Source organism: Croceibacterium ferulae, from assembly GCF_003660445.1.
Taxonomy (GTDB): Bacteria; Pseudomonadota; Alphaproteobacteria; order Sphingomonadales; family Sphingomonadaceae; genus Croceibacterium; species Croceibacterium ferulae.
In genome coordinates this window covers 115343-166126 of the sequence record NZ_QZVQ01000001.1, presented here as the reverse complement: position 1 = coordinate 166126, position 50784 = coordinate 115343, and the positions used below count along the sequence as shown (strand labels likewise).

The following is a 50784-nucleotide window of genomic DNA, read 5'->3' as shown; positions in this document are numbered from 1 at the left end:
GCAACGACATCCTGCTGGGTGGCAATGGCAACGACTACCTGGAAGGCGGCAACGGGTCCGACCTGCTGTATGGCGGGCGCGGCAACGATATCCTGGTGGGCGGCGACGGGGCGGACACCTTCCGCTTTGCGCGCGCCAACGAAGGCGTCGATCGCGTGCTTGACTACAATGTCGGGGAGGACAGCCTGGAACTGGGCGTGAATGCGCGCCAGGTCACCTTCCAGGACAGCTCGGAAGGCTCGCAGATGTTCTTCCGCGGCGAACTAGTCGCCGACTTCATCGGCGTCAGCGCGGCGGACATGATGGGCGAGATCGGCCAGACCGCCGCCATGACACAGGTGCAGAACCTGGCTTGGGCGTGATCTTCCGGCCGGCGGGTGTCATGCCCGCCGGCCACCGGTTCTGCCCGATCAGGGGCTCGACACAGACAGGAACGGCCGGCGCGGATCTCCCCGCGCCGGCCGTTTCTTTGCAAGGACCGGGTCTGTCGGAACAGGCCTAGCGCGTCAGCAGCGCCTGCTCGCCCGCCAGCATATAGTCGCGCGTCAGCGGCAGCGCGTCACGGTCCAGCACATACTGGACCTGGTAATTGCACATTCCCCCGCTTTCGAAAGCGGTGGCGGCGCCGGCCAGATAGAAGGTCCACAACCGGAAGAACCGCGGATCGAACAGGGCCTCGATCTCGGCCTGGCGCTCCATGCACCGGCGGTACCAGGCGTGCAGGGTGGGGGCGTAATGGCGGCGCCAGACCTCGACATCGGTGGCGATCAGACGCACGCTTTCGCTGGCGGCAAGCGTCTCGCTGAGCGCCGGGATGTAGCCGCCGGGAAAGATGTATTTGGCCGTGAAGGCATCGGTTCGGCCCGGCCCGCCCATGCGCCCGATCGTGTGCAGCAGCATCGCCCCGTCATGCGCCAGCAGCGTGGCGCAGGCGCGGAAGAAGGTGGCGAATTGCGGCTGACCCACATGTTCGAACATGCCGACGGACACGATGCGGTCGAACGTCTCCCCCCGTGCGGCCAGATCGCGGTAATCCACCAGCTCGAACCGCACCCGGTCCGCCACGCCCGCTGCCGCCGCCCGCTCCTTCGCCAGGGCCAGCTGCTCGGCGCTGAGCGTGATGCCCAGCACCTGCGCCCCGGTCGCCTGCGCCAGGTAGATTGCCATGCCGCCCCAGCCACAGCCGATGTCGAGCACGCGCATGCCCGGCGTGATCGCCAGCTTGGCGGCGATATGCGCCAGCTTCGCCTCCTGCGCGTCGCCCAGCTCCATGTCCGGACGCGGCCAGTAGGCGCAGCTATATTGCATATGCGCTTCGTCCAGCATCAGGCGGTACAGCGCGTTGCCGATGTCGTAATGGTGCGCGACATTGCGCCGGGCGCTGCCCGGCCGGTTGAAGCTCTTCACCACATGGCCGAGCCGCTGGGCCAGCTTGCGGGTCGGGGAGGGGCGGGCCAGGTCGCGGCCGTCCTCCCAGCGGTTGTTGTGCCGCAGCAGCGTGACCAGCTGCATGATGTCGCCCCGTTCCAGCGTGACCCGCCCGTCGATCCACGCTTCGGCAAAGCCCAGCCGCATGTCGAGCAGCGTGTCGCGGGCGACGCGCGCATCGGCGAAGCGCATGGCGATATCGGGGAAGGCGGGATCGGGCGTGCCGAAGGTGCGTGTGGTGCCGTCGGCAAAGGTGAGTGCCAGCGTGCCGCGTCGGATCATGCGGGCGAGCAGGCGGGCGAGCGTGCGTTCAGCGAGCCTCATGCGCGGCAATCTGCCGGGGATGGACGCAAATGTCTACCGCTCGGTATCAATCAGATGCCGGCATACCATTGGTAACCGCGATCTTCCCAGAAGCCGCCATTGCCGTCCCCGAACCCCTCCAGGCTGGCGACGGCCTGTATCCCGGTGAGGTACTTGGCATGCTTGTAGCCCAGCTGCCGCTCCAGCCGCAGCCGCAACGGCGCGCCGTTCTTCACCGGCAGATCGCCGCCGTTCAGCCGGTGGGCGATGATGGTCTGCGGGTGGAAGGCATCCGCCAGGTCGCAGCTTTCGTAATAGGGCGCGCCGTACAGCAGGTCGGCGCAGCGAAAGACGATGAACCGTGCATCGGGCAGCAGGCCCGCGCGGTCCAGGATCGGGCCGAGCTGCGGCCCGGTCCATTGGGCGATCGCGCTCCACCCTTCCACGCAATCGTGGCGGGTGATCTGGGTGCGTTGCGGCAGGCCGCGGATGTCGGCCATGGTGAGCGAGAGCGGGCGTTCGACCAGGCCGCCGACGCTGAGCCGCCAGTTGGCGAATCCGGCCGCCTGATGCGCGCGGTAGGCGGGGGTGGGCACGTCCGTGCTGCCATTGCCGCGGAAATCGGCGGAGATGGCGGAAGGCGGATATTCCCGTGCAAGCGGGCGGGGCCCGCCGATGGCGCGGTGGGCGATGCGGTGCAGCCCTTCCGCCTGATCGACCGCCCAGGCGAAAGGCGCAGTCTCCCCGATCCTGGTGCAGCCGGCCGCCATGGTGCCGAGCAGCGACGCCAGCAGGTTACGCCTGTTCATCGCGCCGTCCTCCGCCGATCATCGCACGCATCTGCCCCCACGGGCCCGACAGCAGCACCAGCAGGATGTGGCCGATCGTGAAGCCGGTCAGCGCGGCGGCGGTGATGAAGTGGATGGAGCGCGCGCTCTGGCGTCCACCCAGCGCCTGCCCCAGCCAGCCCCATGCCGCATCTGCGCCCGGGCTGATCGCCATGCCGGTGAGGATCATCAGCGGCAGCAGCACGAATATCACTACGCCATAGCTGAGCTTCTGCAGGAAATTGTACTTCGCCCCATGCGCGGCGAAGCGCAGCCGCAGATGGGCGCTGATATCGGCCAGGATGGGGCGCACCCGCCATTCTCGCCGCCGCGTCACCAGATCCCGCGCGAAGTGCCGGTTGCGCAGGGACGCCAGCATGAAGGCAAGCAGCGACAGGGCGAAGATCCAGGCGAACAGCACATGCCAGTCACGCGCGACAGCCAGGCTGTAATGGTCCGGAATGGTCATCCAGTGCGGAAAGCGCGGCACCGCGGCCCAGGCGCGCGCGGGCTGGAAGCCGGCATCGCCCCAGTACAGCCAGGGATGTGCGTTGGAGATGTTCAGACCGCTCATCAGCAGCACGATCAGGCACAGGGCGTTCAGCCAGTGCCACAGCCGGGTGGCGAGGGCATGGCGCTTCTTCATGCCGGTTCCGCCGGCTCTTCGGCCAGGAAGATGACGTCACGCGGCTGGCGCAGCAGGTGCTGCCCGCAATCGGCGAACAGCGTCTGCCCGCCCGCCAGCGGCCCGGTGGCGAGGAACAGCGCCGCATCGGCCATGTCTGGCAGGGTGACCCGCCGGCGCAGGAGGTTCAGGCGGTGCGTCCGGTCCGCCTCCGCCTCGCTCTGGTCCAGGCTGGCGAGGATCGCGCCGGGGGCAAGGGCATAAACCCGGTCCTGCGGGCGACCGGCCTGATCCTGCGCCATCTGCTGCCCCGCGACCACGCCGGCCAGCGCATGCTTGGCCATGGTGTAATGCGGAAAATCGGGGTTGGGATGTGCGACCTTCTGGTCTGTCAGGTGGATGACCCGCCGCCCACCGGCGAGCGGCGGCAGGCGCAGGAAGCGATCTGCCAGGGTCCATGGCGCCAGCGCATTCAGCCGGAAGGTCGCCAGCGCATCTGCCGTGTCGCGCGCCGGGCCGAACCGGGCGGCATTGTTCACCAGCACGCGCCAGTCAGGCAGGTGGGCGGCGAGGCTGTCCACCAGCGTTGCGCATGCATCCGTGTCGCCCAGATCGGCGGTGACGACCTCCGCACTGGGCAGCGCATCGGCCAGCGCCCGGGCCGCGGAGGTGGATCGGTGCGAGTGGATGATCACGTGCCAGCCCGCATCGGCGAAGCCGCGGACGATGGCGGCACCGATGCGGCGCGCGCCGCCGGTCACCAGAACGGCCGGTCGGTCTGCGGAGGGCGGGGCGGTGATCATGTGCGTGGTTGGAGCACATAAGGCGGCACAGGTGAACCGGCGATTGCACGGGAACGCGGTGCATCGACCGCCCAAACCTAATGCGCATTAATTGATGTCAGACCGGGAACACCGCCCCTGTATCGCAGGTTAACAGAACGTACGGGGCGCCGCTCTGGACTGCGCTTCCATGTTGTTCGCATGGAAGCTGACGGGGCGGCCATAAGGGGCAGGAGACGTGGCGAGGCTATGACTATTTCCGTCTGTATCGCTTGGACCACGCCGTTTGACATGGCGGGGGATGCTTATGCGGCGCAGGATAGCCGCGCAGTCCAGGCGCTGGAGCAGGCTCTTCTTTCCCTGCGGCTCTCGGCCCGCCCCCCGCGCGAAGTGATCGTGGCGGTCGTCGGCGACGGACGGCTGCGGCTGCCGCAGGCCAGCTTCCCCATTCGCCAGATTCGCTTGCCCGAGGGCACCGGCCCGATGGCTATCCGCAACACGCTGGCGCGCGAGGCCGAAGGCGATCTGTTGCTGTTCCTGGACCCGCAATGCCTCGCCACGGCCACCATGCTGGACGACTACGCCGCGGCTGCCGCCCGGCAGCGGGGCATCCTGGTGGGCGAGATCGATTTCCTGCCGCCGACCGCGCAGAAGCCTGACCGGCGCCGTGGCGGAGGCACGATGATGCCGGATCTGGCAACCCTGGCGCAAGAGGCGCAACCGCACCCGGACCGGCCGAACCCGGCGGCCGGGCCCGTCGCGGGCGGTGGCGATGCAGCAGGCCTGTGGGGTGCGAACTGGGCCGTCAGGGCAGCAGACCTGCAGATGCTGGGCGGCTTCGACGAACGCTACCGCACCCTGTCTGTCGGCGAAGCGGACCTGGCCCGCCGGGCGGTGCAACACGGCATCGGGCCACGCTGGATCGCCGGCGCCAAGGCATTGCACCAGTATCGCGCGCGTCCGCTGCCGCCGCTGGAACAGCTTGACGCCTTGCTGGCCGATGCGGCGCAGTTCCACGCCCGCTGGGGCGAGGCCGCGCCCGAGCGGTGGCTGCGGGCCTTTGCGCTGATGGGCCTGATCGCTCCCGGCAGACCGGGAGACGGATCGGGCGCCCCGTGGCGCAAGCTGCGCGAGCCGACAGAAGCCGACCTTGCGTTGACCAACCCGCCCGAAGGACAGGTCTGGCCCAGCAGTACGCAACTGATCGACTGGCTTGAGGACCGTACCGTGGTGCGCCTGGACAGCCGCGGTGCGCGGCCCGGTTCAGGAAGCGCCGCGTGAAGGGCGAACCTGCCGGCGGATCGCAGATCGTGTTCGGGACAGACGAAAGCATTGCGGAGGAGATCGCGAGCTATCCGCGAACCGGGCGGTTCCTGATGGGGCGGCTGCGTCACGCGCTGAGCCGGGACGAGAAGCGCCTGCTGGAAGACATGGTGACGGAGGTCAGGACCGTTGAGGGCGGGACCGCGCTGCTGCACCGGAACGATCTGGTCAACCACAGCACGCTTCTGATCGATGGGTACATGATGCGCACGGTGCATGATGGCTCCCGCCGCTTCATCCTGGGCCTGCAGGTCCCTGGCGATTTTGTGGACCTGCATGGATTCGCGCTGAAGCGGCTGGACCACGATCTGATGGCCGCCGGGCCGATCCGCGTCGGGATCGTGAGTCACGAACGGTTGGAAGAGGTGATGCAGACGCAGCCACATCTAGCCCGGGTCCTGTGGTTCGCCACATTGCTGGATGCGGCGATTCATCGCGAATGGATCATGAAGCTGGAACAGCTGACCGCGGCGCGGCGGGTGGCGCATGTCTTCGCCGAACTCTGGCAGCGGCTGGACCAGGTGGGGCTGGGCCGCACGGATAGCGTGCGCACCCCGCTGATCCAGGCCGATCTGGCCGACATGTGCGGAACCACCGCCATCCACATGAACCGGGCGCTGGCGCAGCTGCGCAAGGAAGGGATCGGGGAGCTGCGCCGCGGCACCCTGTATGTCGCGGACCGGCGCCGGCTGGAGGAATTCGGGAAGTTCGACGCCAGCTACCTGTATGGCAGGGGCAGCCTGGCGGTCGGCACCGCGCTGGACTCGCCTGACCGGGGCTGAGCCCGGCGGAGCCTAGGCGGTGGCGAGGGCCAGGCGTTCCGCGCGATGCAGCACCGCGCCAAGCCATGCGGAAATGACGGACATTCCCGCGCTCAGCAGCAATTGTTCGACCAGCGGGATGCCCAGCGCCGACAGGCCGCCCGCGATCAGCGAACCCACCACCATCGCACCCGAGTTGACGATGTTGTTCGCCGCCACGGTGCGCGCCGCCTGCGCCGGATCGCACTTGGTGGTGAGGAAGGCATAAAGCGGCACCACGAACATGCCGCCGGCAATGGCGATCAGCAGCAGCGTGCCCAGCACCAGCGCGGCGAGCGGCTGCGCCAGGAAGCCGGGCACATCCAGCAGGCCGGCCGGTGTCGCCTGCCGCTCCCACGCGCGGCATACGAAGTAGAATGCACCCACGAAAGCGCCCATGAACAGCACGGATACGGGCGCATGCCGGGCGGATACCTCGCCCTTCAGCAGCGCGTTGATCGCCACGGAACCGATGGCGACCCCGACCGAGAAGATCACCAGGAACAGGCTGGCGACCTCCTTGCTGGCATGCAGCACGTTCTTGGCCAGCGGCGGAAACTGGATGAACAGCACCGCGCCGATGGTCCAGAAGAAGCTGATCGCCAGAATGGCGTAGAACACTTCCCGCTGCGCCGTGGTGTTGCGGATCAGGGTGATGGAGGAGCGCAGGACATTGAAGTCCAGCTTGCCGCCCTTCTCGAATGGCGGGGCCGGCGGAACCTGCAGGCTGGTGACATAGCCGACCAGCGCCGCCACGATCACCACACCGGCCGCCAGTCTGACGGAGATGTAACCCGCCAGGATCGTGCCCGCCAGGATCGCGACATAGGTGCCGGCCTCCACCAGCCCGGTGCCGGCAAGCACCTCCTCCCGCTTCAGGTGCTGCGGCAGGATGGCGTATTTGATCGGGCCGAAGAACGTGGAATGGACGCCCATGGCGAACAGGGCGGTCAGCAGCAGGGGCAGGGCAAAGGCGCTGTCGCGCCCGCTCTGCCACGCCAGGTACAGGCCGGCCGCGCCCACCAGCATGATGCCGATCTCCGCCGCCTTGACCCGGCGGATGATCACCGCCTTGTCCCGCAGATCGGCCAGCTGCCCGGCCAATGCGGAAAGAAGGAAGAAGGGCAGGATGAACACGCCCGAGGCAACGGCGCTGAACTGCGCTTCCTCCGCCAGCGAATCATAGAAGGTGTACACCACGAACAGGACCATGGCGTTCTTGAACAGGTTGTCGTTGAACGCGTTCAGCAGCTGCGTCGCGAACAGCGGCAGGAAGCGCCGCTTGCGCAGCAAATGGAGCGATGTCAGCATGGCAGCAGCGTTCCTAGCCCCGTGACTGGCAAGAACAACCCGCAAGCGGCGCTTTTTGTCCGGGCCCGGACGCGCTAGGGCAGCAGGCACAATGCTGACCCTGCCAAACCTGCTTAGCCTCTCGCGTATCGTCGCGGTCCCGTTGCTCGCCGCCCTGCTCTGGTGGCCCGCCTGGCACGCCGGCTACGGCCTGGCCTTCGCGCTGTACTGCCTGATGGGCATCACCGACTATTTCGACGGGCTGCTGGCCCGTTCCAGCGGGGCGGTGAGCCGGCTGGGCATCTTCCTGGATCCGATCGCCGACAAGATCATGGTTGCCGCCGTGATACTGGTGCTGACGGCCAAGGGGCAGCTGACCGGCCCCTATGTGGGCGACCTGCACGTGGTGGCCGGCCTGATCATCCTGATTCGCGAGATCGCGGTATCGGGCCTGCGCGAATTCCTGGGCGGGCTGCAGGTCAGCATGCCGGTCAGCAGGCTGGCCAAGTGGAAGACCACCTTGCAGCTGGTGGCGCTCGGCGGGCTGATCCTGGCGGGCGCGCTGCCGCACGAGGGCTGGATCCGCATCTGCGGCCTCGCCAGCTTGTGGGGCGCGGCGATCCTGACGCTGGTGACCGGGTGGGACTACCTGCGGGTCGGACTGAAGCACATGGACTGAGCCTGGCCGGCCGCCAGAGCCCGCCAGCGTCGCCGAGCCGGTGACCGGATCGGCGCGCGCGCAGGCCGGTCCGTTCACCGCCCGATGCGCATTGCCCGACACTCCTGTCCCATTATCGGAGGCGCTTTGTCTGGCTCTCGACGTAAGACCTGTCCTGAAAATGGACGGTACGGTTTAGTGCCTGGAACTTACCACATTTGCGGGCATTCATTGGCCGGACGATTACGGGTCTAGGTTAGTCCCAGACGCCTTTCGTGAAGAGCTTCGCGTGTGCTTGGTCGTAAGACTATGGGTGCCGCGTATGATCTTGGTCGCGGCAGGCATGGTTTCAGGAGATTGTATGGCTTCTATGTTCGATACTTCCGCACTTGTTCAGACGCAGGCCGAGTGGGAGACCGTGACCGGTACGGATGGCGACGATTTTCTGAACAGCGGCCATAACGGTTCCACGCTGGATGGCGATGACACGCTGACGACCGGCTATCTGGGTGCCGGCTATACGGGCGAGCTTTATGCCACGCAGATCGGCGGCAGCGGGCGGGACAACCTGTCGGTGCTGATCAACGCCTTCACATACTACTCCTACACGTCCCTGTCGGGCGGCGCCGGTGCCGATCGTCTCGCCGTCAACAGCACGCTGACGAATGACGATGCCGACAAGGTCGCACTGGTCGAGAATTACCTGTTCGGTGGAGCTGGTGCCGACGTGATCGACGTTGATGCCGTGCTGAGCAGCGCGAGTGGTGGCAACATCGTCAACGAAGTCTATGGCGGCGCCGGTGCCGACACGATCACCATGACGGCGCGCGTGGTGGACGGCACCGACATCGAACTGGCTTCGAACTACGCCCAGGGCGGCGCTGGCAACGACACGATCTATGCCACGGGCTACGGCGATGCCGACGATTACCTGATCAACGAAGTCTACGGCAACAATGGCAATGACATCATCATCGCCCGGATCGAAGGCGAAGCCTACGGCGAAAGCTATGTCGATGGCGGCGCCGGCGATGACGTGCTGCAGGTGATCAACGGCTATTACAACGAGCTGTACGGCATGGACGGCAACGACACGCTGCGCAGCGGCACCGGGATCGACATCATGAGCGGTGGCGAGGGCGCTGACCGCTTCGACTTCTTCCAGAATGGTGGCGACGACGTGATCCTCGACTTCGAGGTCGGGACCGATACGATCGCGCTGTTCGACGGCCAGACCATTGGTTCGCTGAGCAACGTCGACGGCGGCACGCTGGTGAGCTTCGCCGATGGCGCAAGCGTGCTGCTGCAGAACGTGGTCATCACCGACCAGGCACAACTGTTCGCATGATCGAATTGTCGCCGGCTGCGTAGCCGCAAGGTTGCGCACCCAGTGACACGACGCGCCGGCGGGGCTCCCCCTGCCGGCGCGTCTTTTTGTATGCAGGGCGCGCATGTTGCCTGCAGCCGATGACAGCTGCAAGACAAAGTCGGCCGGGCCGCCGCGTGTGTATTCTATCGTACAGAACAGGGCGGCGTTCCGGAAAACAGACTTGATGTATTCTGCCAGACAGAACTCGCCGCAAAATCACATCTTGCTGGAAACCATAATTATTTTCTGTCAGCTGAAAGGTGCGCAAAACCCAGTCACCAGTGTGGGAGATAGCACTATGGCACGCAAGAACGATATTTTCGCGATAATTGAAGGGTTGGGCGACAACCAGGTGTACAATGGCACCGGCGCCCCCGACACTATTACCACCACGTTCAACAACAACACGCTGAATGGCGGCGGCGGTGGTGACACGATCATCACCACGATCACCGACCGCCTGGATGATCTGTTCGTCTACCAGAACGGTGAAGGCGGCAGCGACATCATGTCCGCCACTGTGAATGCCGGCGCCCGGTATCTTGGCTCCGTTCTGGACGGTGGCATCGGCAACGACCAGATCACCACCAACACCACGCTCGGCAACCGGTTCTTCGACACGCTGCTGGAATCCTACGCGGTCGGTGGCGATGGCAACGACACCATCAACATGACGGCGGCCCTGAACGGTGGCGGCAATCTGTGGCAGGAAGCCTATGCCGGCACAGGTTCCGACACCATCACGATGAACGCTTCCACCACGGGTGGCGCGGGAACCATCGCGTACAACTATGTGGAGGCTGGCACCGGCGCGGACACCGTCACCGCCACGGCTGAGGGCACCAACGGCGCGTTTGTGTACAACGAGATCTATGGCGGCACCGGTACCAATGGTATCCTCGCCGGCACGGATGACACGCTGACCGGCATCGTCATCGGCAATGGCGCCAGCTACATCTATGGCCAGTCGGGCAACGATGTCCTGCGTGCCACCGGCGGCAACGAGAACGAGCTGTACGGCCAGGCCGGTAACGACACGCTGTATGGCAGCACCGGGGTGGATTACTTCACCGGCGGCGCTGGCGTCGACACCTTCGTTCTGGGTAGCGGCGGCGTGGATATCATCACCGACTTCGACACCGGCCTCCTCGGCACGTTTGTCGGCGCGGACATCCTCGCGTTCGAACCGGGTACCAATCTGAACCTGGTCGACGTGCAGATCGGTGGTGACGGGCTGCTGGAGATCACTGTCGCCGGCAACACGGTTGTTCAGTTGGCTGGTCTCGACACTGATCTGCTGGGCCAGCTTGAAGGTCTGCTCGACTTCCTGGGGATCGGTGGTTCGCCGGTCACTGGCGAGGTGGGGTAATCCTTGACGTGGCCGGATGGTGCTAAACCGCCGGCCATGATCTGACCTGCATCTCTGACGGGCACGCCTCGCGGTTCATCGCGGGGCGTGTCTTGTTTGTTTCGGTGCGGACGAACTTGTTCCGCCGGAGCGCGGCCTGATGCCGATGGCCCGGACTGGCGGCCGCTCTCAGCCGGCGCGCAGTTCCTGCGCCAGCAGGCGGAATTCCTCGGCCCGCGGGCTGTTGCGTCGCCAGACCAGCGCGATCTCGCGGCTCGCATGATCCGATTCCAGCGGCCGGGCGATGATGTTGGTGCCATCCAGGATACCGGCATCCACCGCCATCTGCGGCAGCATGGTCAGGCCAAGGCCGTTATCGACCATCTGCACCAGCGTGTGCAGGCTGGTCCCGATCACGGTGGCACTGGCGCGCAGGCCGGGCCGGTCACAGGCGGCCAGCGCATGTTCCCGCAGGCAGTGGCCATCTTCCAGCAGCAGCAGCCGGCCCTCGTCGATCGTGCCGGGTTCGATGATGCTGGGCGGGTCGCGCGGATCATCCTTGGGGAAGGCGACCAGCAGCGGATCGTGGCAGATATGCTCCTGCTCCACCTCTCCCGTGGCGTAAGGCAGCGCCAGCAGCACGCAATCGGCGCGGCCCTGATGCAGCGACTCGATCGCGGCGTCGCTGGTTTCCTCGCGCAGGAACAGCTTCAGCTGCGGGCGCTCCTTGCGCAGGCGGGGCAGGATACGCGGCAGCAGGAACGGGGCGATGGTGGGGATCACGCTCATCCGCAGCTCGCCGACCAGCGGCTTGCCGGCCGACTGCACCAGTTCGGACAGCTCCTCCGCCTCGCGCAGCAGGCGGTGCGCCTTGGCCACCACCTGATTGCCCAGCGGCGTGAAGCGCACCACGCGCCGGCTGCGCTCCACCAGCGTCACGCCCAGCAGCGATTCCAGCTCGCGAATCCCGGCGGACAGGGTGGATTGCGACACGAAGGAGGCGTCGGCCGCGCGCCCGAAATGGCCCGACTGGTGCAGCGCGACCAGATATTGCAGCTGCTTGATGGTGGGAAGGTATGTGCTCATCGCCGATCCCGACCGATCGTCGCGCCGATCACTCCGGCTCCGCCCCATCCGCTTCGTCAGCCCCGGCCACCGGCGCGGCGGGCGCGGGAACGGCATCGTCGATGTGGGTCATCTTCAGTCGGCCGTTCTCCACCGCGAAGGCGAGCTTGCCTTCCACCAGGTCCAGCGCATCGCGCCCGAACGTGTCGTAGCGCCAGCCTTCCAGGATCGGCAGCTTGCGCACGCCGGCGGCCAGCAGCTCCAGCTCGTCCGATCGGGTGAGCAGGCGGGAGGCGACGTCGATCTCCCGGCTGCGGATCTTCAGCAGCAGCTTCAGCAGGTCCGCCACCAGCGCACCTTCCTTGCCCAGCGCGGGGCCGCGCTGCGGGCGGTCGGGCATCTCGTCGGCCGGCAGGTCCTCGGCCGATTCGATCACCTTCATCAGCCGGCGACCGATATCATTGTCCCGCCACGCCTGGCTCAGGCCGCGCACCTTGGCGAGGTCTTCCTGCTTCTTGGGCGGCTGGCTGGCCAGGTCGGCCAGGGTCTCGTCGCGCATGATGCGGCCGCGCGGGATGTCCTTGCCCTGCGCCTCCTTCTCCCGCCAGGCGGCCAGCGCCTTCAGCCGGCCCAGCACCGCGGCATTGCGGCTGGGCGGACGGATGCGGTGCCACGCCTCGTCCAGCTCGTTGGCGTAGTTTGCCGGATCGGCGAGCCGCTCCATCTCCGCATCCAGCCACTGGCCGCGTCCGGTCCTGATCAGTTTCTTCAGCAGGCGCGGGAAGATCTTGGCCAGATAGGTGACATCGCCGATCGCATATTCGATCTGCCGCTCGGTCAGCGGCCGGCGGCTCCAGTCGGTGAACCGCGCGCCCTTGTCGATCACCTTGTTCAGCCAGCTTTCGACCAGGTTGGCATAGCCGATCTGTTCGGACTGGCTGACCGCCATCATCGCGATCTGCGTGTCGAAGATGGGGTGCGGGGTCTTGCCGGTCAGGTTGTAGATGATCTCCACATCCTGCCCGCCGGCATGGAAGACCTTCAGCACATCCTCGTTATTGGTCAGCAGTTCGAGCAGCGGGGCCAGGTCGATGCCCGGCGCCAGCGGATCGATCGCCGCGGCCTCCTCCTCGTTCCCGATCTGCACCAGGCAGAGCAGCGGGTAGAACGTGTTCTCGCGCATGAACTCCGTGTCCACGGCAACGAATTCACTTTGGGCGAGGCGGGTGCACAGTTCTTGGAGGGACTGCGTATCCGTGATCAGCGGATGAATCTTCATAACCGATGGCCGTTAGCGCCTGCCGGCCCTGTCGCCAATGGCTGGCGGCGCGATTGTCCCCGGTGAAGAACCGTTCGCCCGCTTGTCCCGCCCGCGACTTCCGCTATGGACGCGCGCATGCATACATACCGGACCCATACGTGCGCCGCCCTGCGGCAGGATCATGTCGGCGAAAGCGTCCGCCTGTCGGGCTGGATCCACCGCAAGCGCGACCATGGCGGCGTGTTGTTCGTCGACCTGCGCGACCATTACGGCATCACCCAGATCGTGGCGGACGAGGACAGCCCCGCGCTGGCCGTGCTGGAATCCCTGCGGGTGGAAAGCGTCGTCACCATCGATGGCGACGTGAAGGCGCGCAGCGAGGGGACGGTGAACCCCAACCTGCCGACCGGCGCGATCGAGCTGTATGCGCGGGGCGTGACCGTGCAGAGCCGCGCGGACGAACTGCCGCTGCCGGTGGCGGGGGAGCAGGAATATCCGGAGGATATCCGCCTGAAGTACCGCTTCGTGGATCTGCGGCGGGAGCGGCTGCACCGCAACATCATGCTGCGCAGCCAGGTGATCACGGCCTTGCGCCGGCGGATGACCGACCAGGGCTTCACCGAATTCCAGACGCCGATCCTGGGCGCCAGCAGCCCGGAGGGCGCGCGCGACTATCTGGTGCCGAGCCGGCTGCATCCGGGCACCTTCTACGCGCTGCCGCAGGCGCCGCAGATGTTCAAGCAGCTGCTGATGGTGGCGGGCTTCGACCGTTACTTCCAGATCGCGCCCTGTTTCCGTGACGAGGATCTGCGCGCTGACCGCTCGCCGGAATTCTACCAGCTCGATTTCGAGATGAGCTTCGTCACGCAGGATGACGTGTTCAACGCCATCGAACCGGTGCTGGCGGGCGTGTTCGAGGAGTTCGGCGGCGGCAAGACGGTGACGCCGGCCGGCACCTTCCCGCGCATCCCCTATGCCGAAGCCATGCTGAAATATGGCAGCGACAAGCCGGACCTGCGCAACCCGCTGGTGATCAGCGACGTGTCGGACGAGTTCACCGAGAGCGGTTTCGGCATCTTCGCCAAGATCGTGGGCGAGGGCGGCGTGGTCCGGGCGATCCCCGCGCCAAACACCGCCGATCGCAGCCGCAAGTTCTTCGATGACATGAACGACTGGTCCAAGCGCGAAGGCTTCGCCGGCCTGGGCTATGTCACCCGCAAGGGCGGCGAGTTCGGCGGGCCGATCGCCAAGAACCATGGCGCCGACAAGATGGCGCAGCTGTATGACGCGCTGGGCCTCGGCCCTGATGACGGCCTGTTCTTCGCCGCGGGCAAGGCGAAGGATGCCGCCAAGCTGGCCGGCGCCGCCCGCACCCGCGTGGGCGAGGTGCTGGAACTGATCGAGCAGGGCTGCTTCAAGTTCTGCTGGATCGTCGACTTCCCGATGTTCGAATATGACGAGGACCAGAAGAAGGTCGATTTCAGCCACAATCCCTTCTCCATGCCGCAGGGCGAGATGGAGGCGCTGGAGACGCAGGACCCGCTGGATATCCTGGCCTGGCAGTACGACATCGTCTGCAACGGCTACGAACTGTCGAGCGGCGCGATCCGGAACCACCGGCCGGACATCATGTACAAGGCGTTCGAGCTGGCCGGCTATTCGCAGGCGGATGTCGATGCGAACTTCAGCGGCATGATCGAGGCGTTCAAGCTGGGCGCCCCGCCACATGGCGGTTCCGCGCCCGGGATCGACCGTATCGTGATGCTGCTGGCGGACGAGCCGAACATCCGCGAGGTGATCGCCTTCCCGATGAACCAGCGCGCGCAGGACCTGATGATGGGCGCGCCTACCCCCGCCAGCACGCGCCAGCTACGCGAACTGCATATCCGCACGGCGGAGCAGGGGGCCAAGGCTGCTGCGGGTGCGTCGCCTGCGGAAACGACCCGGGTGGACCAGGCGGGCGCATAGGCCGGGCGAAATGCCGCGTCCGGCGGCACTTGCCAGCCCCTGCCGCGTTCATTAGGGCATCGGACCAATTACAGTTTCTCCGTGTTTCAAAGAGGGCACAACATGAGCGATACCGCCGACCGCGTGAAGAAGATCGTCGTCGAACATCTGGGCGTCGAAGAGGACAAGGTCACGCCGGACGCCAGCTTCATCGATGATCTGGGTGCGGACAGCCTCGACATCGTCGAGCTGGTGATGGCCTTCGAGGAAGAGTTCGGGGTCGAGATTCCGGACGATGCGGCCGAGAAGATCAACACCGTTGGCGACGCCAACAAGTATATCGAAGAGCACAAGGGGTAAGGTGCGGGGGGCGCCGGCCTTGTGGCTGCGCCCCTGCCAGACCCGTTCCGCCGCGACGGCACGTGCTGTCGCGGAAGGGTTCGCAAGGCTCGGCCCCTGGGATCATCCCCGGCGGCTGGGCCTTGGTGCGTTTGGGCATAGGCCGGCTGTTCCGGCGGACATGCGTTGAGAGGATGAACTATGCGGCGAGTGGTCGTAACCGGTCTGGGGCTTGTTACCCCCTTGGGTGCGGATGTTGAAACCACCTGGGCGAACATCATCGCCGGCAAGAGCGGCGCCGGCCCGATCACCCACTTCGACGCATCCGACCAGAAGTGCCGCATCGCCTGCGAGGTGAAGGGCAAGGATCATCCGTGGGGCTTCGATCCCGACAAGCGGGTCGATCACAAGGTCCAGCGGCAGGTCGATCCCTTCATCATCTATGGCATCGATGCCGCCGGCCAGGCGATCGAGGATGCCGGCCTGCTGGACATGGATGAAGCGACGCGCCTGCGCGCCGGCTGCTCCATCGGCTCGGGCATTGGCGGCCTGCCGGGGATCGAGAAGGAATCGCTGGTGCTGGCGGCGAAGGGCCCGACGCGCGTCTCCCCGCACTTCGTGCATGGCCGCCTGATCAACCTGATCAGCGGGCAGGTCTCCATCAAGTATGGCCTGATGGGCCCGAACCATGCGGTAGTGACCGCCTGCTCCACGGGCGCCCACTCCATCGGCGATGCCGCGCGCATGATCCGCGACGATGATGCCGACATCATGCTGGCGGGCGGGGCCGAGGGCACGATCTGCCCGATCGGCATTGCCGGCTTCGCCCAGGCGCGGGCGCTGTCCACCGGCTTCAATGACGAGCCGGAGAAGGCGAGCCGTCCCTATGACGTGGGCCGCGACGGCTTCGTCATGGGCGAGGGCGCCGGCGTTGTGGTGCTGGAGGAGTACGAGCACGCCAAGGCGCGCGGTGCCAAGATCTATGCCGAGGTGGTCGGCTACGGCCTGTCGGGCGACGCCTATCACGTGACCGCGCCCCATCCCGAAGGCTCGGGCGCGTTCCGGTCCATGCAGATGGCGCTGAAGAAGGCGGGCATGACGCCCGACGACATCGACTACATCAACGCGCACGGCACCTCGACCCCGCTGGGCGACGAGCTGGAGCTGGGCGCGGTGCGCCGGCTGTTCGGCGACGCGATGGCCAATGTCTCCATGAGCAGCACCAAGTCCGCCATCGGCCACCTGCTGGGCGGTGCCGGCGCGGTGGAGAGCATCTTCTGCATCCTGGCGATGCGCGACCAGATCGCCCCGCCGACGCTGAACCTCGACAACCCGAGCGAGAATTGCGTGGGTGTGGACCTGGTGCCGCATCAGGCCAGGAAGCGGGAGATCCGCGCGGTGCTGAACAACAGCTTCGGCTTTGGTGGCACCAATGCCAGCCTGGTGCTGGTGCGGCCTGAATAGCATGCGCCGCACCGGCTGCCTGCTTGCGATCGCTTTGGCGGTGCTGCTGGCGGCGGCCGGCGGCTGGTTCGCCGGCGGCTGGTGGATCACCTCCCGCGTGGAGAAGGATACCAGCTTCATCGTGCCCAATGGCGCGACGCTGGCGGAGGTCGCGCGGCGGCTGGAGGCGGAGGATCTGGTCGGTTCGGCCGGCACCTTCCTGCTGCGCGCCCGGGTGCTGGGCGGCGCCGATCCGGTCAAGGCGGGCGAGTTCATGCTGCCCGCGGGCAGCAGCGCGGCGGCGATCCTGGACACGCTGCAGCATGGCGAGGTGATCCGCCGCTTTGTCACCATCCCGGAAGGCACGCCCTCCGTGCTGGTGCGCGAACGGCTGATGGCGGAGCCCCTCCTGGCCGGTACGGTCGCTGTCCCGCCGGAAGGCAGCGTCCTGCCGCAAAGCTACGATTTCGAGCGTGGCGAGGCCCGCGCGGCGGTGCTGGCGCGCATGCAGGCCGCGATGCGGCGGACGGTGGCGGAACTGTGGGCCGCGCGTGCAAAGGGCATAGCGGTCAGCACCCCTCAGGAAGCCGTGACCCTGGCCTCCATCGTGGAGAAGGAAACCGGCGTCGCGGCGGAGCGGCGGATGGTCGCCGGGCTGTATTCCAACCGGCTGCGGCAGGGCATGCGCTTGCAGGCCGATCCGACGATCATCTACCCGATCACGCAGGGGCGGCCGCTGGGCCGGCGTATCCGCCAGTCGGAAATCGCGGCGATGAACGGCTACAACACCTACAGCATGGCCGGCCTGCCGCGCGGGCCGATCACCAATCCCGGCCGCGCCTCGATCGAGGCGGTGCTGAACCCCGCGGCGACGCAGGCGCTGTACATGGTGGCGGACGGGAAGGGCGGGCATGTGTTCGCCGCCACTTTGGAAGAGCACAACCGCAACGTGGCGCGCTGGTTCGCGCTGCGCCGCGAACGGGGCGAGATCGAGTAGACCTGCCTTCGAGGAACGGCATGGCCCTTCGCGCGTCGGTTCGAGGCGTGACAAGGGAGCCCGCCATGCCGTCCAGCAGCCGTTCGCCGCATCATGTATCGGAGGCGCAGCGCGGACAGATCGCGCGCGGACCGGCCTGAGCGGTTCTGACCGCCTCGGCGGTCCGCTGATCCTGACGGCCGAGCTTCCCCCCGCCATGCAGGCGCGCATGAACGCCCTGCGCCAGGCGCATTTCCCGCCGGAGCGCAACCACCTGGCCGCGCATGTCACCCTGTTCCATGCCCTGCCGCCATCCTGCGAGGAGGAACTGCGCCAGGAACTGACGCGCCTGGCTGCCGGGCCGGCGCCGGAGGGGCAAGTGGAGGGGGTGATGTCCCTGGGGCGTGGCACGGCGATCCGGCTTTCCAGCCCGGCCCTGATCGGCTTGCGGGAGGAGCTGGCGGAACGGTTCTGGCCGCTGCTCAGCGCGCAGGACCAGCACCGCCCGCGACTGCATGTGACGGTGCAGAACAAGGTGACGGCGGAGGCGGCCAGGGCTCTGCAGGCGCAGCTTGGGCCGGCGATCCGGGCGGAGACGTTCCGCTTTTCCGGGCTCGGCCTGCATGTCTATGCCGGCGGTCCCTGGCACTATGTAAAAAGCTGGTCTTTTCGCGGTTGACCAATGCGCAGGTGCGCCGTACATCGCCGCCTCGCCAGTGCTGCAGCGCAGCGCGGCGCGCCCTGGGCGGAGTAGCTCAGCCGGTTAGAGCAGCGGAATCATAATCCGCGTGTCGGGGGTTCGAGTCCCTCCTCCGCTACCAGGGCCCTTCCAAGAACAAGCACTTGGCGCCGCAGTCCTCTCGGCGCTGCCGGCCCGCGTTTCAGGCGGGCGCCGCTGCCAGATCGGCTTGCTTGACCTCCCGGTGGCGGTCCTCCGTGCTGCCTGCCTGCCAGTAGCTTGAGATATACAGCCGCTCGAGGCCGAGGCCGCGTTCCTCGCGCAGATAGGTCCGCATCGCGCGCATGGCGGCGAACTCGCATGCTACCCAGGCGTAGACCGACCCGGCGGGCCATTCCTGGGCCCGCAGCGTGCGGGCGAGCAGTTCGGGGTCGCTGCCGGGTTCCTTGACCAGCCAGGCGATCTTTACGCCCGCCGGACAGGGCAGATCCTGCCGGTCGGCCGCCTCGCTGATCTCGATCGCGACAAAGCCGCGCGCCTCGGCGGGCAGGGCGGCCAGGTTGACGCTGATCGCCGGCAGCGAGGTCATGTCACCCGCGATCAGGTAGAAGTCGTGCCCCGGCGGCAGCGGCTTGGCCACGCCGGGACCACCCACCTCCAGCAGCTCGGCTGCCCGTGCGCCCACCGCCCAGCGGGTCGCCGGGCCTGCATGGCCCTGTGCGTCCGCATGCAGCGCAAAATCGACGTCCAGTTCGCCATCCCGCTGGCCACTGATCGTATAGGTCCGCACGCAGGGCTTTCCGGCATTGGACGGCAGCCGCAACTTCAGATAGCCGCCCGCCTGCCCAGCCGGGAATCCCGCCAGACCCGGGCCGCCCAGGGTGACGCGAAGCATGTTGGGCGTGATCGCCCGCTTGGCGATGACGGTGAGCGGGCGAGGGGCGGGGCGGGCAGCGGCCAAGTCATTGTCCTTGTTGACGATATGCTCGCCTCACCTAGTGCCTTGCTGCTGCAATTCAATCGCAAAGCGTCAGGGAGTGTCGGTTACAGTGCGTTCAGACGGTCCGCCATCTGCTGCCAGATCGCGGGGCTGGCGGCAGCGATCAGGCCCCGCCGGTCCCATTCGTCCACGCGGTAGGGGCTGCCATCATTGCGCGCTGCCTTGCCGCCGGCCTCTTCCAGCCACAGCGTGCCCGCCGCATGGTCCCAGGCCAGCGTCCGTTCGAAGATCGAGACGTCATTGGTGCCCAGCGCCAGGCGGGGATATTGCTCCGCCGCGCAATAGGGGATGTCGGCCAGCGTGTAATGCGGACCCAGGCCGTCCAGCACGCGCTGTCGGTGGGCGTCGTCCAGGAAGATCAGGGAGATCGCCGCGACGGGCACGTCGGCGCCGGTGGTGCGGGCGGTGATCCGCTCCCCATCCACGAAGGCGCCGCCCGCGCGATGCGCGGCGCAGAACCGTTCGGTCAGGCAGTCGAAGATCCAGCCCGATTGCACCAGGCCGCCATCAGCCCGCGCGATCATGATGCCGAAGGGCGGCTGCCCGCTGGCAAAGTTGCGGGTGCCGTCGATCGGGTCGACGATCCAGCATGGGCCGCGCAGCTGCTCGATCGCGGTGGCATCGGCGAAGGTGGCTTCCTCCCCCACATGGCCGATGCCCGGCTCCAGTTTTGCCAGCGCCTCGAACAGCGCGATCTCAGCCTCCTTGTCGGCGATGGTGACGGGATCGTTGCCACCCTTGTCCTCCACCTCGCCCTCCTGCAGGTTGCGATAGCGGGGCAGGATGATGCGTTCGGTCACGTCCCGGCACAGCGCCAGGATCTCTCGGTCGAGCATGCTCATGATCGGTAATCCGCGTTGATGGCGATGTAGCCATGGGTGAGGTCGCAGGTCCAGACGACGGCTTGGCCGTCACCCAGGCCCAGATCGACGGCGACGGCAATTTCCCGCCCCTTCAGATGTTCGGCCACGGGCGCCTCGTCATAATCGGCCAGCGGCTGCCCCTCGCGCGCCATCCAGTGGCCGCCGAAGCCGATGGACAGGCGGTCGCGATCGGCCGGCTCGCCCGCCTTGCCCACCGCCATGACCACGCGGCCCCAATTGGCATCCTCCCCGGCGATGGCGGTCTTCACCAGCGGCGAGTTGGCGATGGCCAGGCCGATGCGGCGCGCGCTGTCGTCGCTGGTGGCGCCGGTCACGCGCACCTCGATCAGCTTCTGCGCGCCTTCGCCATCGCGCACCACCAACAGGGCAAGCTGGCGGCAGATGTCGGCCAGCGCGGCGGCGAAGGCATCCGCGCCCTCGCTGTCGAACCCGGCCAGCGGCGCATTGCCGGCGGCGCCGGTGGCAAAGGCCAGCACCGTGTCGCTGGTGGAGGTGTCGCTGTCGACCGTTATGCAGCTGAAGGTGCGCGCGTTCGCGGCGGACAGGCACTGTTGCAGGAAGGCGGGCTCCACCGCGGCATCGGTGAAGATGTAGCCCAGCATGGTTGCCATGTCGGGCGCGATCATGCCGCTGCCCTTGATGATGCCCGCCAGCGTCACCGTGCGCCCGCCGATCACCGCCTGCGCCACCGCGCCCTTGGTGAAGGTGTCGGTGGTGCCGATGGTCTCGGCCGCTTCCTCCCACGAACAGGGTGCGGCGGTCAGGGCGGCCTCGATGCCGGCCTGCGCCTTGTCGCGCGGCAGGGGCACGCCGATCACGCCGGTGGAGGAGACGAACACCTCCTCGCGCGCGCAGCCGAGATGGTCGGCGACCTGCGCCATGATCCCTTCCACCGCCTCCCGCCCGCGATAGCCGGTGAAGGCGTTGGAATTGCCGGCATTCACCACCAGCGCGCGGGCGCGGCCAGCCTGCGCCTGTTCGCGGCCCAGCTCCACCTCGCTGGAACAGCAGACATTCTTCGTGAACAGTCCGGCGACGGCGGTGCCCGGTGCCAGTTTGGCATAGGTCAGGTCGGCCCGGTCCCACTCCTTGTACCGCGCCCGGGCGATCCGCAGCGTGACGCCGGCGATCGGCGGAATGGCGGGGAAGGGCTGGGCGAGCGGGGAGCGGGCGAGATCCATTGCCCCTGCCCATACCGGCACGTCCGTCCCGGGTAAACGCGCCTGTTGCCATCTGGACGAAGCGGTCGAGGTGCCCTATTTCCGCGACCGATGATCCGCCACCTTCTGACTTTGCTGGCCTTGTGCGCCGGTTTTGCCGCGATCGGTACGCCTGCGCATGCGGTGCAGGTGGTGGAAGCGGCGGACCAGGTGGCGGCTTCGGCCACGGCCTCGGCGCCGATTGCGGTCGCCCGCCTGATCGGCGCGGCACCTGCGGCACGGTGGGTGCAGGAGCGGTCCCGCCCGGCACTGTACCTTCTGCCGGTCAGCCGCGTGCCGACCGTCTACCTGCAGGCTGACCGCGCGCGCGAGTAGCGCGCCTTACGCATCCTATCGACGCTCGCCCCGCTGTCGGGCGTCCTTCGCAGGCCGCGCCATGCCGCGCCTGCCGCTCACCATATTCAGGCCGCCGCCGCGCCGCCGCACCTACATCCCAAGGATCATCCATGTTCCATTCGCTCGCCAAGTCGCTGTTCGGTTCGGCCAATGAACGCCATGTCAAAAGCCTGCTGAAGATCGTCGACCAGATCAACGCGCTGGAGCCCGAGATCCAGGCGATGGACGATGCCACGCTGCAGGGGCAGACCGCCAAGTTCCGCGAGCAGCTGGCCGCCGGCAAGACGATGGACGACATCCTGCCCGAAGCCTTCGCCACCGTGCGGGAGGCGTCGCGCCGGGTCATGGGCATGCGCCATTTCGACGTGCAGATGGTCGGCGGCATCGTGCTGCACCGGGGCGAGATCGCGGAGATGCGCACGGGCGAGGGCAAGACCCTGGTGGCGACGCTCGCCACCTATCTGAACGCGCTGCCGGGCAAGGGCGTGCATGTCGTCACCGTCAACGATTACCTCGCCAGCCGTGACGCGCAGACCATGGGCCGGCTGTATGGCTGGCTGGGGCTGACCACCGGCGTGATCGTGCCCAACCTGCCGGAGCACGTGCGGCGCGAAGCCTACGCCGCCGACATCACTTACGGCACGAATAACGAATTCGGCTTCGACTACCTGCGCGACAACATGAAGCAGGAACGCAGCCAGCAGGTCCACCGCCCCTTCAACTACGCCATCGTGGACGAGGTCGACTCCATCCTGATCGACGAGGCGCGCACCCCGCTGATCATCTCCGGCCCGACAGAGGACAAGAGCGACCTCTACGTCTCCCTGGATGCGGTGGTGAAGGAGCTGGAGCCCGAATATTACGAGGCGGACGAGAAGTCGCGCAACGTCTCCCTGACGGAAGACGGCACCGAGGAGGTGGAGCGCCGCCTCGCCGCCGCCGGCCTGCTGGCGACCGACAACCTCTACGATGTCGAGAACACGATGGTCGTCCACCATCTGGACCAGGCGCTGAAGGCGGTGGTCATGTTCAAGCGCGACATCGACTACATCGTGAAGGACGGCAAGGTCGTCATCATCGATGAATTCACCGGCCGCATGATGGATGGCCGGCGCTGGTCGAACGGCCTGCATCAGGCGGTCGAGGCGAAGGAGGGCGTGAAGATCGAGCCCGAGAACCAGACCATGGCCTCGATCACCTTCCAGAACTATTTCCGCATGTATCCCAAGCTGTCCGGCATGACCGGCACCGCCGCGACCGAGGCGATGGAGTTCTGGGACATCTACAAGCTGAACGTGGTCGAGATCCCCACCAACGTGCCGGTGCAGCGGATCGACGAGGAGGACGAGTTCTACAAGAACACGCAGGACAAGTTCCGCGCCATCGCCAAGGCCATCCGCGAGAAGAACGAGATCGGCCAGCCGGTGCTGGTCGGTACGGTCAGCATCGAGAAATCCGAACTGCTCAGCCGCTTCCTGACGGAGGAAGGCGTGAAGCACGAGGTGCTGAACGCCCGCATGCACGAGCGGGAGGCGCATATCGTGGCGCAGGCCGGGCGGCTGGGCGCGGTGACCATCGCCACCAACATGGCGGGCCGCGGTACCGACATCCAGCTGGGCGGCAATGTCGAATTCACGATCGAGGACGAGCTGCGCGACATGCCCGAAGGGCCGGAGCGCGACGCAGCGATCGACCGCATCAAGGCGACCATCTCCGCCGAGCGGGAGCAGGTGCGTGCCGCCGGCGGCCTGTTCGTGCTGGGCACCGAACGGCACGAAAGCCGCCGGATCGACAACCAGCTGCGCGGCCGGTCCGGCCGGCAGGGCGATCCCGGCCTGTCGCGCTTCTACCTGTGCCTGGAGGATGATTTGCTGCGCATCTTCGGCCCCGACACGCTGTTCTCCAAGATGCTGAACAGCAATCTGGGCGAGGGCGAGGCGATCGGCTCCAAGTGGCTGAGCAAGGCCATCGAGCAGGCGCAGAAGAAGGTCGAGGCGCGCAATTACGAATCGCGCAAGCAGGTCGTCGAATACGACAACGTCATGAACGACCAGCGCAAGGTGATCTACGAACAGCGCGCCGAGGTCATGGATGCGCAAGCCGTGGACGATGTGGTCCACGACATGCGGCAGGATGCGATCAACACCATGGTCGCCAATGCCTGCCCGCCGGGCTCCTATCCCGAACAGTGGGACTTGGCCGGGCTGAAGGAGAAGGCCGACGACGTGCTGGGCCTCGACCTGCCGATCGACGCCTGGCTGAACGAGGAAGCGATCGAGCCCGAACTGATCGAGGAACGGATCGTCGCCATGGCGGACGAGAAGATGGCCGCCAAGCTGGACGGCCTCGACCCGCAGATCTGGCGCTCGGTGGAAAAGGGCGTGCTGATCGAGCGGCTGGACCACAACTGGAAGGAGCATCTGGCCACGCTGGACGCGCTGCGCCAGGTGGTGTTCCTGCGTGCCTACGCCCAGAAGACGCCGCTGAACGAATACAAGCAGGAGGCGTTCGGCCTGTTCGAATCCATGCTGGAAGGCATCCGCACCGACGTGACCCGCGTGCTGATGAAGAGCGAGCTGCGCATGCCGCAGCCGGTCGCCCCGCCGCCGCTGCCCGAACTGCCGGACTTCCTGACCGGCCATATCGATCCGCTGTTCGGCACGGACGACAGCGACAATTCGAGCCGCGCCACGGGTCAGGAGGCGTTCCTGGGTTCGCTCGCCGGATCGCCGACGGCGGCCAGCGGGCCGGGCGGCGCGAACATGGACGATCCGTGGGCCGGGCAGGAGATCAGCCGCAACGCCCCATGCCCCTGCGGCTCCGGCAACAAGTACAAGCACTGCCACGGCGCCCACGCCTGAGCAACCGCCGCAACACCCCGCGCCGCCGCAAGCCCATGCAGCCATACCTGCGCCTCCCCGCCTTCCTCCCGGTCCCGCTTCGCGCCCGCCGCGACGGCTGGACCCCGGCGCGACAAGCCCGCTTCATCGGCCTCCTCGCCCAGACCGGCTGCGTGCGCAAAGCCGCGCAGATGATCGGCCTCAGCCGCGAAAGCGCCTACCGCCTGCGCCGCCACCCCGCCGCCGGCTCCTTCATCGCCGCCTGGACCACCGCGCTCACCGGCCGCACACAGCCCCGCTGGAAGTTCACAGGGGGCGATCGCCTGCCGCTGGCCATCACCGGCACGCTGCAGCCGCGCATGTGGCGCGGCATCTACAAGGGGGTGCAGCGCAAGTTCAGCGATTCCGCGCTTCTCGCCGCCATCGCCGATCTCGATCGCGCCACCGCGCCCGCCACCAACAACCCGCTCGCCGACCCGCAGGTGCGCGCACTTTTCGGCCGTTTGCTGTAAACATCGCGGGCGCGCGCCAGACCACTCCCCAAGGCGGGCACACGCTGCTATCGGCGCGCGATGACCGAGCTTTCCCGCATCCGCAACTTCTCCATCATCGCGCATATCGACCATGGCAAGTCCACGCTGGCGGATCGCCTGATTCAGTTCACCGGCGGCCTGACCGATCGCGAGATGAGCGAGCAGGTGCTGGACAACATGGATATCGAGAAGGAGCGCGGCATCACCATCAAGGCGCAGACCGTGCGCCTCAGCTACACCGCCAGCGATGGCGAGACCTATGCGCTGAACCTGATGGACACGCCCGGCCATGTCGACTTCGCCTATGAGGTCAGCCGGTCGCTGGCCGCCTGCGAGGGCGCGCTGCTGGTGGTGGATGCGGCGCAGGGCGTGGAGGCGCAGACGCTGGCCAATGTGTACCAGTCGATCGAGCACGATCACGAGATCGTTTCCGTCATCAACAAGATCGACCTGCCCGCGGCCGAGCCGGAGAAGGTGCGGGCGGAGATCGAGGACATCATCGGCCTGGACGCCAGCGATGCGGTGCTGGCATCCGCCAAGTCGGGCATCGGCATCCAGGACATACTGGAGGCGGTGGTCCGCAAGATCCCGGCCCCGTCCGGCGACCCGAAGGCGCCGCTGAAGGCCATGCTGGTGGACAGCTGGTACGACCCCTATCTGGGCGTCGTCATCCTGGTGCGCGTGATCGACGGCTCGATCCGCAAGGGGATGCAGGTGAAGTTCATGCAGGGCGGCACCGAGCACCTGGTGGACCGCGTCGGCTGCTTCACCCCCAAGCGGGAGGAACTGCCGGAGATCGGCACGGGCGAGATCGGCTTCATCACCGCGCAGATCAAGGAGGTGGAGCAGGCCCGCGTCGGCGACACCATCACCACCGTGAAGAACGGCGCGAAGGAAGCTCTCGCCGGCTACAAGGAAGTGCAGCCGGTGGTGTTCTGCGGCCTGTTCCCGGTCGACGCCGCCGATTTCGAAAAGCTGCGCGAAAGCATCGGCAAGCTGCGGCTGAACGATGCCAGCTTCTCCTACGAGATGGAGACCAGCGCGGCGCTCGGCTTCGGTTTCCGCTGCGGCTTTCTGGGCCTGCTGCATCTGGAGATCATCCAGGAACGGCTGAGCCGCGAATATGATCTGGACCTGATTACCACTGCGCCGTCCGTGGTCTATCGCATCCAGCTGCGCGCCAGCCGGACGGAGGACGCGGCCGAGATCCTGCTGCACAATCCGGCCGACTATCCCGATCCCAGCCGGATCGAGACGATCGAGGAACCGTGGATCAAGGCCACGATCTACACGCCCGACGAATATCTCGGCTCCATCCTGAAGCTGTGCCAGGACCGGCGCGGCATCCAGACGGAGCTGACTTACGTGGGCGGCCGCGCACAGGTCAGCTACGAACTGCCGCTGAACGAGGTCGTGTTTGACTTCTACGATCGGTTGAAGAGCATCAGCCGCGGCTATGCCAGCTTCGATTACGAGCAGATCGGCCTGCGCGAGGGCGACCTCGTGAAGATGAGCATCCTGGTCAACAACGAGCCGGTCGACGCGCTCAGCCTGATCGTCCACCGTGCCGTGGCGGAAGAACGCGGGCGCGGCATGTGCGAGCGGCTGAAGGACCTGATCCCGCGTCACCTGTTCAAGATCCCGATCCAGGCGGCGATCGGCGGCAAGGTCATCGCGCGCGAGACCATCGCCGCGCTGCGCAAGGACGTGACCGCCAAATGCTATGGCGGCGACATCAGCCGCAAGAAGAAGCTGCTGGAAAAGCAGAAGAAGGGCAAGGCGCGGATGCGCGAATATGGCAACGTCTCGATCCCGCAGGAAGCGTTCATCGCCGCGCTGCGGATGGGCGAGGAATGAGGGTGCCGGCCCGCGTCACTTCACTTGGCGTTCACGCGAGGCGCGGCTATAGCGCAGCCATGAACCTGCGTCGTCTGTCCTTCGCCATCCTCGCCCCCGCAATCGTCCTGTCAGGCTGCGGCGGGGGCCGCGATGGCGGCAGCGGCGTGGACACCGCCTATGTCGCGCGGGATGTGGAATCGCTCTACACCGCGGCGAAGGACCGGCTGGACCGTGGCGACACGCTGCGCGCCGCCGCCCTGTTCGACGAGGTGGAGCGCCAGCATCCCTACTCGCCCTGGGCGCGCCGGGCCCAGTTGATGAGCGCCTTCACCTATTACCTGCAGCGCGACTACAACAAGGCGATCCAGTCGGCGCAGCGTTTCCTGTCGATCCATCCGGGCAACAAGGATGCGCCTTACGCCTATTACCTGATCGCCATGTCCTATTACGAGCAGATCAGCGACGTGGACCGCGACCAGCGCATCACGGAACAGGCGCTGACCGCGCTGACCGAAGTGCAGCGCCGCTATCCGCAGAGCGAATATGCCTCCGACGCCCGGCTGAAGGTCGATCTGGTCAACGATCACCTTGCGGGCAAGGACATGGAGATCGGCCGCTTCTACCAGCGGGCCGGCAACTGGCTGTCGGCGCAGGTCCGGTTCCAGAACGTGGTGGAAAACTACCAGACCACCAGCCACGCGGCAGAGGCGCTGTACCGCCTGACGGAAACCAGCCTGGCGCTGGGCATCCCGGTGGAAGCGCAGAAATATTCGGCCGTGCTGGGCGCGAACTATCCGGGCAGCGACTGGTACAAGAAGGCCTTCGCCCTGATGGAAAAGCATGCGCCGGAGGCCGAGGCGCAGCTGGCTGCGATCAGCGGCTGATCGCCTGCCGCGCCTGCATGTATCGCAGGTGACGCGGCACCTTTGATGCATTAGAACGGTTGGTGAACGATGCTCACCGCCCTCGCCATCCGCAACGTCGTCCTGATCGAAGGGCTGGACCTGACTTTCGGTCCGGGCCTTGGCGTGCTGACGGGGGAGACGGGCGCGGGCAAGTCCATCCTGCTGGACGCACTGGGCCTGGTGCTGGGCAACCGGGCGGAGACGCTGCTGGTGCGCGCCGGCACGGACCAGGCCAATGTCACCGCCACCTTCGAATTCGCCGCCCTGCCGCCGCTGATCGCGGAGGCTCTGGCCGAGGCCGAGGTGGAGGCGGAGCCGGGCGAGCCGCTGATCCTGCGCCGCCGGGTGCGCGCCGATGGCGGGTCCAAGGCGTTCATCAACGACCAGCCCGTCGGCGCCGCCCTGCTGCGGCAGATCGCCCCTGCGCTGGTGGAACTGCACGGGCAGCACGATGATCGCGGCCTGGTCAATCCGCGCGGCCACCGGGCCTTGCTGGACCGCTATGCCGGGGGCGAGGTCGCCGGGGTGGAGCAGGCCTGGGCCGCATGGCGCGATGCCGAGGGGCGGCTGGCCACCGCGCGGGCGGCGGTGGAGGCCGCACGGGCCGAGCAGGACCTGCTGCTGGCTCACCTGGCCGAACTCACCACCGCCGAACCGCAGGCGGGGGAGGAGCAGCAGCTCGCCTTGCGCCGGGCCGACATGCAGCGGGGCGAGCGGCTGGCGGGTGACCTCGATGCGCTGCGCCAGGTGTGGGACGGGTCGGACTCCGCACTCGCCCAGCTGCGCATCGCCGCGCGCCGGCTGGACCGGATCGCCGGCGAGCATCCGCTGCTGAACGAAACGCTGGCGGCACTGGACCGAGCCGTGATCGAGGCGGGCGAGGCGGAGGACAAGCTGAACGAGGCGGCGGAGGCACTGGCCTTCGACCCGAATGAACTCGACCGGGTGGAGACCCGCCTGTTCGATCTGCGCGCGCTGGCCCGCAAGCATGGTTGTGAGCCCGACGACCTGCCTGGCCGAATGCAGCAGATGCGCACTGCACTGGACGCGATCGAGGCCGGCGATGCCGAGATCGCCGGGCTGGTGGCCGAAGCCGGACGCACCGGCGCCGCCTATCGCGCGGCGGCCGAGGCACTGCATGCCACGCGGCTGTCCGCCGCCGTCCGGCTGGATGCGGCGGTCGCGGCGGAGCTGGCGCCGCTGCGGCTGGATGCCGCGCGCTTCCGCACGGCTGTGACCGCCTTGCCGGAAGAGCGCTGGGGGCCGCAGGGCATGGATGCGGTGGAGTTCCTGATCGCCACCAACCCCGGGGCGCCCTTCGCACCCTTGAACAAGATTGCCAGCGGCGGCGAACTGTCGCGCTTCATCCTGGCGCTGAAGGTCGCGCTGGCCGAGCAGGGCGGCGCGGCCACGATCATCTTCGACGAGATCGACCGGGGCGTGGGCGGCGCGGTCGCCAGCGCCATCGGTGAGCGTCTGGCGCGGCTGGCTGGTCCTGCCGGCGGCGGTGGCGGGCAGTTGCTGGCGGTGACGCACAGCCCGCAGGTCGCCGCCCGCGGGGGCACGCATTACCTCATCGCCAAGTCCAGCGAAGGCGTCGTGACCCGCACCTCCGTCACCCTGCTTGACGAAGCCGGCCGGCAGGAGGAGATCGCGCGCATGCTGTCGGGCGCGGAGATCACCAGCGAAGCGCGCGCGCAGGCCGAACGTTTGCTGGAAGGGGTCTGATCGTGAGTGTCGAGGTGGTCGCCGGCGATTATCGGCGCGACGGATATCAGCATCTGCGGGCCCTGATCCCGGCGGAAGTGGCGCGAGGCCTGCTTGCCCGCATGCGGACCGATTTTCACCGGCAGGGCGTGGATCTGGCCCGGTTGCAGCAGCAGGGGCCGCTGCTGGCCTCTCCGGCAATCGAGCTGTACGGCCACCATTACGCCCCCTTCGCCACCTTCCACTGGGGCCTGACAGCGGCGGTGGAGCAGCTGGTCGGGGCATCGCTGCTGCCCAGCTACTGCTACTTCCGGGTCTACCGGCAGGGGGACATCTGCCGCGTGCATGGCGACCGGCCATCGTGCCAGCACAGCCTGTCCCTGACGCTCGCCTATGCGGACGATATCGCCTGGCCGCTGGAGGTCGCGCGCGAGCCGATCGCCGAGCCTTACCAGCGCGCCGATACCGGCTTCCGGACGGAGGATCGCGCTGCATCCGTGTCGATGGCGGCGGGCGATGCGGTGCTGTATCAGGGCGTGCATCACCATCACGGGCGTACGGCGCCGAACCCGAACCGGTGGTCCGCGCACCTGTTCCTGCACTGGGTGGATCGTGCGGGCCCGTTCGCCGACAATGCCTTCGACGGCGCCGTGCCGCCACAAGTGGATTTCTGACCAGCCATGCCCTCTTTCAAGATCCTGCTGGCCATCCCCTTATGCGCCCTCGCTGGCCTGCCCGGCTGCGCGCCGCCCATGCGTGATGCGTCCGCGCCGGCCCTGGCGCAGGATCGCGCAGCCTTCGGGGCCGCGCTGCTGGAGCGGGCACTGGCCGGGTTCTTTGATGGGCCGGGTGCCGCGGCGGACCCGCCGACGGTCTGCGTCGAACTGTCGCCAGGCGGATTGCCGGCAGAGCAGGAGAAGGCGCTGATGGCCCGCTTCCCTCGCCTCGCGCCGCGTGACCGGTGCGCGCAGGCACCGGGCCTGATGGACCGCATCACGGGCGAGCGCGCGGTGCTGCTGCAGGCCTATGGCTTTGCCTGCAGCGACCCCGACCATTGCACCGGCTGGACCAATGCCTCCGGCCAGCCCGCCACCCGCTGGACCATGCGCTGGCAGGAAGGCGGCTGGACCTTCGCGTCCGACCGGCGGTTGATTGCGCGATAGCCATGCCCGAGATGACCGAAGCTGATGCCGCCAACGAGTTGATGCGGCTGGCGCGCACCATCGCCCGCCACAACCGCCTGTACCATGCGCAGGATGCGCCCGAGATCAGCGATGCCGAGTATGACGCGCTGGTCCGCCGCAATGCGGAGCTGGAGGCGGCGTTTCCGCACCTCGTCCGCCCGGACTCGCCCAGCACCGCAGTCGGGCACGAGGTCGCAAGTTCGCCCTTGTCCAAGGTCACCCATGCCCAGCGCATGATGAGCCTGGACAATGCCTTCAGCGACGAGGAGGTGGCGGAGTTCGTCGCCCGCATCCGCCGGTTCCTCAGCCTGGCGGCGGAGGAGCCGCTGGCCTTCACAGCGGAAGACAAGATCGACGGGCTGTCCTGCTCGCTGCGTTACGAAGGCGGGCAGCTGGTCCTCGCCGCCACGCGCGGCGATGGCTCCGTGGGGGAGAACGTCACCGCCAATGTCGCGCATATCCCCGACATCCCGCAGCACCTGCCCACCGGCGCGCCCGACCTGTTCGAGGTGCGGGGCGAGGTCTACATGGAAAAACAGGCCTTTGCCGCGCTCAACGCAGGTCTGATGGACGATGCCCGCGCCAGCGGGGGCGAGGGGTTCGACGAAAGCGCCGTCCGCCAGTTCGCCACCCCCCGCAACGCCGCGGCGGGATCGCTGCGGCAGAAGGATCCGGCGATCACCGCCCGGCGCTCGCTGCGCTTCCTGGCCCATGGCTGGGGCGCGGTCAGCGCCCTGCCGGCGGACAGCCAGTTCAGGGTGATGCAGAGCTTGCGCGCTTGGGGCTTCCCGGTCTCGCCCGATCTGGTGCGGGTGGAGAGCACGCAGGCGCTGCTGGACCATTACCGCACCATCGGGGAGCGTCGGGCAGGGCTGCCCTATGATATTGACGGCGTGGTCTACAAGGTGGACAGTCTGGCCCTGCAACAGCGGCTGGGCTTCGTTGCCAAGGCGCCGCGCTGGGCCATGGCGCACAAGTTCCCGGCCGAACGCGCCGAGACCGAACTGCAGGCGATCGACATCCAGGTCGGCCGCACCGGCAAGCTGACGCCGGTCGGCCGGCTGGCGCCGGTGCTGGTCGGTGGCGTCACCGTCACCAATGTCACGCTGCACAATCGCGCCGAGATCGCGCGGCTGGGCGTGCGCCCCGGCGACCGGGTGGTGATCCAGCGCGCGGGCGACGTGATCCCGCAGGTGGTGGAGAACCTCACCCGTGAGGAGCCGCGAGACGCTTACACGTTCCCCGACCATTGCCCCGTCTGCGGCAGCGAAGCCGTCGCGGCGGAGGGCGAGGTCGATGTGCGCTGCACCGGCGGGCTGGTCTGCCGCGCGCAGGCATTCGAGCGGTTGCGCCATTTCGCCAGCCGGGCCGCGCTCGACATCGAAGGGCTGGGCGAGAAGACGATCGCCGAGTTCCTGGACCTCGGCTGGCTGGCGCATGGTCCGGCCGACATCTTCCGCTTGCACCGCCATCGGGCCGATCTGGTCGGGCGGGAAGGGTGGCAGGGCAAGTCTGTGGATAACCTGTTGGCGAATATTGAGGCGCACCGGCAGCCCGATGCCGCCCGGCTGCTGTTCGGCCTTGGCATTCGCCATGTCGGCGCGGTCACCGCGCGCGACCTGCTGAAGCATTTCGCCACGCTGCCGGCCTTGCGCACCGCGGCGGAGACGGCCCGTGCGGGCGACACGGATGCCGCGGCGGAGATGCTGGCCATCGACGGCGTCGGCCCCGTGGTGGTGGAGGCGCTGGGCGACTTCTTCCACGAACCGCACAATCGCGACCTGTGGGACGATCTGCTGGGCGAGGTCGACCCGCCGCCCTTCACGGTGGAGACACGCGACAGCGCGGTCGCCGGCAAGATCGTGGTGTTCACCGGCAAGCTGGAAACCATGAGCCGGGACGAGGCCAAGGCGCAAGCCGAACGGCTGGGCGCCCGTGCGGCCGGCACCGTCAGCGCCAAGACTGACCTGATCGTCGCGGGGCCGGGCGCTGGCTCCAAGCTGAAGAAGGCGGCCGAACTGGGCATCGAAGTAATCGACGAGGCGGCCTGGGCAGCGATCGTGGCTGCTGCGGGGTAGGTCCGGCCCGAGCTGCAAAACGGCTGTAAGGGGTGGGAAACGGACGTTTAGGGGGCCGGACTTGTCTGAACCCAGATTTGCGGAACTCCTCGCTCCCGCGCCCACTCTGTCGCTGCGGCGAGTGCCGCCTCAAGAGAAACATCGCTTTCTGGTAAGGAGGCATAAAAAACGCCTTTGCCCGACGTCTTGAAACCGTAGCCGCTGCCGAAGAAGCGACCATCATCGCTCGCCTCGATGATGAGCCACGGATCGTCGTCAGCTACTTCTGGCATCTGCTCGCCGGGGTGCAGGTGGTGGTATTCGACCATCGATCGGCTTTTCTCACGTTTTCGCAACGGGCGGCAATAGGTCGTAAGCGGCCCTCACCTTGGCATATCACCGCTGCGAACCTCAGGCACCCACTTCATCACCCCGCCGGCAACCGGCGTCCACCACCCGATGCGCACGCCCGCCGCCGCCAGCATGTCGCTAGTCCACTGGTTGCAGGTGTTGCGCACCGTGTAGTGTCCCGGGGCGTCATAGAACACGTCCTGCGGGCCATAGCCCGGATAATGCCGCGCCCCGGTCTGCGGCAGGCTGCGGCCGATCGCCGCGACCAGCCGGCGATATTCTTCGGGCCGCAGCACCAATGGGCGCAGGTTGGGGGAGGGAGCCGGGCGCACATAATGCGCCACATGCAGCAACCCGTCGCCACCCAGCCCGGCGATCCGTGCCACCGTGCCGGGGCGCAGGTCCCACCAGGTCGGCGTGTGGAGGAACACCTCCCGCTCTCCCCAGCTGATCGCCAGGTGGGTGTAGGGGCGCCCGGCAGCCGCGATGTGCTGCACGGGAAAGACCCGCCGCCAATCGGCCTGCTCGGTCACCAGCGGCAGCACCAGCGCGGTGTGGACGCCGTTGGTCTCCACCATGATGGTGACGCCGCGTGTCGGCGCCTGCCATCCGGCATTGCGCGGGATGGAGCTGCCGATCCCCGCCGTCAGTGCGAACAGCGCCACCGCCCCGGCCAGCACCAGTCCGGCCAGGCGGGTCCAGCGGATCAGGCGGGCTGCCAGCGGCGCCGCAGCCACAGGATCGACCAGTCGCCATTGACGATCCGCGCCGCCAGGCGGAAGCCCGCCGTGCGATAGGCGGCGCGCACGGCCGCCTCCTGCGTCTGCAGCAGGCCGGCCAGCACCAGATTGCCGCGCGGCGCGACCAGATCGGCGAAGTCGCCCGCCAGCCCGATCAGCGGCCCGGCCAGGATGTTGGCCATGATCAGGTCATAGGGCGCGCGCGCATGGATCAGCGGGTGGTCGGTTCCGGGTGCGGTCACCATTGCCAGCGCGCCGCGCGCGGTGCCCTGCGCGATGCCGTTCAGGCGGCAGTTCTCCGCCACCACGCCCTCGCACACCGCGTCGATGTCGCTGGCGGTGGCCTGGGCGCGCGGCCAGAGCGCCAGCGCGGCGAAGGCCAGCAGGCCGGTGCCGGTGCCGATGTCCACGCAATTGCGCACCATGGTGCCCCGTTGCTTCATGGCGTCGAGCATCGCCAGGCATCCGGCGGTGGTCGCATGCTGACCGGTGCCGAAGGCCTGCGCCGCGGGAATGGTGAAATTCACCACGCCGGGGGCGAAGTCGGCCGGGAAATCGGGCGTGTGCACATGGAAGCGGCCGGCGCGGATCGGGGTGACGCTGCGCTGCGTCTCTGTCACCCAGTCCGTCTCGGGCAGCTTCTCCGTCCGGATCTCCGGCGCGTCACCGCCGAACAGCCGGGCCAGCAGCTTGCGATCGGCCGCCGCGGGCCGTCGCGGCAGGTAGGCTTCCAGCTGCCAGTCGAGCGGCCGGTCTTCCGCCACTTCACTGCCGGTCAGCACCATGTCGCTGTCCCAGTCGCCGCTTTCCTCCATCCGCTCATGCGTCACCAGCGCCTGCCGCACGGCATCGCGGGGGGCATGGGCGAGCAATTTCCAGCTCATCGCGCGGCTTCTTTCGTCAGCCGCTCGTCGAGCGATCGGCGCTTGGTGTCGGCATAGGCGCGGCACTGGCCTTCGCCCGCCAGTTCGCCCGCCTGCAGCCGCTGCTTCATGCGGCTGGCCATCGGATGCGGGGTCAGCAGCAGGTCGCAGGGGAGGGCGGCCAGCCGGTCCAGCCCGGCGCGCATGCCTTCGACCAGCGCGGGGGCGTCCGTGAAGCGGTAGCCGTCTGCGCTGATGGGCGTCAGGCTGTCGGCATAGACGATCGTGCGGCAGACCTCGTCTTCGCAAGCCTGCCAGTGCCAGCTGAGCGCGCCCAGCGTATGGCCCGGCTGCGCGACCGGGGTCAGCGCCAGATCGCCCAGCCGCACCGGTTCGCCCGGTGTGACGGTGCCGTCTACCCGTGCGGGCGGAAAGATGTCGGCGATGGCGAATTGCGGGTCCGCCGGATCGGCCTTGCCGCTCGCCAGCACCGGCGCAGCCTCCGCCGAGGAGAGCAGGCGGGCGCCGGTCAGGCGCTGCAGCTCCGCCGTGCCGCCGACATGGTCGTGATGTTCGTGGCTCGTCAGCAACAGCTTGATGTCGGACAGCTTGAAGCCCAGTGCCTCGACATTGGCGGCAATCAGCGGGGCGCCGGCCTCGGTGCCGCCGTCGATCAGCACATGGCCGTCCTCGCCCGTCACCAGCAGCGCGGTGATGCCGCAGGTGCCCACATACCAGGTGTTGCCGTAGACGTGGAACGGCGGGCCGGGGCGATCCCACGAATCCTCGTCGGTGCAGCGCGCGGCCCAGGCGGCGCCGCGATCGGCAGAAGCGGCAGCTTCCGGCATGGAACCGGCGCTGGCGCAGCCCGCCAGCAGCAGCGTGGCCAGTGCGGCGATCCTAGCGGACATAGCTGGCGCCATTGGCATCGATGGTGGTGCCGGTCATGCTGGCGGGGGCATCCAGCGCGCAGAAGGTGGCGATGGCGGCGATCTCCTCCGGCTCCGCCACCCGGCCCAGCGGAATGTCGGCCAGCAGGCCCGGCCCGCCGCGGCTGGCCAGATAGTCGCCGGCCATGGCCGTGTCGGTGAAGCCCGGCGCCACGGCGAAGGACAGGATGCCCTGCGCGGCATAGGCCCGCGCGATGGTCTTGTGCAGCGCCAGCATCCCGCCCTTGGCCGCGGCATAGTGCCAGTGCGCCGGACTGTCGCCGCGATGGCCCGCGCGGCTGGCGACGTGGACGATGCGGCCGCCGCTCTCCCGTTCCTGCCAGTGGCGCACGGCGAAGCGGCTGAGCTGCGCGGCGGCGGTCAGGTTGATGCGCAGCGTGTCCTCCCACCCGTCCAGCCAGGCGATATCGCTGGTGTCCAGCGGGTTGGCGGCGAACAGGCCGGCATTGTTGACAAGCGCGTCGATCCGCCCGCCGGCCCGTTCCAGCGCGGTATGCCACAGCAGGTCGGGCGCGCCGGGTTCGCAGAAGTCGGCGGCGATCGTGTCGGCGTCCGCCGCCCTGGTGGCCTGGCCGATCACGCGAGCGCCGCGGTCGCGCAGTTGCGCGGCGATGGCGGCACCGATGCCGCGGCTGGAGCCGGTGACGAGGATGGTGAGCGTGTCCATATGGCGGGGCCCCTTACGCGATCCGGCGGTTGTGGCCAAGCGACAGCCTTGCCCTGACGGGCCGTTCCGCTAAGGGAGGCGGAACTGCACACACAACCGGTATAGTTCATATGGCAAACCGTCCGCTTTCGCCCCATCTGCAGATCTGGAAGTGGGGTCCGCACATGCTGACCTCCATCCTGCATCGCGTGTCGGGCACCGGAATGGCCTTTGTCGGCCTCCCGGTCCTGCTGTGGTGGCTGGGGTCGCTGGCCAGTGGGCCGGAAGCTTACGAGACCTTCCGGTCGGTCGCCGGATCGATCCCGGGCATGATCGTGCTGGTCGGGCTGAGCTGGGCGTTCTTCAATCACATGAGCTCCGGCTTGCGGCACTTCGTGCTGGATGTCGGCGCCGGCTACGAACTCACCACCAACAAGCGCTTTGCGGTGGCTTGCACCGCCAGCGGCATTATCCTGACGGTGGTCTTCTGGGCCGCCATCGTACTGTTCTGACGGCAAGCTGCACTATTTTTCGGGGATATAATGGCTAAAGGAACCTCCCTCGGGCGCGTACGGGGCCTCGGCTCCGCCCATCACGGCGTCGGACACTGGCTGCTGCAGCGCTTCACTGCCGTGGGCAATCTGCTGCTTCTCGGCTTCCTGGTGATCTCCTTCGCGCTGCTGCCGAACTTCGGTTACGAGACGCTGACGGGCTGGATCAGGAACCCGGTCGTGGCCACGGCGCTCAGCCTGATCATGATCAACACCTTCTGGCATGCGCGGCTTGGGCTGCAGGTCGTGGCGGAGGACTATTTCCATACATCCGGCAACAAGTTCACGGCCCTGATCCTGATGAACCTGGCTGTTTTCGGCGGCGCGGCCTTCGGCCTTGTTTCTGTCGCCCGCATCGCATTTGGAGTGGCATGATGGCCGAGAACCCCTCTCCGACGACCGGTGACGTGCCGACCGGCGGGCAGCAGACCGCGAACAAGCCGCTGAACTCCGCCTATCCGATCGTCGATCACATGTATGATGTGGTCGTGGTCGGCGCCGGCGGTTCGGGCCTGCGCGCCACCATGGGCAGCGCGGAAGCCGGCCTGAAGACCGCCTGCATCACCAAGGTGTTCCCCACGCGCAGCCACACCGTGGCCGCGCAGGGCGGCATCGCGGCGTCGCTGGGCAACAATTCGCCCGATCACTGGACCTGGCACATGTACGACACCGTTAAGGGGTCGGACTGGCTGGGCGACCAGGACGCGATCGAATACATGGTGCGCGAGGCGCCGCATGCCGTGTACGAGCTGGAACATGCCGGCGTGCCGTTCAGCCGCAACAAGGACGGGACGATCTACCAGCGGCCGTTCGGCGGGCACATGCAGAACATGGGCGAAGGCCCGCCGGTGCAGCGCACCGCCGCGGCGGCGGACCGTACCGGCCATGCCATGCTGCACTCGCTCTATCAGCAGAGCCTGAAGTACGACGCCGACTTCTTTATCGAATATTTCGCCATCGACCTGATCATGCAGGGCGGCAAGTGCGTCGGCGTGATCGCGATGTGCCTGGATGACGGCACGATCCACCGCTTCCGCGCGCAGGCCGTGGTGCTGGCGACGGGCGGTTACGGCCGCAGCTATTTCACGGCAACCAGCGCCCACACCTGCACGGGTGATGGCAACGCCATGGTGCTGCGCGCCGGCCTGCCGCTGCAGGACATGGAATTCGTCCAGTTCCACCCGACCGGCATCTATGGCGCCGGCGTGCTGATCACCGAAGGCGCGCGGGGCGAGGGCGGGTACCTCACCAATTCCGAAGGCGAGCGTTTCATGGAACGCTACGCCCCCAGTGCCAAGGATCTGGCGAGCCGTGACGTCGTCTCCCGCTCCATGGCGCTGGAGATCCGCGAAGGCCGTGGTGTGGGCCCGAACAAGGACCACATCTTCCTGCACCTGGATCATATCGACCCCAAGGTGCTGGGCGAACGGCTGCCGGGCATCACGGAAAGCGGCAAGATCTTCGCCGGCGTGGACCTGACGCGCCAGCCCCTGCCGGTGGTGCCGACGGTGCACTACAACATGGGCGGCATTCCCACGAACTATCACGGCGAAGTCGTGACCAAGGGTGCCGATGGCAATCCGGACACGGTGGTGCCGGGCCTGTTCGCCGTGGGCGAGGCGGCCTGCGTCTCCGTGCATGGGGCCAACCGCCTCGGCTCGAACTCGCTGATCGACCTGGTCGTGTTCGGCCGGGCCACCGGTCACCGGCTGAAGGAGATCATCAAGCCCGGCGCCGCGCAGGAGGAACTGGCCAAGACCAGCGCCGACTTCGCGCTGACCCGGCTGGACCACTTCCGCCACGCCAGCGGCGGCAGCCCGACCGCGACGATCCGCACGGACATGCAGCGCGCCATGTCCGCCCATGCCGCCGTGTTCCGCACGGACGAGCTGATGCAGGAAGGCAAGGCCAAGCTGACCGAGATCTATGGCCGGATGAGCGATGTGTCGGTGACCGACCGTTCGCTGATCTGGAACAGCGATCTGATCGAGACGCTGGAACTGGACAATCTGATCGCGCAAGCGGTGGTGACCATGCATTCGGCCGCCAACCGCCAGGAAAGCCGCGGCGCCCATGCGCATGAGGATTATCCGGAGCGGGATGACGCCAACTGGATGAAGCACACCGTCGCCTGGTTCACCGGCTGGGGCGGGCAGGGCGGGGACGTCCGGATCGACTACCGCCCGGTGCACGAATACACGCTGACGGACGACATCAGCTACATCAAGCCGAAGAAGCGGGTCTACTGATCCGCCGCCATAGGTGAAGAGACAAGGGCGGCCCCGCTTCGGCAGGGCCGCCCTTTTTCTCTGCGGGGCCGGCCAATAGCGACGCAGCCTTGCGAACCCCGATCGTCGTTCGTGCATTCTCCCGGCATGGCAGAACAGGTCGAACATCGCGCCGCGCGCGCGCAGGAGAAGCTGGCGGATAGTGCGGACACGCTGGTCGACAGCGCCGCCACGCAGGAAGGCAGCGCGGACCGGCGCACGCAGCTGGCGTCCGACCGGACGTTGCTGGCGGCGGAGCGGACCTATGCCGCGTGGATGCGCACCGGCCTTGCATCGCTGGCCTCCGGCATCGGCGCGCGGGCCTTGCTGGACGGGCTGGTGGCGAACTGGCTGGTGCTGGCGACAGCCATCGTGCTGATCCTGTTCTCCACCTTCTGCTTCGTGGCGGGCATCTGGCGGGAGATCACCGGCCGCGCCCTGCGGCCTGACCCGGACACCGCCCGGCTGCCCGGCTGGCTGCTGGTCGCCTTCAACGCTTTCCTGGTGGTGGTCGACCTGGCGGTGCTGGTGGGGATCGCCGCGCAGTAGGATCTACTCGGCCGCCGCCTCCACGCGCCTGGCCGTCACGATCCGCACCGGTTCCGCCAGCATCTGCCCCTTCATCCAGCCTTCGCCCTTGGCCGGATCGACCGGCGCATCGAAGATGGCCCGCACCACATCCATGCCGGCGGTCACATGGCCGAAGGCGGCGTAGCCTTCGCGCAGCTCCGGATCGTCGCTGGCGGGATCGGCGTCCAGGCCCGGCTGCGGGCTGAGCATGATGGAGAAGTCGCCCGTCGCGCTGCCCGGTTCCAGCCGTGCCATGCTGATCGCACCGACGGTGTGCAGCACGCCGGTGTCGCTGGTACGTTCATGCGCGACCGGCGGCAGGATTCGGTCCGGATCGTTCTGCGTGCCACCCTGGATCAGCCCGTTCGGCTGTTCGCCCCAATCGAGCCGCATTGCGCGGTAAAACACTGTTCCGTCGAACTTTCCGCTGTCGACATAGGCCAGGAAATTGCCGGCGGTAAGCGGGGCGCGCTCCGTCTCCAGCGCGACGGTGATAGGGCCTTGCGTGGTCTGCAGGATCACCTCGGTCAATGCGGGTTCGGGCTGCGGCGGGGACGGGGCCGGTTCCTGGGCCGTCGCCGGCAGGGCCAGCAGCAGCAGCGGCAGTGCGAATCGTTTCAACATGGCGCCAGTGTGCCCGCCTGCCACCCGGGCGCAACAGCCGAAGGCGCGCGGCCTCAGGGGTGGGCCCGCTCGCCCTTGTCCGTGGAGACGATCTGCCTGGCCGCGTTCGGATCCACCGGCACCTCGCCGCCCTCGGTCTGCTCCTGCGGTTCGCCCAAGGTGGCATAAGGCGCCGGGTCGCGCAGCAGGATGGAGGTGGCGATCACTTCCGGCGTCGCCGGGCGGGCGGGGTAGGGGCAGTCCATCGCCTGGCCCAGGCCCTTCAGATAGGCGCGCCGCATCATGCCCGCGACGATCGCTTCCTTGAAGGTCTTGGCGTGGGCGTTCGCGCCGGACACTTCGCGGATGACACCGCGATAGGGGATCAGCATGCCGACGACGCTGCGCGCCACCTTGCCGAACTGCAGCCCTCCGGCGGGCTCGACATTGGGCATGTCGAAATCCTCGCCCAGCACGGCATCCAGATCGCCGATGGCGGACCGCACCGCCATGCAGTCGGACAGGCCATCACTGCCATAAGGGCTGGCTTTCGCCTTCACCAGTACGGGAGGGATCTCGTCTCGCGACAGGTTCAGGTCGGCGAGCGGCAGCAGCGCGACGTCGCGCACTTCCACGCTCTCGTCCGTCACGACTTCCTGCGCGCAGACCGGCAGCGCCAGCGCGGCGCCAAGCACCGCAGCCAGCGTGCTAGCCTGCTTCGACGATACGGTCACACTGTGTGTCATCACCTGATTCTAGCCCCAATCTCAACGCCTGCATACGCTGCTGGCTTGAACCGTGGGTGAAGCTCTCCGGATTCACCTGCCGACCGGCATTGCGCATCAGCGTATCGTCACCGATCGCACTGGCGGCTGTCATGCCCTCCTCGAAGTCGCCGGGCTCGATCAGCTTGCGGTTGCGGCCCGCCCACACCCCGGCATAGCAGTCGGCCTGCAGTTCCATCAGCACCTGCAGCTGGTTGGCCTGTTGCGGCCGCTGCTGTTGCGCCTGGCGGATCGCGGCGGAAATGCCCGTCAGCGTCTGTACGTGGTGCCCATATTCGTGCGCCATCACGTAATAGCGGGCAAAGTCTCCCTCGGCCCCCATCTGTTGCGCCATCGTGTCGTAGAAGCTGGTGTCGATGTAGATGCCCTGATCCGCTGGGCAGTAGAACGGCCCGGCGTCGGAACTCGCATTGCCACAGCCGGATGATGTGTTGCCCGGATAGAACCACAGCGTCGGCTGCTGAAATTGCACGCCCGCCTGCGTGAACAGCGGCTGCCACGTCTCGTTCAGCGAGGCGAGGGCATTGCACGCCTCTGTCGCGTAGGCATTGTCGTCGCAGATCTCGGCCGCGCTCTCGCCCGTGCCATAGGTGCTGCCGGGGCCTGCCTGCTGCTGCACGCCGCTGCCTTGCAGGCTGCCCAGCATCTGCCCGGGGTCGATGCCGAACACCAGCGCGCCGATCAGCGCGATGACGATCGCCCCGCAGCCGAGCTGACCACCGCCGCCGCCGGGAAAACCGCCGCCACCGCCGCGACCCACCTGGATGCTGCCCGGATTGAATGGGTTTAGCCGCATGGAACTCCCTTGATCGCCTGACGCTTCAGTGCTGGTCTACGCCGATCAACTGGCAGGAGGTAGGGAATGTTCCTTTCGGGCAAGCGCGCACTCGTCACCGGATCCACGTCGGGCATCGGCCTCGCCATCGCGCGCGGGCTGGCGGCGGAAGGGGCGCAGCTGGTGCTGAACGGCTTTGGCGAGGAGGACGCGATCGCCGCGCTGCAGGAGGAGCTGAAGGCCGACTTCGTTGCGGCCGACCTCACCACCACGGCCGGGGTGGAGGAGCTGATGGCCGGGGCCGGGCCGGTGGATATCCTGGTCAACAATGCCGGCATGCAGCACGTGGCCCCGGTGGAGGATTTCCCGCCCGCCAAGTGGGACGCGATCATCGCCCTGAACCTGTCTGCCGCCTTTCACACCTCGCGCCTGGCGATCCCGCATATGCGGCAGGCCGGCTGGGGCCGCATCCTCGCCACCGCCAGCGCCCATTCGCTGGTCGCCAGCCCGTTCAAGAGCGCCTATGTCGCCGCCAAGCACGGCATTGCCGGCCTGACCAAGGTGCTGGCGCTGGAATGTGCGCAGGATGGCATCACCGCCAATTGCATCAGCCCCGGCTATGTCTGGACGCCGCTGGTGGAAAACCAGATCCCCGACACGATGAAGAGCCGCGGCATGAGCCGGGAAGACGTGATCGACAAGGTGCTGCTGAAGCAGCAGCCCACCCGGCAGTTCGTCCAGCCGGAGGAGGTCGCCGCCATGGCCGTGTTCCTGTGCCGGGACGAGGCGCGTAACATCAATGGGGCGAACTACACCATCGATGGCGGCTGGACGGTCGAGTAGCCGGGCGGCGTAAGCTCGTCGGAACGGCACCCGTGATGCCTCGTTCGATCGGTGATGGAGAATGCAGAAGCCAAGTCCGCCGCCGTCGGGCCTGTCCGCCAGTCAGGCGAGATATCTCTCTGGATGGGCAAGAATGTCGGGCTCGACCTGCGGGTGAAGCTCACCTCTGGCGGCATTCTGGCGATCGGCGGCCTGGTATCCAGCATCCTGCTGTCGACGGCCGTGCTCGTCGCCGTCTCGGTGCGCGAAAGCCACCGGTAGGACCGATCCCGCGCGGCAATCCGCGCCGCCCCCTAGCACCTGCCACACCCTGTCGTTACATGGGCCGCCACGAATCGAACCGCGCGCGCGCGACAGCTAAGGCAAGTGGCACTCATGGAAATCGAAACCGGCCTCACCTTTGACGACGTCCTGCTGAGGCCGGCCGAAAGTGATATCGTGCCCAGCCAGGCGATCACCCGCACGCGGCTGACGCGCGGCATCGGGCTGAACATCCCCATCCTGTCCGCCGCCATGGACACTGTGACCGAGTCCGAAATGGCCATCGTGATGGCGCAGCTGGGCGGGATCGGCGTGCTGCACCGCAATCTGACGGTCGAGGCGCAGTGCGATGCCGTCCGCCGGGTGAAGCGGTTCGAAAGCGGCATGGTGGTGAACCCCATCACCATTCGCCCCGATGCCACCCTGGGCGAGGCGCAGGCCCTGATGACGCATCACAAGATTAGCGGCATCCCCGTGACCGACGTCACCGGCCGCCTGCGCGGCATCCTGACCAATCGCGACGTCCGCTTCGCCGACAATCCGGCGCAGCCGGTGGAAGAGCTGATGACGCGCGACAATCTCGCCACCGTCAGCGAAGGCGTCAGTTCGGACGAGGCGCGCCGCCTGCTGCACCAGCGCCGGATCGAGAAGCTGCTGGTGGTGGACGAGGCCTATCGCTGCATCGGCCTGATCACCGTCAAGGATATCGAGAAGGCCGTGCTGCATCCCGATGCCACCAAGGACAGCACCGGCCGCCTGCGCGTCGCCGCCGCCACCACGGTGGGCGACAAGGGGTTCGAGCGGACCGAGGCGCTGGTGGATGCCGAATGCGACGTCATCATCATCGACACCGCGCATGGCCATAATCGCGAGGTCGCCAAGGCGGTGGAGCGGGTCAAGAAGCTGAGCAATTCGGTGCAGGTCATCGCCGGCAATGTCGCCACGGCAGAGGCGACCCGCGCGCTGGTCGGCGCGGGCGCCGATGCGGTGAAGGTCGGCATCGGGCCGGGCTCCATCTGCACCACCCGCATCGTGGCCGGCGTCGGCGTGCCGCAGCTGACGGCGGTGATGGAAAGCGCGGCGGCGGCGGGCGACGTGCCGGTGATCGCCGATGGCGGCCTGCGCACCAGCGGCGATGCGGCCAAGGCGCTCGCCGCCGGGGCCTCCGCCGTGATGATCGGATCGCTGCTGGCGGGTACGGAGGAGGCGCCGGGCGAGACGTTCCTGTATCAGGGCCGCGCCTACAAGGCCTACCGCGGGATGGGCAGCGTGGGCGCCATGGCGCGCGGCAGCGCCGACCGCTATTTCCAGCAGGACATCAAGGACCAGATGAAGCTGGTGCCCGAAGGGATCGAAGGCCAGGTGCCGTACAAGGGTCCGGCGCGCGACGTGGTCCACCAGCTGGTCGGCGGGATCAAGGCGGCGATGGGCTATACCGGCTCCGCCACCATCGCCGACCTGAAGGAACGCGCGCGCTTCATCCGGATCACCAATGCGGGCCTGTCCGAGTCCCATGTGCACGATGTGGCGATCACGCGGGAAGCGCCCAACTATCCCACGCGCTGATCGTGGAAATACAGGAGGGCGGGATCGTGTCCCGCCCTTCCACCATCGACAGGAAGATGCGGGTCAGACCGCGGTGCTGCGAAGGCAGCGGTTGTACTCTTCCTCGAACCGCTGATCCAGCATGGGGCGGTCTATCTCGCTGACCTCGCGCGCCAGTTCCGGAAACCAGGTGCTTTCCTCTTCATAGATGTGGTGCAGCACGGCGCCGCGGATATGCTCCAGCTTGTCGCGCCATTCCTGGCTCAGCGGAGTCAGCCGTTCCAGTTCGGCCATCTGCACCTTGGCCAGCGTCTGTTCTTCGTAGGCGATGGTGGCGTGACCCTTGTGGCCTTCCATCACCAGCGCGGGGTACAGCACCACCTCCTCCGCCACGGAATGCGCGATCAGCACGTCGGCGAGCTGCTTCACCGCGGTGGTCGCGTCACCTTCCGTGGTGGCGTGACGGGCGCGTTCGAAGGCAGTGCCGATCTGCTCGTGATGGCGCAGGGCACGATCCAGCCACGGGTTGGACGCGGCCAGATCCTGCGCATCGCGATGCGCCTTGGCCCGGTCCTCGTCCGATTCCATCGGGGTGACGGCAGCGACGACTTTGTCGAGAATGGACATGGTTCATCTCCTGAATGATTTGCTTTCATCCCTGACGCGCGGGCCGACCCTCCGTTCCGGACTTGTTGATCGACACGCCACAGCATCGCATGCCAAGCGAATTGCTTGACGGGCAATCGGTCCGCGACGAAAGCGCGGGCGGGATCATCGCTGGCAAGGGAACAATGGCGGACAGTTTGCCCGAATCCGGCGTGCACGCTGCCTTCCTGCATCATCGGGCGCAGCTGCTGCGCTTCATTGCCGCACGCGGGGGCGGCGCGGATGCGGAAGACGTGCTGCAGGAGGTGTGGCTGCGGATCTCCACCGCGCAGAGCGGCCCGGTCGCCAATCCGCTGTCCTACCTCTACCGCGTGGCGAATACGGTGCTGATCGACCGCTATCGCGCCCGGCGCCAGGCAGTCCTGCGTGACCGGGCATGGAGCGAGACCCAGGGCGGCAGCGACATCGCCGTGTCCGATGCGCCATCGGCGGAGCGGATCGTGCTGGCCCGCGACCTGGCCCGCGCGGTGGAGGCACTGCTGGCCCGGCTGCATCCGCCGCGCGTGGCCGCGATCTTCCGCCGCCACCGCATCGACGGCATGGGCCAGCGGCAGATCGCGGCCGAGTTCGGCATCAGCCTGAGCACGGTGGAGGCCGACCTGCGCATCGCCTATCGCGCGCTGGCCGAGTTGCGGGAGCAGTTCGATGCGGGCTGAAGCAATTGACTTCATTCGGTCGAGGTTGCGGCCGGCTGTCTCCGTCTTGGGCGCAGGAGGACCGCGTCATGCAGCCGGATGAACAGTTGAGGGAAGAGGCGCTGGCCTGGGCGGTCCGCACCCTGGACCCGGCCTTTGCGGACTGGGACGCCTTCACGCACTGGCTGGAGGCGAACCCCGCCCATGCCGCCGCCTACGACCGGATTGCTGCCGCCGCGATGGAGGCCGGCGAGCTGTCGCCGGCGCCGGCAGCGGCCAACGATGTGCAGGAGGCGTCGACGATCCGGCGGCAGGTCGGTCGGCGCTGGTTCGCCGGTGGTCTGGCCGCCTGCGCCGCCGGGTTGCTGGCGGTGGGATTGTGGCAGCAGGCGACGCCCGACCTGTACAGCCGCCAGACCGCGCCGGGGCAGGTGCTGGCCATCGATCTGGGCGATGGCAGCCGCATCCATCTCGCGGGTGACAGCCGGATCGAACTGGATCGCGACAACCTGCGTTTTGCCCGGCTGGAACGCGGCCGCGCCCTGTTCACCATCCACCACGATGAGGCGAACCCGTTCCGGGTGGAGGCGGGCGGTCATGAACTGCTGGACGTCGGCACCGTGTTCGACGTGCGCGACGATGCGGCCGGCTTCTCCGTCGCGGTGCAGGAAGGTGCCGTCATGGTCGATCCCCACGACGTGAAGGTCAGGCTGGATGCAGGGGATCAGCTGGCCATCGCGCCGGGCAGCGATCGCATGGTGGTGAGCGAGATCGCTGCCGCCGATATCGGCACCTGGCGTGACGGCCGGCTGACCTTTGCCAGTGCCAGTCTGGCGGAGGTTGCCGCCGAACTCGCGCGCGCCAGCGGCCACCGGTTCATCACCGCGCCCGGCGCGCCACGCGGCAGCCTGACGGGCTCCATCCTGGTCGACGCCGTGCGCCGGGATCCGGCCAGCGCCGGCGCGCTGCTGGGTGTCGCGGTCTGGCGGCAGGGCGATGCCTGGATGATCGAGGGGCCGTGATGCGCCGTGCGGCGCCCGCGCTGCTCGTGCTGGCCATGGCCGCACCGCTGCCCGCGGCGGCGCAGGGCGCGCGCGCGGCGGTGGATGTGCCCGCCGGCACCGCCGGGCAGGCGGCGATCGCGATCGCCCGGCAGAGCGGCACCAGCGTGGTCATCGACCCGGCGTTGGCCGGCCGGCGGGTGCGCGCCGTTCGTGGCCGGCACAGTGCCGGCGATGCGGTGCGGCGTCTGGCGGATGCCATCGGTGGTCGGGCCATCGCTGTGGGTGCCGGCGCATGGCGCATCGTCCCGCAGCATGCCGCGAGCCGGCCGGCGCCCGTCCTCCGTGATCCGCCGGCCGCTCCGCCACCGGTCGAACCGTCGCAACCCATTGTCGTGGTCGCCAGCAAGAGGGAGCTGAGCCTCGCCGATTTTGCGGGCCAGGTGTCCGTGCTCGACGGGCGGCAACTGACCTTCGGCGGGGTCGGGGGGACGGAGCGGATCACGCAGGCGCTGGCCAGCGTTTCCTCCACCCATCTGGGTAGCGGCCGCAACAAGCTGTTCATCCGCGGCATCGCCGATTCCAGCTTCACCGGCCCGACACAGGCGACGGTGGGGCAGTATCTGGGCGATCTGCGCCTGGGCTACAATGCGCCAGACCCGGATCTGCGGCTGTCCGACCTCGCCCGGGTGGAGGTGCTGGAAGGGCCGCAGGGTACGCTGTACGGGGCCGGGTCGCTGGGCGGGATCATCCGGCTGGTGCCGAACGTGCCGCAGCTGGGCGTCACCGTGACGGAGGTGCGGGCCGGCGGATCGCTGACCATGCATGGGAACCCCGGCGCGGATATCGGCGCCACCGTGAACCTGCCGCTGGCGTCGGATGTCGCGGCCCTGCGGCTGGTGGTCGATGGATCGCGCAGCGGTGGCTATATCGACAAGCCGCTGATCGGGCAGGACGACGTCAACCGGTCGGACGTGCTGGGCGGGCGGGCGACGCTCCGGGTGGAGCCCGGGCCGGGCTGGACGGTGGACGTAATGGGGATCGGCCAGCGGATCGACGCGGCCGACAGCCAGTATGCCGATCGCATCGCCGCTGCCCGCAGCGACGGGCTGGACCGGGACGCGCTGGTGACGGAAGGCTCCGACGCGAGCTTCGCGCAGGGGCAGCTGATCGTGTCCGGGTGGATCGGCACCGTCCGGCTGCGCTCCACCACCGGGCTGACCGGGCAGGACCTGACCGAACGGTACGACGCCACCCGCGATCCTGCCGTTCCGCGCCTGTTCGTGCAGCACAATGACACGCAGATGTTCGCGCACGAGACGCGGGTGTGGCAGCCGGTGGATGACGGTTTCGGCTGGCTGGCGGGGATAAGCTACACCAGCAATCGTGTGCGCCTGACCCGCGCGCTGGACCTGCCCGATGGCCAGCGTGTGGCGACGACCGGCGTCACCAACCGCATCCGCGAAGGCACGATCTATGGCGAAGGCAGCCTGCGCCTGATGCCGGGCCTGACCGCCACCGCCGGTGCGCGCGTCACGCATTCGGAACTGGGCGGGGAGGGGGAGAACCTGCCGCTGCCGCTGGTCGCCGCCCTGCGTGCCGTCACGGGCGAGCGCACGGAAACCGTGGTGCTGCCCTCCGCCGCGCTGCTGGCCAATTTGCAGGAGGATACGACCCTGTATCTCCGCTACCAGCAGGGATTCCGTCCCGGCGGGCTGGCGATCGAGGGCGACATCGTCCGCCGGTTCGAAAGCGATTCAACCGCGACGTTCGAGGTGGGCGCCCGCCATGGCACGCCGCAAGTGGGTCCGTTCGATCTGGCGGCCAGCCTGTCCTTTACCGACTGGCACGACATCCAGGCCGACTTCATCGATGCCAGCGGCTTTCCCAGCACCGCCAATATCGGCGATGGCCGGATCTGGACGGCCACCCTGTCCGGCAGCGTCGCCGTCGGGCCGGAACTGCGGCTGGAGGGTGGCCTGTCGGTGAATGACAGCCGGGTGCGCACGGGCAGCCTGTTCATCCTGTCTGATCTTGGCGGCGCGGCCAGCAATCTCAGCCGGGCCGAACTGGCCGAGCGCGCGCGGCAGGTGCCCAACATTGCCGACATCTCGGCCCGCGCGGGGTTCGACTGGCGCCGGCAACTGGGCGACGGGCTGGAACTGACCGCGCGTGGCTGGGCCAGCTATGTCGGCCGGTCACGCCTGGGGATCGGCCCCGAACTGGGCGAGCGGCAGGGCGACTATCTCGACAGCGGGCTGGCCATTCGGCTGGGTCGCGACGGAATGGGCCTGACGCTGGGGATCACCAACATCCCCGATACGCGCGGCAACCGCTTCGCGCTGGGCACACCGTTCGTGGACGATCGCCTGCAGGTGACGCCGCTGCGCCCGCGCACCGTGCGGCTGGGCTTCGACGCCGCATTCTGAAGAAAGCTGCTGATGGTGGCCAAGGCTGCCGCCGCGCTACTCCGTCCTGATCCACAGAGTTGGATGGGAAGGGATCTCCAATGCATCGTTACCTGCTTGCCTCCACGGCGGCGCTGGCCATTGCCGCGCCGGCCGCGGCGCAAGACATCACCACCCGCGTGACCAATCCGGTGCGCACCGCCACCATCGCCAATGGCGCGGCCGGCAACATCACCATCACCGCCGCCGGTTCGGTCGTGCCGGGCGGCGGCACGGCGGTGACGATGGACAGCAACCATGCGGTCAGCAATGCCGGGGCGATCACGATCGCCAACAGCAACAATGCGGTCGGCATCCTGGCGCAGGCCGGCACCAGCGGCGACATCACCAACACCGGCACCATCACGCTGGACGAGCCCTACACCCCCACCGACACCGACAATGACGGTGATCTGGACGGGCCGCTGGCGCTGGGCAGCAACCGGATCGCCATCCGCACGGCGGGCGCACATGCCGGACGGATCAGCCATACGGGCACCATCGTGGTGGAAGGCAACGATTCCGCCGGTATCCGGCTGGAAGGGCCGCTGACCGGCGCGCTGGTGCATGACGGGTCGACCACGGTCACCGGCGACCGGGTGGTTGGCCTCGCCGCACAGGCGGTCACCGGCAATGTCCGGCTGGCCGGCACGCTGACGGCGCGCGGGGCGGGCGCGGTGGGCGCGCATTTTGCGGGAGATGTGACCGGCGCGATGGTGGTGCAGGGCGCGATCACCGCCACCGGCTATCGCTACAACACCACGCCCGCAGGCGCGACGAAGCTGGATGCGGACGATCTGCTGCAAGGCGGCTCCGCGCTGCTGGTGGAGGGCAATGTTTCGGGCGGCATCGTGCTGGCGGTGCCGCCGCGTGACGCCTCCCCCACCAACGATGACGAGGACAGCGACGGTATCCCGGATTCGCGCGAGGGCAGTGCGCAGGTCGTGTCGCTGGGCGCCGCCCCCGCCATGCTGATCGGTGCCACCAATCGCGCGATCGCCATCGGGCCGGTTGCCGGCACGTCCAGCGGGTATGGCCTGCAGATCGACGGGCGGATCGGCGCTGACGGCATCCATTCCGGGGTGAACGGCAACGGGCTGGTCATCGGCGGGCGGGGCGGCGATGTCTCCATCGCCAACGGCATCGGCATCGCGGGCTCGATCACGGCCAACGCCAATGACGCCAGCGCCACGGCGCTGCGCCTGGGTGCCGGGGCCAGCACCGCGGTGCTGCAGGTGTCGGGCACGGTGGAGGCGCGGGGCGGCAATGGCTCGGCGGCGCAGACCACCGCCGTCGCCATCGATGCCGGCGCCAGCC

Annotated in this window: 50 protein-coding genes and 1 tRNA gene (1 of these 51 running past the window's edge); 32 read left to right on the top strand and 19 right to left on the bottom strand. The window is 67.8% G+C overall.

Annotated features, from left to right (window positions below; genetic code table 11):
* Positions 1–362 (top strand): M10 family metallopeptidase C-terminal domain-containing protein (locus tag D5S08_RS17305; protein WP_421757440.1); only part of this gene is annotated, 362 nt, incomplete at its 5' end.
* Between the two features lie 136 nt (positions 363–498).
* On the opposite strand, the gene D5S08_RS00720 is transcribed toward D5S08_RS17305, so the two are convergent.
* Genes D5S08_RS00720 through D5S08_RS00705 form a run of 4 tightly spaced genes read right to left on the bottom strand, consistent with a single transcriptional unit; the run spans position 499 to position 3986 of the window.
* Positions 499–1752 carry an SAM-dependent methyltransferase gene (locus D5S08_RS00720; RefSeq protein ID WP_121114520.1) on the bottom strand — a complete coding sequence of 418 codons (1254 nt, stop codon included), beginning with the start codon at positions 1750–1752 and terminating at the stop codon, positions 499–501.
* Between the two features lie 50 nt (positions 1753–1802).
* On the bottom strand, positions 1803–2540 hold the full coding sequence (locus D5S08_RS00715; RefSeq protein WP_121114518.1) for a molybdopterin-dependent oxidoreductase: 738 nt from the start codon (positions 2538–2540) through the stop codon (positions 1803–1805).
* A complete protein-coding gene (locus D5S08_RS00710) occupies positions 2527–3204 on the bottom strand; it encodes a cytochrome b/b6 domain-containing protein (protein WP_121114516.1) in 678 nt (225 codons plus the stop codon). The genes D5S08_RS00715 and D5S08_RS00710 overlap by 14 nt, the downstream gene beginning before the upstream one ends.
* Positions 3201–3986: an SDR family oxidoreductase gene (locus D5S08_RS00705; RefSeq protein WP_121114514.1), complete on the bottom strand. Its 786-nt coding sequence runs from the start codon at positions 3984–3986 to the stop codon at positions 3201–3203. Before D5S08_RS00705 ends, D5S08_RS00710 begins: the two co-directional genes overlap by 4 nt.
* A 270-nt stretch (positions 3987–4256) precedes the next feature.
* Here D5S08_RS00705 and D5S08_RS00700 point away from each other — a divergent pair, with 270 nt between their 5' ends.
* Together D5S08_RS00700 and D5S08_RS00695 are read left to right on the top strand one after the other, a co-directional pair.
* On the top strand, positions 4257–5246 hold the full coding sequence (locus D5S08_RS00700; RefSeq protein WP_121114512.1) for a glycosyltransferase family 2 protein: 990 nt from the start codon (positions 4257–4259) through the stop codon (positions 5244–5246).
* Complete coding sequence (locus tag D5S08_RS00695; RefSeq protein WP_241557141.1) at positions 5243–6070, top strand: Crp/Fnr family transcriptional regulator; 828 nt, start codon at positions 5243–5245, stop codon at positions 6068–6070. Before D5S08_RS00700 ends, D5S08_RS00695 begins: the two co-directional genes overlap by 4 nt.
* Before the next feature lie 12 nt (positions 6071–6082).
* Here the strand turns inward: D5S08_RS00695 and D5S08_RS00690 are convergent, their stop codons facing one another.
* A complete protein-coding gene (locus tag D5S08_RS00690; protein WP_121114510.1) occupies positions 6083–7399 on the bottom strand; it encodes an MFS transporter in 1317 nt (438 codons plus the stop codon).
* A 91-nt stretch (positions 7400–7490) separates the two neighbouring features.
* Here D5S08_RS00690 and pgsA point away from each other — a divergent pair, with 91 nt between their 5' ends.
* From pgsA to D5S08_RS00675, 3 genes are all read left to right on the top strand, one after another.
* Positions 7491–8057: a CDP-diacylglycerol--glycerol-3-phosphate 3-phosphatidyltransferase gene (gene pgsA, locus D5S08_RS00685; RefSeq protein ID WP_121114508.1), complete on the top strand. Its 567-nt coding sequence runs from the start codon at positions 7491–7493 to the stop codon at positions 8055–8057.
* 349 nt (positions 8058–8406) lie between these two features.
* Complete coding sequence (locus D5S08_RS00680; RefSeq protein ID WP_162301891.1) at positions 8407–9384, top strand: calcium-binding protein; 978 nt, start codon at positions 8407–8409, stop codon at positions 9382–9384.
* 319 nt (positions 9385–9703) lie between these two features.
* On the top strand, positions 9704–10774 hold the full coding sequence (locus tag D5S08_RS00675) for a calcium-binding protein (protein ID WP_126665462.1): 1071 nt from the start codon (positions 9704–9706) through the stop codon (positions 10772–10774).
* 168 nt (positions 10775–10942) lie between these two features.
* On the opposite strand, the gene D5S08_RS00670 is transcribed toward D5S08_RS00675, so the two are convergent.
* Together D5S08_RS00670 and rnd are read right to left on the bottom strand one after the other, a co-directional pair.
* A complete protein-coding gene (locus D5S08_RS00670) occupies positions 10943–11839 on the bottom strand; it encodes a hydrogen peroxide-inducible genes activator (protein WP_121114554.1) in 897 nt (298 codons plus the stop codon).
* Positions 11840–11867: 28 nt separating this feature from the next.
* Positions 11868–13097 (bottom strand): ribonuclease D, encoded by a 1230-nt coding sequence (gene rnd, locus D5S08_RS00665; RefSeq protein ID WP_121114502.1) that lies wholly within the window; start codon positions 13095–13097, stop codon positions 11868–11870.
* A 117-nt stretch (positions 13098–13214) separates the two neighbouring features.
* Between rnd and aspS the strand changes: the two genes are divergently transcribed.
* The 6 genes from aspS to D5S08_RS00635 all read left to right on the top strand — a co-directional run bounded on the left by aspS (position 13215) and on the right by D5S08_RS00635 (position 18605).
* On the top strand, positions 13215–15047 hold the full coding sequence (aspS, locus tag D5S08_RS00660) for an aspartate--tRNA ligase (protein WP_121114552.1): 1833 nt from the start codon (positions 13215–13217) through the stop codon (positions 15045–15047).
* 102 nt (positions 15048–15149) lie between these two features.
* Positions 15150–15386: an acyl carrier protein gene (locus D5S08_RS00655; RefSeq protein WP_039094202.1), complete on the top strand. Its 237-nt coding sequence runs from the start codon at positions 15150–15152 to the stop codon at positions 15384–15386.
* A 180-nt stretch (positions 15387–15566) separates the two neighbouring features.
* Entirely contained in the window at positions 15567–16829 is a 1263-nt protein-coding gene (gene fabF, locus D5S08_RS00650) for a beta-ketoacyl-ACP synthase II (RefSeq protein ID WP_121114500.1), read from the top strand.
* Position 16830: 1 nt separating this feature from the next.
* Positions 16831–17805, top strand: a complete 975-nt coding sequence (gene mltG / locus D5S08_RS00645) for an endolytic transglycosylase MltG (RefSeq protein ID WP_121114498.1) — start codon at positions 16831–16833, stop codon at positions 17803–17805.
* 196 nt (positions 17806–18001) lie between these two features.
* Positions 18002–18463: a 2'-5' RNA ligase family protein gene (locus D5S08_RS00640; protein ID WP_121114496.1), complete on the top strand. Its 462-nt coding sequence runs from the start codon at positions 18002–18004 to the stop codon at positions 18461–18463.
* A gap of 65 nt (positions 18464–18528) precedes the next feature.
* A tRNA-Met gene (locus D5S08_RS00635) sits at positions 18529–18605 on the top strand.
* A gap of 60 nt (positions 18606–18665) precedes the next feature.
* Here the strand turns inward: D5S08_RS00635 and D5S08_RS00630 are convergent.
* The 3 genes from D5S08_RS00630 to argJ all read right to left on the bottom strand — a co-directional run bounded on the left by D5S08_RS00630 (position 18666) and on the right by argJ (position 21528).
* The gene (locus D5S08_RS00630) at positions 18666–19424 is read right to left on the bottom strand and encodes a siderophore-interacting protein (protein ID WP_241557139.1); all 759 of its coding nucleotides are present in this window, start codon (positions 19422–19424) and stop codon (positions 18666–18668) included.
* 83 nt (positions 19425–19507) lie between these two features.
* The gene (locus tag D5S08_RS00625; protein WP_121114494.1) at positions 19508–20305 is read right to left on the bottom strand and encodes an inositol monophosphatase family protein; all 798 of its coding nucleotides are present in this window, start codon (positions 20303–20305) and stop codon (positions 19508–19510) included.
* Positions 20302–21528 carry a bifunctional glutamate N-acetyltransferase/amino-acid acetyltransferase ArgJ gene (gene argJ / locus D5S08_RS00620; RefSeq protein WP_121114492.1) on the bottom strand — a complete coding sequence of 409 codons (1227 nt, stop codon included), beginning with the start codon at positions 21526–21528 and terminating at the stop codon, positions 20302–20304. Before argJ ends, D5S08_RS00625 begins: the two co-directional genes overlap by 4 nt.
* 90 nt (positions 21529–21618) lie before the next feature.
* Here argJ and D5S08_RS00615 point away from each other — a divergent pair, with 90 nt between their 5' ends.
* The 9 genes from D5S08_RS00615 to ligA all read left to right on the top strand — a co-directional run bounded on the left by D5S08_RS00615 (position 21619) and on the right by ligA (position 32989).
* Positions 21619–21882 (top strand): hypothetical protein, encoded by a 264-nt coding sequence (locus D5S08_RS00615; RefSeq protein ID WP_126665461.1) that lies wholly within the window; start codon positions 21619–21621, stop codon positions 21880–21882.
* Positions 21883–22013: 131 nt separating this feature from the next.
* Positions 22014–24764, top strand: coding sequence for a preprotein translocase subunit SecA (secA, locus tag D5S08_RS00610; protein ID WP_121114488.1), 2751 nt, complete (start codon positions 22014–22016; stop codon positions 24762–24764).
* A 35-nt stretch (positions 24765–24799) separates the two neighbouring features.
* Complete coding sequence (locus tag D5S08_RS00605) at positions 24800–25255, top strand: hypothetical protein (protein WP_121114486.1); 456 nt, start codon at positions 24800–24802, stop codon at positions 25253–25255.
* Between the two features lie 60 nt (positions 25256–25315).
* Positions 25316–27133: a translation elongation factor 4 gene (gene lepA / locus D5S08_RS00600; RefSeq protein ID WP_121114484.1), complete on the top strand. Its 1818-nt coding sequence runs from the start codon at positions 25316–25318 to the stop codon at positions 27131–27133.
* A 59-nt stretch (positions 27134–27192) separates the two neighbouring features.
* A complete protein-coding gene (locus tag D5S08_RS00595) occupies positions 27193–27999 on the top strand; it encodes an outer membrane protein assembly factor BamD (RefSeq protein ID WP_121114482.1) in 807 nt (268 codons plus the stop codon).
* Between the two features lie 69 nt (positions 28000–28068).
* Positions 28069–29748: a DNA repair protein RecN gene (gene recN / locus D5S08_RS00590; protein WP_121114480.1), complete on the top strand. Its 1680-nt coding sequence runs from the start codon at positions 28069–28071 to the stop codon at positions 29746–29748.
* A gap of 2 nt (positions 29749–29750) precedes the next feature.
* Entirely contained in the window at positions 29751–30401 is a 651-nt protein-coding gene (locus D5S08_RS00585) for a hypothetical protein (RefSeq protein WP_121114478.1), read from the top strand.
* 6 nt (positions 30402–30407) lie between these two features.
* Positions 30408–30890 carry a hypothetical protein gene (locus D5S08_RS00580; RefSeq protein ID WP_121114476.1) on the top strand — a complete coding sequence of 161 codons (483 nt, stop codon included), beginning with the start codon at positions 30408–30410 and terminating at the stop codon, positions 30888–30890.
* Between the two features lie 11 nt (positions 30891–30901).
* Positions 30902–32989, top strand: coding sequence for an NAD-dependent DNA ligase LigA (ligA, locus tag D5S08_RS00575; protein WP_241557138.1), 2088 nt, complete (start codon positions 30902–30904; stop codon positions 32987–32989).
* Between the two features lie 47 nt (positions 32990–33036).
* On the opposite strand, the gene D5S08_RS00570 is transcribed toward ligA, so the two are convergent.
* The 5 genes from D5S08_RS00570 to D5S08_RS00550 are packed head-to-tail and all read right to left on the bottom strand — an operon-like array spanning position 33037 to position 36539.
* Positions 33037–33297, bottom strand: coding sequence for a hypothetical protein (locus D5S08_RS00570; protein WP_121114474.1), 261 nt, complete (start codon positions 33295–33297; stop codon positions 33037–33039).
* Positions 33298–33351: 54 nt separating this feature from the next.
* A complete protein-coding gene (locus D5S08_RS00565) occupies positions 33352–34056 on the bottom strand; it encodes a DUF2459 domain-containing protein (RefSeq protein WP_241557137.1) in 705 nt (234 codons plus the stop codon).
* Complete coding sequence (locus D5S08_RS00560; RefSeq protein WP_121114472.1) at positions 34026–34943, bottom strand: 50S ribosomal protein L11 methyltransferase; 918 nt, start codon at positions 34941–34943, stop codon at positions 34026–34028. The genes D5S08_RS00565 and D5S08_RS00560 overlap by 31 nt, the downstream gene beginning before the upstream one ends.
* The gene (bla, locus tag D5S08_RS00555; RefSeq protein ID WP_121114470.1) at positions 34940–35833 is read right to left on the bottom strand and encodes a subclass B3 metallo-beta-lactamase; all 894 of its coding nucleotides are present in this window, start codon (positions 35831–35833) and stop codon (positions 34940–34942) included. Before bla ends, D5S08_RS00560 begins: the two co-directional genes overlap by 4 nt.
* Positions 35823–36539 carry an SDR family NAD(P)-dependent oxidoreductase gene (locus tag D5S08_RS00550; protein ID WP_121114468.1) on the bottom strand — a complete coding sequence of 239 codons (717 nt, stop codon included), beginning with the start codon at positions 36537–36539 and terminating at the stop codon, positions 35823–35825. Before D5S08_RS00550 ends, bla begins: the two co-directional genes overlap by 11 nt.
* A gap of 110 nt (positions 36540–36649) precedes the next feature.
* Here D5S08_RS00550 and sdhC point away from each other — a divergent pair, with 110 nt between their 5' ends.
* From sdhC to D5S08_RS00530, 4 genes are all read left to right on the top strand, one after another.
* Positions 36650–37030 carry a succinate dehydrogenase, cytochrome b556 subunit gene (sdhC, locus tag D5S08_RS00545; protein ID WP_121114466.1) on the top strand — a complete coding sequence of 127 codons (381 nt, stop codon included), beginning with the start codon at positions 36650–36652 and terminating at the stop codon, positions 37028–37030.
* Positions 37031–37060: 30 nt separating this feature from the next.
* Positions 37061–37444, top strand: a complete 384-nt coding sequence (sdhD, locus tag D5S08_RS00540) for a succinate dehydrogenase, hydrophobic membrane anchor protein (RefSeq protein ID WP_121114464.1) — start codon at positions 37061–37063, stop codon at positions 37442–37444.
* Positions 37445–37512: 68 nt separating this feature from the next.
* On the top strand, positions 37513–39318 hold the full coding sequence (gene sdhA, locus D5S08_RS00535; RefSeq protein ID WP_162301892.1) for a succinate dehydrogenase flavoprotein subunit: 1806 nt from the start codon (positions 37513–37515) through the stop codon (positions 39316–39318).
* A 126-nt stretch (positions 39319–39444) separates the two neighbouring features.
* Complete coding sequence (locus D5S08_RS00530) at positions 39445–39885, top strand: YidH family protein (RefSeq protein WP_121114460.1); 441 nt, start codon at positions 39445–39447, stop codon at positions 39883–39885.
* Positions 39886–39888: 3 nt separating this feature from the next.
* Here D5S08_RS00530 and D5S08_RS00525 read toward each other — a convergent pair whose 3' ends face one another.
* Genes D5S08_RS00525 through ypfJ form a run of 3 tightly spaced genes read right to left on the bottom strand, consistent with a single transcriptional unit; the run spans position 39889 to position 42090 of the window.
* Positions 39889–40530 carry a peptidylprolyl isomerase gene (locus D5S08_RS00525; RefSeq protein ID WP_121114458.1) on the bottom strand — a complete coding sequence of 214 codons (642 nt, stop codon included), beginning with the start codon at positions 40528–40530 and terminating at the stop codon, positions 39889–39891.
* 53 nt (positions 40531–40583) lie between these two features.
* Entirely contained in the window at positions 40584–41243 is a 660-nt protein-coding gene (locus tag D5S08_RS00520; RefSeq protein ID WP_126665460.1) for a hypothetical protein, read from the bottom strand.
* Entirely contained in the window at positions 41218–42090 is an 873-nt protein-coding gene (ypfJ, locus tag D5S08_RS00515; protein ID WP_121114454.1) for a KPN_02809 family neutral zinc metallopeptidase, read from the bottom strand. The genes D5S08_RS00520 and ypfJ overlap by 26 nt, the downstream gene beginning before the upstream one ends.
* Before the next feature lie 66 nt (positions 42091–42156).
* On the opposite strand from ypfJ, the gene D5S08_RS00510 reads away from it, so the two are divergent.
* The 3 genes from D5S08_RS00510 (at position 42157) to guaB (ending at position 44739) form a co-directional block, all read left to right on the top strand.
* The gene (locus D5S08_RS00510; protein ID WP_121114452.1) at positions 42157–42912 is read left to right on the top strand and encodes a 3-hydroxybutyrate dehydrogenase; all 756 of its coding nucleotides are present in this window, start codon (positions 42157–42159) and stop codon (positions 42910–42912) included.
* 54 nt (positions 42913–42966) lie between these two features.
* Positions 42967–43173, top strand: coding sequence for a hypothetical protein (locus D5S08_RS00505; RefSeq protein ID WP_121114450.1), 207 nt, complete (start codon positions 42967–42969; stop codon positions 43171–43173).
* A gap of 114 nt (positions 43174–43287) precedes the next feature.
* Positions 43288–44739 (top strand): IMP dehydrogenase, encoded by a 1452-nt coding sequence (gene guaB / locus D5S08_RS00500; protein WP_121114544.1) that lies wholly within the window; start codon positions 43288–43290, stop codon positions 44737–44739.
* A 63-nt stretch (positions 44740–44802) separates the two neighbouring features.
* On the opposite strand, the gene D5S08_RS00495 is transcribed toward guaB, so the two are convergent.
* On the bottom strand, positions 44803–45345 hold the full coding sequence (locus D5S08_RS00495; RefSeq protein ID WP_121114448.1) for a hemerythrin domain-containing protein: 543 nt from the start codon (positions 45343–45345) through the stop codon (positions 44803–44805).
* A gap of 89 nt (positions 45346–45434) precedes the next feature.
* Between D5S08_RS00495 and D5S08_RS00490 the strand changes: the two genes are divergently transcribed.
* From D5S08_RS00490 to D5S08_RS00475, 4 genes are all read left to right on the top strand, one after another.
* Positions 45435–46040, top strand: coding sequence for an RNA polymerase sigma factor (locus tag D5S08_RS00490; protein ID WP_338322923.1), 606 nt, complete (start codon positions 45435–45437; stop codon positions 46038–46040).
* A gap of 68 nt (positions 46041–46108) precedes the next feature.
* Positions 46109–47041, top strand: coding sequence for a FecR family protein (locus D5S08_RS00485; RefSeq protein ID WP_121114446.1), 933 nt, complete (start codon positions 46109–46111; stop codon positions 47039–47041).
* Positions 47041–49449, top strand: a complete 2409-nt coding sequence (locus tag D5S08_RS00480; protein ID WP_121114444.1) for a TonB-dependent receptor — start codon at positions 47041–47043, stop codon at positions 49447–49449. Before D5S08_RS00485 ends, D5S08_RS00480 begins: the two co-directional genes overlap by 1 nt.
* A gap of 80 nt (positions 49450–49529) precedes the next feature.
* Positions 49530–50784 carry the beginning of an autotransporter outer membrane beta-barrel domain-containing protein gene (locus tag D5S08_RS00475; RefSeq protein ID WP_121114442.1) on the top strand. Its footprint extends 1946 nt past the window's final position, so 1255 of the gene's 3201 nt are visible here — the first part of the coding sequence; the start codon lies at positions 49530–49532; the stop codon falls past the right edge of the window.

Bases quoted from the DNA above. Each gene is read 5' to 3' on its own strand.
- D5S08_RS00720 (WP_121114520.1), bottom strand. From the start codon at position 1,752: ATGAGGCTCGCTGAACGCACGCTCGCCCGCCTGCTCGCCCGCATGATC.
- D5S08_RS00715 (WP_121114518.1), bottom strand. From the start codon at position 2,540: ATGAACAGGCGTAACCTGCTGGCGTCGCTGCTCGGCACCATGGCGGCC.
- D5S08_RS00710 (WP_121114516.1), bottom strand. From the start codon at position 3,204: ATGAAGAAGCGCCATGCCCTCGCCACCCGGCTGTGGCACTGGCTGAAC.
- D5S08_RS00705 (WP_121114514.1), bottom strand. From the start codon at position 3,986: ATGATCACCGCCCCGCCCTCCGCAGACCGACCGGCCGTTCTGGTGACC.
- D5S08_RS00700 (WP_121114512.1), top strand. From the start codon at position 4,257: ATGGCGGGGGATGCTTATGCGGCGCAGGATAGCCGCGCAGTCCAGGCG.
- D5S08_RS00690 (WP_121114510.1), bottom strand. From the start codon at position 7,399: ATGCTGACATCGCTCCATTTGCTGCGCAAGCGGCGCTTCCTGCCGCTG.
- pgsA (WP_121114508.1), top strand. From the start codon at position 7,491: ATGCTGACCCTGCCAAACCTGCTTAGCCTCTCGCGTATCGTCGCGGTC.
- D5S08_RS00680 (WP_162301891.1), top strand. From the start codon at position 8,407: ATGTTCGATACTTCCGCACTTGTTCAGACGCAGGCCGAGTGGGAGACC.
- D5S08_RS00675 (WP_126665462.1), top strand. From the start codon at position 9,704: ATGGCACGCAAGAACGATATTTTCGCGATAATTGAAGGGTTGGGCGAC.
- D5S08_RS00670 (WP_121114554.1), bottom strand. From the start codon at position 11,839: ATGAGCACATACCTTCCCACCATCAAGCAGCTGCAATATCTGGTCGCG.
- rnd (WP_121114502.1), bottom strand. From the start codon at position 13,097: ATGAAGATTCATCCGCTGATCACGGATACGCAGTCCCTCCAAGAACTG.
- aspS (WP_121114552.1), top strand. From the start codon at position 13,215: ATGCATACATACCGGACCCATACGTGCGCCGCCCTGCGGCAGGATCAT.
- D5S08_RS00655 (WP_039094202.1), top strand. From the start codon at position 15,150: ATGAGCGATACCGCCGACCGCGTGAAGAAGATCGTCGTCGAACATCTG.
- fabF (WP_121114500.1), top strand. From the start codon at position 15,567: ATGCGGCGAGTGGTCGTAACCGGTCTGGGGCTTGTTACCCCCTTGGGT.
- mltG (WP_121114498.1), top strand. From the start codon at position 16,831: ATGCGCCGCACCGGCTGCCTGCTTGCGATCGCTTTGGCGGTGCTGCTG.
- D5S08_RS00640 (WP_121114496.1), top strand. From the start codon at position 18,002: ATGCAGGCGCGCATGAACGCCCTGCGCCAGGCGCATTTCCCGCCGGAG.
- D5S08_RS00625 (WP_121114494.1), bottom strand. From the start codon at position 20,305: ATGAGCATGCTCGACCGAGAGATCCTGGCGCTGTGCCGGGACGTGACC.
- argJ (WP_121114492.1), bottom strand. From the start codon at position 21,528: ATGGATCTCGCCCGCTCCCCGCTCGCCCAGCCCTTCCCCGCCATTCCG.
- D5S08_RS00615 (WP_126665461.1), top strand. From the start codon at position 21,619: ATGATCCGCCACCTTCTGACTTTGCTGGCCTTGTGCGCCGGTTTTGCC.
- secA (WP_121114488.1), top strand. From the start codon at position 22,014: ATGTTCCATTCGCTCGCCAAGTCGCTGTTCGGTTCGGCCAATGAACGC.
- D5S08_RS00605 (WP_121114486.1), top strand. From the start codon at position 24,800: ATGCAGCCATACCTGCGCCTCCCCGCCTTCCTCCCGGTCCCGCTTCGC.
- lepA (WP_121114484.1), top strand. From the start codon at position 25,316: ATGACCGAGCTTTCCCGCATCCGCAACTTCTCCATCATCGCGCATATC.
- D5S08_RS00595 (WP_121114482.1), top strand. From the start codon at position 27,193: ATGAACCTGCGTCGTCTGTCCTTCGCCATCCTCGCCCCCGCAATCGTC.
- recN (WP_121114480.1), top strand. From the start codon at position 28,069: ATGCTCACCGCCCTCGCCATCCGCAACGTCGTCCTGATCGAAGGGCTG.
- D5S08_RS00580 (WP_121114476.1), top strand. From the start codon at position 30,408: ATGCCCTCTTTCAAGATCCTGCTGGCCATCCCCTTATGCGCCCTCGCT.
- ligA (WP_241557138.1), top strand. From the start codon at position 30,902: ATGACCGAAGCTGATGCCGCCAACGAGTTGATGCGGCTGGCGCGCACC.
- D5S08_RS00570 (WP_121114474.1), bottom strand. From the start codon at position 33,297: ATGGTCGAATACCACCACCTGCACCCCGGCGAGCAGATGCCAGAAGTA.
- D5S08_RS00560 (WP_121114472.1), bottom strand. From the start codon at position 34,943: ATGAGCTGGAAATTGCTCGCCCATGCCCCCCGCGATGCCGTGCGGCAG.
- bla (WP_121114470.1), bottom strand. From the start codon at position 35,833: ATGTCCGCTAGGATCGCCGCACTGGCCACGCTGCTGCTGGCGGGCTGC.
- D5S08_RS00550 (WP_121114468.1), bottom strand. From the start codon at position 36,539: ATGGACACGCTCACCATCCTCGTCACCGGCTCCAGCCGCGGCATCGGT.
- sdhC (WP_121114466.1), top strand. From the start codon at position 36,650: ATGGCAAACCGTCCGCTTTCGCCCCATCTGCAGATCTGGAAGTGGGGT.
- sdhD (WP_121114464.1), top strand. From the start codon at position 37,061: ATGGCTAAAGGAACCTCCCTCGGGCGCGTACGGGGCCTCGGCTCCGCC.
- D5S08_RS00530 (WP_121114460.1), top strand. From the start codon at position 39,445: ATGGCAGAACAGGTCGAACATCGCGCCGCGCGCGCGCAGGAGAAGCTG.
- D5S08_RS00525 (WP_121114458.1), bottom strand. From the start codon at position 40,530: ATGTTGAAACGATTCGCACTGCCGCTGCTGCTGCTGGCCCTGCCGGCG.
- ypfJ (WP_121114454.1), bottom strand. From the start codon at position 42,090: ATGCGGCTAAACCCATTCAATCCGGGCAGCATCCAGGTGGGTCGCGGC.
- D5S08_RS00510 (WP_121114452.1), top strand. From the start codon at position 42,157: ATGTTCCTTTCGGGCAAGCGCGCACTCGTCACCGGATCCACGTCGGGC.
- D5S08_RS00505 (WP_121114450.1), top strand. From the start codon at position 42,967: ATGGAGAATGCAGAAGCCAAGTCCGCCGCCGTCGGGCCTGTCCGCCAG.
- guaB (WP_121114544.1), top strand. From the start codon at position 43,288: ATGGAAATCGAAACCGGCCTCACCTTTGACGACGTCCTGCTGAGGCCG.
- D5S08_RS00495 (WP_121114448.1), bottom strand. From the start codon at position 45,345: ATGTCCATTCTCGACAAAGTCGTCGCTGCCGTCACCCCGATGGAATCG.
- D5S08_RS00490 (WP_338322923.1), top strand. From the start codon at position 45,435: ATGCCAAGCGAATTGCTTGACGGGCAATCGGTCCGCGACGAAAGCGCG.
- D5S08_RS00485 (WP_121114446.1), top strand. From the start codon at position 46,109: ATGCAGCCGGATGAACAGTTGAGGGAAGAGGCGCTGGCCTGGGCGGTC.
- D5S08_RS00480 (WP_121114444.1), top strand. From the start codon at position 47,041: ATGCGCCGTGCGGCGCCCGCGCTGCTCGTGCTGGCCATGGCCGCACCG.